Raw genomic sequence first — 50,898 nt, forward strand, 5'->3', positions numbered from 1 at the left:
CTCGAACGGCTTGAACGACGACAGCCGCATCATGGCGAGCACGGTGCCCCACACGATACCGATGACGATCGCGATCAGCGTGATCTGGAACGTGATGACGGCGCCGGTCCACAACGTCGGCAGTGCGCCCGGAATGCCACTCCAGTCGAAATGATGCATCACTTGCCTCCGATATAGCCGGGCAGCCGCGCGCGGCGCTCGATCACGCGCATGAACTGCATGACGATGAGGTTGATCAGCACGTACGCGAGCGTGACCGCGATGAACGATTCATACGTTTGCGCCGTGTAATCGACGAGCTGCCGCGCCTGGGCCGACAGATCGAGCAGACCGATCGTGGACGCCACCGCCGAGTTCTTGAAGATATTCAGGAACTCCGAGGTGATCGGCGGCACGATGATCCGGTACGCCACCGGCAGCAGCACATAGCGATACGTCTGCCATTGCGTGAAGCCCATCGCGAGACCCGCGGCGCGCTGGCCGCGCGGCAGCGCGTTGATGCCCGAGCGCACCTGCTCGCACACGCGCGCGGCGGTGAACAGCCCGAGACACAAAATGGACGACGAGAAGAACTGCGCGCCCGGCGGCAGCTGCTTGTACCACGTGCCGATCGAAACCGGCAGCAGTTCGGGTATCACGAGATACCAGATGAAAAACTGCACGATCAGCGGAATGTTCCGGAAGATCGCGACATAAACTGTGCCGATACCGGCGAGCAATCTGTTCGGCAGCGTGCGCAGCACGCCGAAGAACGATCCGACGATCAGCGCGATGACCCACGCTGACAGCGACACCGTAACCGTCACCCAGAAGCCGGACATGATCCAGCCCAGATAGGTGGTCGGTTCGCCGGTCGATACCGGACTCAGCAGAATGCCCCAGTTCCAGTGATAAGACATGAGGAAGACTCCAGCAAAAAGAAACGGAAGAAGCGCGTTGCCCCTTCCGTTTCGTCTGACGCCAGGACCTGCGACGGTTAGTCGATGGCCTTGTCGTTCGGGCTCTTGAAGAGCGCCTTGATGTCATCGCTTTCCGGGAAGTTCAGGTTGAGACCCTTCGGCGGAATCGGCGATTCAAACCACTTCTTGTAGATCTTGTCGGCTTCGCCCGAGGTTTCGACCTTCGCGATCGCGTCGTCGACCACCTTCTTGAACTCCGGATCGTTCTTGCGCAGCATGCAGCCGTAGGCTTCGTGCGATTGCGGTGCGGCAACGATCACGAAGTCGTTCGGCGTGTTCGATTTGGCGCGCTCACCCGCGAGCAGTGCGTCGTCCATCATGAACGCGACGGCGCGGCCGGTCGACAGCGTCAGGAACGACTCGCCGTGATCCTTCGCGCTGATGATGTTCATGCCCATGCTCTTGTCCTGGTTCATCTTGCGCAGCAGGCGCTCGGACGTCGTGCCGGCCGTGGTCACCACCGTCTTGCCCTTCAGGTCAGGCCAGTCCTTGACGCCCGAATCTTTCTTCGTCATCAGGCGCGTGCCGATCACGAAAATCGTGTTCGAGAATGCGACCTGCTGCTGGCGCTCGGCGTTGTTCGTGGTCGAGCCGCATTCCATGTCGATCGTGCCGTTCTGCACGAGCGGGATGCGGTTTTGCGACGTGACCGGCGTCAGCTTGACCTTCAGGTCCGGCATGTTCAGCTTCTGCTTGACCGCGTCAACGACCTTCAGCGCGAATTCCTGCGAGTAGCCGACGACGTTCTGCTTGTCGTCGTAGTAGGAAAACGGAATCGACGATTCGCGATGACCCAGCGAAATGACACCCGTATCCTTGATTTTCTTCAGTGTGCCAGCGTCCTGCGCTTGCGCGCCAACGGTGAACAACCCCAGTGTGGCGAGAAGCAGCGCAGCTTTTTTAATCTTCATGTTGTGATCTCCTATCAAGAACCGGCGCCAGTTTAACAAAGTAATTATTCTGAAAGTAATCGTTGTTAACCATGTCAGGACTTGTGCAGTGCATAAATCCGGCAATGGCTCAGATCGCACATACGCGAAAGCGGGCGGCATCGAATCGATGCCGCCCGTTCACCCGTCTTACGCCCCGATGACCCGCGCGCGGCGAGGCCGCGCTTTAACCCAGGCTCATCAGGGGTACAGGCCACGCATTTCACGCGCCTGAAGGATCCGCTTGCAGGCAACGATAAACGCAGCCGTACGAACCGAGACCTTCTGCTCGCTCGAAACCTGCCAGACCGCCGCAAAAGCTTCACGCATCACGCGTTCGAGGCGCTGGTTGATCTCGTCTTCCGTCCAGAAAAAGCTCGAGAAGTCCTGTACCCATTCAAAGTATGACACCGTCACGCCGCCCGCATTGGCCACGACGTCCGGAATCACGAGGATGCCCTTGTCGTGCAGGATGTCGTCGGCGGACGTCGTGGTCGGGCCGTTCGCGCCTTCCACGATGATCTTCGTGCGGATTTTCGCCGCGTTCTTTTCGGTGATCTGGTTTTCCAGCGCGGCCGGGATGAGGATGTCCGACTCGACGCTCCAGAAGTCTTCGTTCGCGATCGCGTCGGCTTCCGGGAAACCGCCGACGCCGCCCGTCTTCGCCACGTGCTCCAGCAGCGCGCGCGCGTCGATACCCGACGATTTGTACACCGTGCCGGTGTGATCCTGCACCGCGACGACCTTCGCGCCGGCGTCCTGGAAGAGACGCGCCGCAATGCCGCCGACGTTGCCGAAACCCTGCACCGCGATGCGCGCGCCTTCGATGTCGAAGCCGATACGGCGGGCCGCTTCGCAACCCACGACGAACACGCCCCGGCCCGTCGCCTCACGACGGCCGAGCGAGCCGCCGAGCGTGATCGGCTTGCCGGTCACGACGCCGGTGGCCGTCTGCCCCTGGTTCATCGAGTACGTGTCCATCATCCACGCCATGATCTGCTCGTTCGTGTTCACGTCCGGCGCGGGGATATCGGTGTTCGGCCCGATGATGATGCCGATTTCGCTCGTGTAGCGGCGCGTCATGCGCTCCAGTTCGCCACGGGAAAGCGTACGCGGATCGACGCGGATACCGCCTTTCGCGCCGCCGTACGGCACGTTCACCGCGGCGTTCTTCACCGACATCCACGCGGACAGCGCCATCACTTCCGAGAGCGTCACGTCCTGGTGATAACGCACGCCGCCCTTGCCCGGGCCGCGCGAAACGTTGTGCTGCACGCGATAGCCTTCGAAGTGCGCGACGGTGCCGTTGTCGAGTTCGATCGGCACATCGACGATCAGAATGCGCTTCGGGCGCTTCAGCGTTTCGAGCCAGCGCGACAGGGAACCGAGGTAAGGCGCGACGCGGTCGACCTGACGAAGATAGTTGCCCCAGGGGCCGAGGTCGTCGCTGTGAAGGTAGGACGGGATGGACTGCGAGGTGAATGCGGACTGCTCTTGGGATGACATGAACGCTCCTGCGTCGATCGAATGGAGCCATTGTCGAAAAAGGGCGTCACGAAATCCAATGCCGTTTGATTATTGCGTTATGTTTTTCTTGCATAACGTTCAAAATACGAAAAAATCTGTCGCATTTTGTGTGGGCATCGACGGTTGCATTGCACGTCAGAGTGTGTCATGTGAACGTCATGCCGCGTCATGCGCCAGTTCCGCCGTCACGACGTCCCACAGCTGGCGCACCAGCACCTGGCGCGGGTCGTCGCCTTGCGCCGCGAGCTTGTCGCGATAGAGACGGATTTCCATCGTCAGCGTGAACTGGCCTTGCGCGACGCCGCGTGACCCGCGATCCAGACGGATCAGGCTGCCGTCGGCCACCGCGTCCTCGACGGCGCTATGCGGCAGGAACGCGAGGCCGTGGCCGGCGAGCGTCATCGCCTTCAGCCCTTCGGCCATGTCCGTTTCATACACGCGATCGAGATAGAGACGGGTCGGCGCGTTGGCGACGATCACCTCCGTCATGCGCCCGAGATAGGCGTTCGGCGTGTACGACAGATATGGCGCCGGTGCTTCGGGCGTGCCGGGCAGCGTGTGGCGCGGCCGGCTCCCGCGCAGCGGCGCGGAGAACGGGCTGATCGGCTCGACGCCTAGCGTCAGCATGTCGTAGCGCGCCGGATCAAGCGCGACCGGATGGCTCGGATGGTGATAACCCATCACCAGATGGCAGCCGCCTTCGACGAGCGAAAGCACGGCGTCATGCACGTTCAGCGCGCGCAGACGCGTGTGGATCGGGCCGAGTTGCGCCTCGATGCGTTGCAGCCAGCGCGGAAAATACGTGAGCGACAACGTGTGCGGAACAGCGAATTCGATCGTCGCGGCCGGCGTTGCCGTGTGGCCGCGCAGCAGCGCGCGCGCTTCGTGAAACTGCGAGAGCATCGCGAGCGCCTGCTCGTAGAACACCTGGCCCGCGGAGGTGAGACGCGTCGGGTAAACCGAACGGTCGATCAGTTCCGTGCCAAGCCACGCTTCGAGCGCCTGGATGCGGCGCGAGAACGCCGGCTGCGTCACATGCCGCAGCTCGGCCGAGCGGCTGAAGCTGCGGGTTTCCGCGAGCGAAACGAAGTCTTCGAGCCATTTCAGTTCCATGCGGACCCTGGTCGCCGTGCGGCAAAAGGAGAAGTCAGCATTCTAGCGGCGCGGCTGTCCCATCGGGCGCGGATACGGGTACGAGCGGGCTCCGGCGGCCGCCAGTGGTAAAATTCCGGGTTCTTCCAGATTCTGTTCCTCACCTTCCGTCCCCGCCTCCATCATGTCCGATACCCGTCCCGATACCCTTTTCGCGCTGACCGCCCTCTCTCCGCTCGACGGCCGCTATGCCGCGAAAACCGAAGCCCTGCGCGAATGGCTCTCGGAAGCCGCATTCATGCGCCATCGTGTGACGGTCGAGATTCACTGGCTGATCGCGCTCTCGCGCGCCGGTTTCGCCGAAGTGCCGCGCTTCTCCGAGGCATCGGAGCAGTTCCTGCTGCAGCTCGTCGAGCGCTTCACCGCGCACGACGCCGCGCGCATCAAGGAAATCGAGCGCGTGACGAACCACGACGTGAAGGCGGTCGAATACTGGCTGAAGGAATCGGTGAAGGGTCAGGCGGAACTGGAACGCGCGAGCGAGTTCATCCACTTCGCGTGTACGTCGGAAGACATCAACAACACGTCGCACGGCCTGATGCTGGCGGGCGCGCGTGAACACGTGATCCTGCCGGCGCTGCGCTCGGTGCATCAGCGCCTCGTCGCGCTCGCGCACGCGCAGGCCGAACAGCCGATGCTGTCGCGCACGCACGGCCAGCCGGCCAGCCCGACGACGCTCGGCAAGGAAATCGCCAACGTCGCCGCGCGTCTGGAACGCGCGATCGAGCGCGTCGCGAAGGTCGAGCTGCTCGGCAAGATGAACGGCGCGGTCGGCAACTTCAACGCGCATCTGTCGGCGTATCCGGAGTTCGACTGGGAAGCGTTCTCGCGCGAAGTGGTCGAAGAGCGCCTGAAGCTCACGTTCAATCCGTACACGATCCAGATCGAGCCGCATGACTACATGGCCGAACTGTTCGATGCCGTGTCGCGCGCGAACATCATCCTGCTCGACCTCGACCGCGACGTGTGGGGCTACATCTCGCTCGGTTACTTCAAGCAACGTCTGAAGGCTGGCGAAATCGGCTCGTCGACGATGCCGCACAAGGTCAACCCGATCGACTTCGAAAACTCGGAAGGCAACCTCGGGCTTGCGAACGCGACGCTGCGCCATCTGGCCGACAAGCTGCCGGTTTCGCGCTGGCAGCGTGACCTGACCGACTCGACGGTGCTGCGCAATATCGGCGTCGCGTTCGGTTACTCGCTGCTCGCCTATGACTCGCTGATTCGCGGGCTCGACAAGCTCGAAGTGAACGCAGCGCGTCTGAACGAAGATCTCGACAACTGCTGGGAAGTGCTGGCCGAGCCGGTGCAGACTGTCATGCGCCGTTATGGCATCGAGAATCCGTATGAACAGCTGAAGGAACTGACGCGCGGCAAGGGCATCACGCGCGAAGGCTTGCAGGCGTTTATCGGCGGCCTGAACATTCCGGCCGACGCGAAGGAGCGTCTGCTCGCGATGACGCCGGCTTCGTATGTCGGCAAGGCGGTGGAACTGGCGAAGCGGATTAAATAAGTCTGCTGTTCGCGTTTCACGCGGCACGAAAAAGGCGCTCCCACGGAGCGCCTTTTTCACATCCACCACGCGCCCAAATAATCAGCGCGCCTCAACCTGCTTCAACACCTCATCGACGATCTGTTCCGGCGTGAGCTCGATACTCACCGTGATCGCCTCATCCTCACCCGGCTCCTCGAGCGTATCGAGCTGGCTCTGCAACAGCGATGGATCGAAGAAGTGTCCGGTACGCGTCTGCAACCGCTCTTCCAGCACCTCGCGCGAGCCTTTCAGATAGACGAAGCACACGTCCTTGTCGCCGGCACGCAGGATGTCGCGATACGAGCGCTTCAGCGACGAGCACGTGAACACCGCATCCGCCCCCGTGCGCTGCTCTTTCTCGATCGCCGCGCGGATCGTGCGCAGCCACGGCCAGCGGTCTTCGTCCGTCAACGGGATGCCGTGATGCATCTTCTCCTTGTTGGCTTCGCTGTGAAACGCGTCGCCATCCGTGAAGTCGCAGTGCAGGCGCCCGGCGAGCAACTCGCCGATCCGCGTCTTGCCCGCGCCCGACACACCCATCGCGATCAGAATCATCGAAAACTCCTTGCTTACAGTACCGCCGCGAGCGCGAACGTCAAACCCAGACCCATCAGCGAAATGATGGTTTCGCACAGCGACCACGTCTTGAACGTCTGGCCCACCGTCATGCCGAAATATTCCTTCACGAGCCAGAAGCCGCCGTCGTTCACGTGCGAGAAGATCAGCGAACCGGAACCCGTCGCCAGCACCAGCAGTTCGGGCTTGACCTGCATGCCACCGGCCGCCGCGATCGGCGCGACGATGCCGCAGGCGGTCGTCATCGCGACCGTCGCCGAACCCGTCGCAAGACGGATCAGCGCGGCAACGAACCAGCCGAGCAGCAGCGGCGACAGATGCGCCGACGTCGCCGTATCGACGATCTGCTTCGAGATGCCGCTCTCGATCAGCACCCGGCCAAAGCCGCCACCCGCGCCGACGATCAGCGTGATGCCCGCGATCGGCGCGAGGCAGTCGCCGCAGAACTTCTGGATCTGCTCACGGTTGAAGCCGCGCTTCGCACCGAACGTCCAGAAGCTGACGAGCACCGCGATCAGCAGCGCTACATCCGAGTTGCCGACAAAGTGCAGCAGGTCGTTCGCCACCGTCTTCGGCGCGAACACGAGGTCGGCCCAGCTGCCGATCAGCATCAGGATCACCGGCAGCAGGATCGTGAAGAGCGTGATGCCGAAGCCCGGCAGATCGCGCTTCTTTTCATCGTCCGCGTGCTCGTTGATGAACTGCGCGGCGAGCGGATTGTTCGCCGGCAGCTTGACGTATTTGTGGATCAGCAGCGCGAACAGCGGACCGGCGACGATCGCCGTCGGCACGCCGACGATGAGCCCGTACGCGATGGTCTTGCCGATATCCGCGTGATACGCCTGCACGGCGAGCAACGCCGCGGGGTGCGGCGGAATCAGGCCATGCACGACCGAAAGACCCGCGACCATCGGCAGGCCGATCAGCAGCAGCGATTTGCCGGTGCGCTTCGCGACGTTGAACGCGATCGGGATCAGCAGCACGAAGCCGACTTCGAAGAACACCGGCAAGCCGACGATGATCGCGACGACCATCATCGCCCAGTGAATGTTCTTCTCACCGAACTTGTCGATCAGCGTGGTCGCGATGCGTTCCGCGCCGCCCGACTCGGCCATCATCTTGCCGAGCATCGTGCCGAGGCCGACGACGATCGCGATGTGACCCAGTGTGTTGCCGTTGCCGGTCTCGAACGCCTTGACGATCGTGTTCATCGGCATGCCGACCGCGAGGCCGAGCAGCAGTGAAACGATGATCAGGACGAGAAACGGATAGACCTTGAAACGCGTGATCATCAGGATCAGGACTGCAATCGCGATCAGCGCGTAGACCAGCAGCATGCCGCCGTGAACAGCTTCCATGAAGCTCCTCCTTGTTGTTTATTCGTATGGATGCAACATGCCGCCGGCACCCGGGTTGACAGCCAGACGCGGCGGCATTCAGGGCCGTCCGCGCGGACGCTGAATTCTACTGTCAGTTGAAGTTTTCTGTACTGGACTGTAGTAGATGACGCTCATGACGGGAAATCCTGAATGCAAAAAAAGCCTCACTGTTGCGGCCATCAGACCGTTTCAACGAGGCTTCTCTGGCGAAACCCATGCGCGCACGCATCGTGCGGGCATTTTTATGCGGCGGCGCGCGTCAGCCCGCCCACGCTCAGTGCGAAGGCGCGGCCAGCTGGCTTGCCGCGCGCGCGAGACGCGTGACTTCGTCCCAGTTCTGCGCGGCCAGCGCCGACTTCGGCGTGAGCCACGAACCGCCGACGCACACCACGTTCGGCAGCGACAGGAAATGCGTCGCGGTTTCCGCGGTGATGCCGCCCGTCGGACAGAACTTCAGCGTCGGGAACGGACCGCTGAACGCCTGCAGCATCGGCACGCCGCCGGCCTGCTGCGCCGGGAAGAACTTGACGATCTCATAGCCGAGTTCCAGCGCGACGATGATGTCCGTCGGCGTCATCACGCCCGGCAGCAGCGGCAGGCCGGCGTCCTGCGCGGCCTGGTGCATCTCTTTCGTGAGGCCCGGCGAGACGCCGAACGTAGCACCCGCTTTCTTCGCCTTCGCGCACTGCTCCGGCCGCGTGATCGTGCCGACGCCGACGACGATGTCCTCCGCCAGCTGGCTCGCGCGCTCGATCGCCTTCAGGCCGGCGTCCGTGCGCAGCGTGATTTCGAGCACCTTGACGCCGCCGGCGTGCAGCGCACGCGACACGTTCTCGCCCTGCTCGACCGAGTCGAACGCCAGAACCGGAATGACCGGACCCAGACGGACGATTTCGCTCACTGTCTTTTGCGTCATGTTCATGCTCCCTGTTTCTGCAATTCGTGGATTTCGCCGATCATCGGACCGAACACCGATGCGCCATGCTCCGCCGGCGCCGCCGAGGCACGGAAAACGCCGAACAGTTCGCGGCCAAAGCCGACTTCGTTTTCCGCCTGATGCGCCGGCTGCGCGACCGCGCGCGCCGCCCATGTGGCTGCATCGATTTCGACGTCGAGCACGCCCGCTTCGGCATCGATGACGATCGTGTCGCCCGTCTGCACCTTGCCGATCGGCCCTTGCAGCAACGCTTCCGGCGAAATGTGGATGACCGCCGGCACCTTGCCCGATGCGCCGGACATCCGTCCGTCGGTCACGAGCGCGACGTGGAAACCCTGATCCTGCAACACGCCGAGCAGCGGCGTCAAACGATGCAGTTCGGGCATGCCGTTTGCCCGCGCGCCCTGGAAGCGCACGACCGCCACGAAGTCGCGCTTCAGCTCGCCCCTGTCGAACGCTTCCTGCACGGCTTCCTGTGAATCGAACACGATGGCCGGCGCCTTCACCTTGCGATGCTGCGCCGCAACCGCCGAAATCTTGATGACACCGCGACCGAGCTTGCCCTGCATCAGACGCAGGCCGCCATCCGGCTGGAACGGCTCCTTGATGCTGCGCAGCACGGCGGTGTCGTGGCTATCCGCCGCGCCCGGCGTCCACGTCAGCTTGCCATCGATCAGCTTCGGCTCTTCGGTGTAATGCGACAGGCCGCGCCCGGCAACCGTGTTGACGTCTTCGTGCATCAGGCCGTCTTCGAGCAGGTTGCGGATCAGGAACGCCATGCCGCCGGCCGCGTGGAAGTGGTTCACGTCGGCCTTGCCGTTCGGGTAGACCCTGGCGAGCAGCGGCACCGCCTGCGACAGCGTGTCGAAGTCGTCCCAGTCGATCACGATGCCCGCGGCGCGCGCGATCGCGACCAGATGCAGCGTATGGTTCGTCGAGCCGCCGGTTGCCAGCAGGCCGACGATCCCGTTGACGATCGCCTTTTCATCGATGACGTGGCCAATCGGCGTGTAGTTGCCGCGCTCGGCCGTGAGGTCGAGCACGTGGCGCGCGGCCTGCGCGGTGAGCGCGTCGCGCAGCGGCGTGTGCGGGTGGACGAACGCCGAGCCCGGCAGATGCAGGCCCATCACTTCCATCAGCATCTGGTTGCTGTTCGCCGTGCCGTAGAACGTGCAGGTGCCGTGGCCGTGATAGGCCGCCGCTTCCGCCTCGAGCAGCGCATCGCGGCCCACTTCGCCACAGGCGAATTTCTGGCGGATCTTCGCCTTGTCGTCGTTCGAGAGGCCGCTCGTCATCGGGCCGGCCGGCACGAAGATCGTCGGCAGATGGCCGAATTGCAGCGCGCCGATCAACAGGCCCGGCACGATCTTGTCGCACACGCCGAGACACAGCGCCGCGTCGAACATGTTGTGCGTGAGCGCGACGGCCGTGCTCATCGCGATCACTTCGCGCGAAAAGAGCGACAGTTCCATGCCCGCGTTGCCTTGCGTCACGCCATCGCACATCGCCGGCACGCCGCCCGCGAACTGCGCGACGCCGCCGTTTTCACGCGCGGCCGCCTTGATGATGTCAGGGAAATTCTTGTACGGCGCGTGCGCCGACAGCATCTCGTTGTACGACGAAACGATGCCGATGTTCGGTTCGCGGATTGTCTTGATCGCGAGCTTCTCCTTGCCCTCGAGACCGGCGAAGCCATGAGCGAGGTTCGCGCACGACAGCACGCCACGCGCCGGAAATTTGCCCTGCGCGCGGTCGATGCGCGCCAGATAGGCCGCCCGGCTGGGCTTGCTGCGTTCGATCACGCGTTGCGTGACCTTCGTCAATTGCGGATGCGGGGAAACCATCGAAGCTCCTTCGTCGCTGGCTGCGCGGGGCTCGCACGCGGCGCCAGATTGATATCGCGGGGGACGGCTTTCACAGCCGACAAAGCGATGTTAGTAGAAAAACTACATAACCGCAACGACCTGCCGACTCACGTTTCAGGATACCGGAATCGCCTCTAAAGCCTCTCCATACGGCGCTTAAGACAAAATCACGCGAAACCCAGGGATTACACCTACAGCGGGATATGTAGTTTTTGTACATATCAGCGCGATCAGCTATAGTCCACGCATTCTTCAGCATAGTGCGAGTTTTCCGATGATGCTGTCCCAGGTGGAGGCCATGCGCGACCAGTTGCGTCCGTCCGAGCGCAAGCTGGCCGACTACGTGATCGAGGCGCCCCGCGAGGTGCTCGACCTGTCGATGACGGAAGTGGCGGCGCGCGCGGGCGTGAGCCAGCCGACGATCGCGCGCTTCTGTCGCGCGCTCGGTTTTTCAGGTTTCAGGGAGTTCAAGATTCGCCTCGCGCAGGGCATCGCGGCCGAGGTGCCGGCGGTTTATCGCGACGTGCGCGCGGACGAGCCGACGCCGGGTGTCGCCGCGAAAGTGCTCGACCGGACGATCGGCGCGCTGATCCAGGTGCGCAACAACCTGTCGTCGGATAGCGTGGCGGCGGCGATCGCACTCCTCGCCGATGCGCGACGCATCGAGTTCTACGGCGCGGGTGGCTCGGGTATCGCGGCGCTCGACGTGCAGCACAAGTTCTTCCGCCTCGGCGTGCCAAGCGTCGCGTATTCGGACCCGCATACGTTCCTGATGTCGGCGGCGCTGCTGGGCAAGGGCGACGTCGTGGTCGCGATTTCGAATACCGGACGCACGCGCGACATCGTCGATGCCGCGCGCTCGGCGCTGGCCGCGGGTGCGAGGGTGATCGCGATCACGCACGGCAATTCGCCGCTCGCGCGGCTTGCCACGGTCGGGCTGTACGCGAACGTCGATGAAGACACGGATATCTTTTCGCCGATGACATCGCGCGTTTCGCATCTCGCGATCGGCGACATTCTGGCGGTGGGCGTGGCGCTCAGACTGGGGCCGGAACTGCTCGGCAAGCTCGCTGAGGCGAAGGACATATTGCGACGACGCCGGATCGAAGACGCCGCCACGGGCGCGGCCGCGGGCAAACCCGCGGCAAACGCGGCGAAACGCTGATCAGAACGGCTTGATCACGACGAGCGCGACAGCGGCGAGCAAGCCGAGAACCGGGAGTTCGTTGAACATCCGGTACCACCTGTCCGAGCGCCGGTTTTCGCCGCGCTCGAATGTGCGCAGCAGGACGCCGCAATACAGGTGATAGACGACGAGCAGCACGACCACGCCGACCTTCGCGTGAATCCAGCCCTGCCCGCGTCCGATGCCGACCGCGAGCCACAGCCACAACCCGCACGCAAGCGCGGGCACGGCGATCAGCGTCATGAAGCGAAACAGCTTGCGCGCCATGATCAGGAGCCGCTTGACCGCGGCGGGTTCCGTTTCCATCGCCAGATTCACGAAGATGCGCGGCAGGTAAAAGAGCCCTGCAAACCAGGCAGCAACCAGTACGATGTGAAACGTCTTCACCCAGAGCATCGGCGGTCCTTGGAAACTTGTTGTGTGTGATTGGCGTGATGACGAAGAGGCTCGCGCGTTACTGACGCCCTTCCCCATGCCCCAGCACGACGTATTTCATCGATGTCAGGCCTTCCAGCCCAACCGGTCCGCGTGCGTGCAGCTTGTCGTTCGAGATGCCGATTTCCGCGCCGAGGCCGAATTCGAAGCCATCCGCGAATCGCGTCGATGCGTTGACCATCACGCTCGCCGAATCCACTTCGCGCAGGAAACGCATCGCGCGGTCGTGGTCTTCGGTGACGATCGCATCCGTGTGCGCCGAGCTGTATTCGTTGATGTGCCCGATCGCCGCGTCGATGCCGTCGACGACCTTGATCGCCAGCACCGGCGCAAGATATTCGGTGCGCCAGTCTTCCCCGGTGGCGTCGACGAGCGGGCCGACACCGGCCGCTTCGAGCACCGCGCGCGCCGCCGGGTCGACGCGCAGCTCGACCTCCTTGTCGCGATACAGCTTGCCGAGCGGCGGCAGCACTTCATTCGCGATGCCGCGCGCGACCAGCAGCGTTTCCATCGTGTTGCACGTGCCGTAGCGGTGCGTCTTCGCGTTGTCGCAGACGGTGAGCGCCTTCGCGATATCCGCGCGGTCGTCGACGTACACGTGGCAGATGCCGTCGAGATGCTTGATCATCGGCACGCGCGCCTCTTCCATGAGCCGCGCGATCAGGCTCTTGCCGCCGCGCGGCACGATCACGTCGACGTATTCCGTCATCGTGATCAGCACGCCGACCGCCGCGCGATCCGACGTGCCCACGACCTGCACCGCGTCCTGCGGCAGGCCGGCCGCTTCCAGCCCTTCGCCGATCAGCTTCGCGAGCGCTGTGTTGCACTCGAGCGCTTCGGAGCCGCCGCGCAGGATCGTGGCGTTGCCGGACTTCAGGCATAACGCGGCGGCGTCGATCGTCACGTTCGGGCGCGATTCGTAGATGATGCCGATCACACCCAGGGGCACGCGCATCTGCCCGACCTGAATGCCGCTCGGACGATACTTGAGATTGCTGATTTCACCGATCGGGTCCGGCAGCGCCGCGACCTGGCGCAGGCCCTCGACCATCGTCTTCAGCGCCTTGTCGGAGAGCGTCAGACGGTCGATGAACGCGGCATCATGGCCTTTCTCGCGGGCCTTCGCGACGTCGCGCGCGTTCGCGGCTGTCAGCGTCGCCGCATCGCGTTCGATGGCGTTCGCCACGGCTTCCAGCGCGGCGTTCTTCGCGGCCGTCGAGGCACGCGCCATCGCGCGCGAAGCGTGTCGTGCGCGGCGGCCGAGGTCGGTCATGTACTGGCTGATGTCCATCGTCGTTCTCTTGGTGTCGCGCCTGGCTCACGCGCGGGGCGCAGACAGGAATAGCTGGATTGGCGGAAAAGATGCGTCGATTGTAAGTCGGGGACGGCGGCTTTGCTGAAGGTGCGTCCGTTGGTGCGTCCGTTGCCGGACACCGGCTGGCGATATCAGCGTGGCCGCGAGGCTGGGCGGCCTGGCGCTACCGCCGTTGCCCTGGCTCCCGCGCCCGGAGCGGATTTCGCTGGCGAAGCAACTGTCATCGCCAGTTCGAAAAGTCCGCTCCACGGGTCAGGCGGCGGATCGTGACGATGATCGCCCGGTGTGCCGCCGGACAAACCCTTCACCTGACGGTCGAGCCGTGCGGCCAGCGCGAGACCCTTTTCGAGCGCGGCTTCCGTGACGCGCGACAATGCCGGCCCGACGAGCCGCTCGCGTGGACCCCACACGCGGTTTTCGCGCAGCAGGATCGCAAGCGGCTTGCCGGTCTCGACACCGCGCTTGATACGCAGCAACGTCCGCACTTCCTCGACGACGGCCCACAGCACGAGCACGGCCGCCTCGCCTTCGCCGCGCAGCCCGTCGAGCATGCGCGAGAGCCGGCTGACATCGCCCGCGAGCATCGCTTCGTTGAGCTTGAAAACGTCGTAACGCGCGACGTTCAGCACGGCGTCGTGGATCTGCTCGAAGCTCAACACGCCTTGCGGATAAAGCAGGCCAAGCTTCTGGATTTCCTGATGCGCGGCGAGCAGATTGCCCTCGACACGCTCGGCGATAAACTGCAGCGCGCGGCGACCTTCTTCGCCCGCGGCAACCCGCTGACCCTGCTGCGCGAGCCGCTGCCCGACCCACGCCGGCAGTTGCGCCCGCTCGACCGGGTCGATCTTCAGCGCGACGCCCGCCTCGGCGAGTGCCGTGAACCACGCCGACTTCTGCGTGGCGACATCGACACGCGGCAACGTCACCAGCGTCAGGACATCGGGACTGGACGCGGCGGCGAGCGTCTTGAGCGCGTCCGCGCCTTCCTTGCCCGGCTTGCCCGACGGAATGCGCAACTCGACCAGCTGGCGGTCACCGAAGAGCGACATCGACTGGCTCGCGCCCAGCAGCGAACTCCAGTCGAAACCGCGCTCGACGGTAAACACGGAGCGGTCGGTGAACCCGGCCGCACGCGCCGTCGCGCGAATGCGATCGCACGCTTCCTGCGCAAGCAGATGCTCGTCGCCATACACGACGTACAGGCCAGCGAGGCCTTTCGCGAGGTGCGGTTCGAGCGCGTCAAGTCGCAGTTGCATAGGGCTGGCTACGGTTGCACAGGATAAAGACGGGTCACTGGAGACGGCTCACAGCGGCGGCGGCGGCAACGGCGCACGCGGCGCGACCGCCGGCGCTTCCTCGCCCGGCGCCGGATGCAGCGAGCGGACCACCGCGAGACGACGCGTCAGCTGGTCGACCGCGTCGTTCTGCATGTCGGCGAACAGGATGTCGGCTTCGGCGCCCTTTGCCTGCGAGAACTGGTCGCTATAGGTCATCGCGCGGTTCAGCGCGATCGAGCTCGGCGGGATCAGCAATGTGCCGTCCGCGCCAGTGAGCGTGTAGTTCAGCGAGTAATTCAGTTGATACTCTTCGACGACGCCGAGCGAATTCAGCGTGAGCACGCTGTTGCTGCGTCCTTCGGACATCCGCAGCACGGCGTCCGCGCTGGTCGCCGCGTTGACGACCACGGTATCGCTGCCGCCTTCGATCATCCGGGTCAGCCGCGCGGCAACCGCAGCCGGCGCGCCCGTGATATTGAGGCGCTTGAATGCGTAATTCTGCTGGCCGCGCAGCTGGAAGCCGCATGCGGACAACACCATCACACCACACGCGAGCGTCAAGAACGATCTGCGAATCACATTGGCTCCCTGAATACCCGGCGACGGACAGGGCCGGCTTCCACACGCGTTGCCGGCACCCTGTTCATCCCGCTGCTTTCCGTTAAACGACGACGTTGACGAGACGACCCGGCACGACGACGATCTTCTTCGGCGGCTTGCCTTCGCCGAATCTCGCGACCATCTCGTGCGCGAGCGCCGCCTGTTCGATCGCTTCGCGCGCGGCGTCTTTCGCGACCGTCAGCGCGCCACGCACCTTGCCGTTCACCTGCAGCACGAGTTCGATCTCCGACTGCTCGAGCGCCTGTTCGTCGACCTTCGGCCACGGCGCATCGAGGAGCGTGCCGGCTTCGTCGGCGTAACCGAGTTCCTGCCACAGCTGGAACGTCGCGTGCGGCACGACCGGATACAGCACGCGCAGCAGCACGCCGTAGGTTTCGCGCAGCACGGCAGGCGTCGCGCCTTTCGCGCTCTCGATGGCGTTGAGCATCTTCATCGCCGCCGACACCACCGTGTTGTACTGCAGACGCTGGTAATCGTAGTCCGCCTGCTTCAGCACGCTATAGATCTCGCGACGCAGCGCCCTGTCGGTGTCGGTGAGTTTCGCGACGTCGAACGATGCCCGCCGGGCCAGCGCCGCCTCGTTCGCCTGACCGAACGTCCACAGACGACGCAGGAAGCGGCTCGCGCCCTCGACGCCCGAACCCGACCACTCGAGCTGCTGTTCCGGCGGCGCCGCGAACATCACGAAGAGACGCGCGGTGTCGGCGCCGTACTGGTCGATCAGCACCTGCGGATCGACGCCGTTGTTCTTCGACTTCGACATCTTCTCGACGCCGCCGAGCACGACCGGCTGGCCGTCGGCAATCAGCACCGCGCCCACCGGACGGCCCTTGTCGTCATACGTGACGGTGACGTCGGCCGGGTTGTACCAGGTTTTCTTGCCCGCGTCGCTTTCGCGATAGTAGGTTTCGTTCAGCACCATGCCCTGCGTGAGCAGGTTCTTCGCCGGTTCGCCGAACTTCACGAGACCCATGTCGCGCATCACCTTCGCCCAGAAACGCGAATACAGCAGGTGAAGAATCGCGTGCTCGATGCCGCCGATGTACTGGTCCATCGGCATCCAGTAATCGGTGCGCGCGTCGACCATCGTCTTCGCGTCCGGCGCGGCGTAGCGATAGAAGTACCACGACGAATCGACGAACGTGTCCATCGTGTCGGTTTCGCGCTTCGCCGCCGCGCCGCACGTCGGGCACGTGCAGTTCAGGAACGCCTCGCTCTTCGCGAGCGGATTGCCCGTGCCGTCCGGCACGAGGTCTTCCGGCAACACGACGGGCAGATCCTTTTCCGGCACCGGCACGTCGCCGCAGCTCGGGCAGTGGATGATCGGAATCGGCGTGCCCCAGTAACGCTGGCGCGAAATGCCCCAGTCACGCAGACGCCACGTGATCTGCTTGTCGCCGAGGTCGAGCGCTTTCAGGTCGGCGGCGATCGCGTCGACGGCGGCCGCGTAGCCAAGACCGTCGTATTTGCCGCTGTGTACGCAGGCGCCGCCTTCCTTGTCGCCGTACCACTCCTGCCAGGCTTCGGTGGAGAACGTCTTGCCACCAACCGCCACGACCTGTTTGATCGGCAGGCCGTATTTGTTGGCGAACGCGAAGTCGCGCTCGTCGTGGGCCGGCACGCCCATCACGGCGCCTTCGCCGTAGCTCATCAGCACGTAGTTGCCGATCCAGACTTCGACCTTCTCCTGCGTCAGCGGATGCGTGACGAAGAAGCCGGTGGCCATGCCCTTCTTTTCCATCGTCGCGACGTCGGCTTCCGCCACGCCGCCGCGCTTGCACTCTTCGATGAACGCCTGCAACTCCGGGCGGCCCTGTGCGAGACGCGTCGCGAGCGGATGCTCGGCCGCGACCGCGCAGAATGTGACACCCATGATCGTGTCGGCGCGCGTCGTGAACACGCGAAGCAGCTTCGCTTCGCCGTCGATCTCGTACGGGAAGCCGAAGTTCACGCCAAAGCTCTTGCCGATCCAGTTCTGTTGCATCACCTTCACGCGCTCGGGCCAGCCGAGGCCTTCGAGGTCGCTCAGCAGTTCATCCGCGTATTGCGTGATGCGCATGTAGTACATCGGGATTTCGCGCTTCTCGACGAGCGCGCCCGAGCGCCAGCCGCGACCGTCGATCACCTGCTCGTTCGCGAGCACGGTCTGGTCGACCGGATCCCAGTTCACCGTGCCGGTCTTCTTGTACGCGATGCCCTTTTCGAGCATCTTCAGGAAGAGCCACTGGTTCCACTTGTAGTAATCCGGGCTGCAGGTCGCGACTTCACGCGACCAGTCGATGGCAAGGCCCATCGACTGCATCTGCTTCTTCATGTACGCGATGTTGTCGTACGTCCACTTCGCCGGCGGCACGTTGTTCGCGATCGCCGCGTTTTCGGCGGGCATGCCGAACGCGTCCCACCCCATCGGCATCAGCGTGTTGTAGCCGTTCATCCGCAGATAGCGGTACATCACGTCGTTGATCGTGTAGTTGCGCACGTGGCCCATGTGCAGCTTGCCCGACGGGTACGGCAGCATCGAGACGCAGTAGAACTTGGGCTTGTCGGAGGTTTCCGGTGTCCGGTAGGCGTCGGAAGCGCGCCATTGCCCTTGCGCGGCGGATTCGACGTCGGAGGGAACGTATTTTTCGTGCATGGTGTGGTGGAGTCGCTGGGTCGGTGCTTTCGCACCGGGCCGGGTGCTTTGCTTGATGGAATCGGTCGCCCCCTTGCGGGGGAAAGGGCTGATTATACCGTCCGGCGGCGCGGTGACCGGGCCGCGGCGGTGCGATTTGCACAGGCGGGTTGTGGCCGCGCCCGGCATGCACCGGGCGGAAGCGCCGGGTTGCCGTTCGGGGCCCGCCTGTGCTGAGCTTTTGCGCTCGCCGTCGCAGAGGCGGCCTGCGCGGCGGATGACGTGTCACGGGCGCGCTACCGCCGGATTACCAATGCGTTACCGGCACGCGACGAGCGCGTGAGCGATGCTACTGGCCCGCCGGCCGGGCCAATGCCTGCGGGGGAGTCGGCAGACTGCCCGAACTGGCTGCCGCAGCCGGGTTGCCCTGCGTAACCGGCGGCGGATCCGTCACGAACCCGATGCGCTCGAGGCCGGCCTGCTGCGCCGCGCCCATCACCTGGGCGATCGTTTCGTAGCGCGTCGAGCGTTCGGCGCGCAGATGGATTTCCGGCTGGTCCGCGCGCTTGCCGGCTTCGGCGAATCTCGTGCGCAACTGGTCGAGCGTGAGCGGCGTGCTGTCCCAGTAGAGCTTGCCGGCGGCGTCGATGGAAAGGGAAATGGTTTGCGGCGTCTGCCGCGACGGCGCCGACGCCACCTTCGGCAGATCCAGCTTGATCGCGTGCGTGAAGAGCGGCGCGGTGATGATGAAAATGACGAGCAGCACGAGCATCACGTCGATCAGCGGCGTCATGTTGATGTCCGCCATCGGTGCCGCGGTCTGCTTCCTGTCGAGTCCGCCGAATGCCATATTGATGACCTCCGCGAAAGATGTTCAGGCGCCGCTCGCGGCCGGCGCGCACGCGTAGGCGTGCAGGTCGTGCGCGAAACCGTCGAGTTCTTCCGACAGCTGGCGCACCATGCGTCCGAGCACGTTGTAGGCAAGCACCGCGGGAATCGCGACCACGAGACCGAACGCCGTCATGATCAGCGCCTCCCCGACTGGCCCCGCAACGTTTTCGATCATGGCCTGCCCGCTCGCGGCGATGCTGCCGAGCGCGTGATAGATGCCCCACACGGTGCCGAGCAGTCCGACGAAAGGCGCCGTGCTGCCGACCGACGCGAGTAGCACCTGGCCGAATTCCAGACGACGCTGCGACGCGGCAAGCGCCTGGCGCAACGCGCGCAGCACGCGCTCGCTGCGCTCGACCTGGCCCAGCAGCGCGCCAGGTATGTCGGCTTCGGCGGCATGCAGCGCGGCTTCAGCCAGCGGCGCGAAAACGCGTTCGCGATCCGCGATCCGGATTGCGGCGACGCCATCCGACAAGGTCCGCGCCTGCCAGAACAGCGCGACGGCGCGCGGCCCCTGACGCTTCGCGCGGCCGAGCACCCAGCTTTTCACGATCAGGAAACACCAGCTCGCCACCGACATCGCCAGCAACAGCCACGCGACGCCATGTGTGATCGCGTCGCTGGTCTGCAGATAGTGGTAGATGCCGGTGTTTGCCATCGAGCCTCGCTTCAGGACTGTCGAACGTCGAACCGCCACGAAATGCGCGGATGCTGACGCGGGTTTTAGCGCAGGCCGAGTACGTCCTGCATGTCGAAGAAACCGCTCGGGTGAGCGTCGAGGAAGCGCACCGCGCGTAGCGCGCCCTGCGCGTACGACAGACGGCTCGCCGATTTGTGCGTGATCTCGATACGCTCGCCGATGCCGGCAAAGAGCACCGTGTGGTCGCCGACAATGTCGCCGCCGCGGATCGCAGAAAAGCCGATCGTCGACGGATCGCGCTCGCCCGTCACGCCTTCACGGCCGTACACCGCGCACGCATCGAGATCGCGGCCGAGCGCGTCGGCGATGACCTCGCCCATCATGAGCGCGGTGCCCGACGGCGCGTCGACCTTGTGCCGGTGATGCGCCTCGATGATTTCGATGTCGTAGCCGGTCGCGAAATGGCGCGCCGCGAATTCGAGCAGCTTCAGCGTGACGTTCACGCCGACGCTCATGTTCGCCGCGAACACCACGCCCGTCTTCTCGCCGGCGGCACGTAGCTGCGCTTTCTGCGCGTTGTCGAAACCGGTCGTGCCGATCACGAGTTTCACGTTGTGGCGCAACGCGGCGTCGACGTGCGTCATCGTGCCGGCCGGGCGCGTGAAGTCGATCAGATAGTCGGCTTCGGCGAAAACGCGGTCGATGTCGTCAGTCAGGAGAACCCCCGTCGACTTGCCGAGGAACGCACCGGCGTCCTGGCCCAGTTGCGGGTGACCGGCGCGCACGAGCGCGCCTGCGAGCGTCGCGTCGGCGTCGTTCAGAACGGTTTCGATGAGCATGCGGCCCATCCGGCCCGACGCTCCAGCAATGGCAATTTTCATCGGCAACTCATGAGCAACAGGGCGGCGGATGGATGGAGCGCGCGAACAAAAACGCCCTCTCCACGCCATCAAACCGCGGAAAAACTGGAAAAGGCCAGCGGCGCGGCGACCGGACCTGGACTCGCTTCACGCCTGCGGCGCCGGCCGCGCGGGACGCCGTTGCACAACGCCAGGCCCGGCAAACCCCGCACACACGAGCAAGCCAGCTCACGCGACAGCACTTCGCGAGCCCGGCCCGCAAAGTGACAGACAGTATGGCTAGCCGCCCGTTCCCGTCGATGCCGATGCCGGTGCTGGCGCGCTGCTTTGCGGACCGACCGGACCCACCGGGTTCTCGGACGGCGCGTTCGGGTTGGGCGGCGGCGGCGGACGGTGGAACTGGAATTGCGGCGTGACCGGCGTGCCCGCGTTCGGCGGCAGGCCTGCCGAAGGCGGCGTGCCCGCACGCACCGAAGGCGTCGTTTTACCTGTCGGCGCCTGAACGGCGTCGGTCGCGCGGTTCGCGGCTTGCGCAGCCTGCTCGTTCGCAGCCGTCGAAGGCAATGCGGCCGCGGCGGTCGCGTCGGTTGCAGCGGGCGAACGCGTCGTGTCGACGGTCACCGGCGCCGGCGCCGAAGCGGCGGCAGCCGCGACCGGCGCACTCGCGCCCGTTGCGCCACTCGCCACGACCGGCGCGACGGCGACCTTCTTGCCGGTGCGGTCGCCATCGATATCGGCGAGCAGTTCGAGGTTGGACGGCAGATCGTCGCCACCCGACCAGCTCGCGACGCGGTCATCCGCGAACATCACGATGAAGTCGCGCTGCTGCACGATCGCGGTCGAACCGCGCTTGAAATAGAACAGGTAGTCCCAGCGATCGGCGTGGAACATGTCGGTCAAAAGCGGCGTGCCGAGTAGCTGGCGCACTTCCGCGCGCGACATGCCGACCTTCATTTGCGCTGCTGCTTCGCTCGAAACGAAGTTGCCCTGCACGACAGTAATCCGGTACGGCGTAATGCTTTGCGCAATACGCTGCGTGAGGCTGTCGTACGTGGAACATCCAGCAAGAACCGCTACAGCCGCAGCAGCGATCAAGGTACCCCGCATGCGGCTCCCCCGGTAGATCAATTGAGATTTTGAAATCATTTCACTCACCGTGCGGGCTTGCTGGCAAGCCGCGCGAGTTTCTGTCGAAGATGACCTGAACAGCAATTCACATTACTATTAGAACCCTGCATTGTACTCTAGGGACTCGCCGTCATGACCAATCCAACCGATCTCAAGAACATCGGGCTTAAGGCGACCCTACCGCGCCTCAAAATTCTCGAAATCTTCCAGCATAGCCCCGTGCGCCACCTGACTGCCGAAGACGTCTATCGCAACCTGCTGCACGAGGAACTCGATATCGGGCTTGCCACGGTGTACCGCGTGCTCACGCAGTTCGAGCAGGCCGGCCTGCTGTCGCGCAGCAATTTCGAATCCGGCAAGGCAGTTTTCGAGCTGAACGAAGGGACGCATCACGACCACCTCGTCTGCCTCGATTGCGGCCTCGTCGAAGAGTTTTTCGACCCCGAAATCGAAAGCCGCCAGCAAGCGATCGCGAAAGAGCGCGGCTTCAAGTTGCAGGAACATGCGCTCGCGCTGTACGGCGCATGCACGAAGGAAAACTGCCCGCATCGCAAGCACTGATCGGGATTCACCGCATCCGCGACGACAAAGACAGCAAAAGGCCCGGTTGGCAAGTCTGCCAACCGGGCCTTTTCATAACCGCGTGCGATGCTCAGGTTTCAGTCTCCGCAATCCGCTCGTCCTGCATTTCGAGCCGCCACGGCTCCGCCAATGCGATCTCGTCGCAATTGGGCGCATCACCGCCGCGATCGATCACCACGAAATCGCTGACGCGCCCGAGCGCCAGCAGCGGATGGTGCCAGACGCCTTTCGCATAGTTGACGCCCTGCCAGCCTTCTGTCCAGAAGGCGCGCATCCGCGCCACGTCGAACTTGCCCGCTGGCGCGACGACGATCACGTAGCGCGCGTCGCTCAACGGAAGAAAAGCCTGACTGCCAAGCGGATGCCGCTCCATCATCCTGACCTCCAGCGGCCACGCGCGCGGCTGCCCGCGAAACACGTTGATCAACGGCCGGCCGCCATCGCCACCGATATCGACGGTCGCCAGATCGTGAAAGCGTTCCGTCGTGCCACCGTTGATCGGGAAATGACGGGCGCCGTCCAGTTCGATCACGTCGCCGAACGGCGCGAAGGCTTCTCGCGTCAGGCGGGTTATTCGCAGTGTCTTCATGACCGCCTCTCCGTTACGTTATCTCGCCCCACAGGCGCAGCCGCGACACGCCGCCATCGGGATAGATGTTAAAGCGCACGTGCGTTACGGGTCCGAGCGCGGCGAGCTGTTCGCTGAACGTATGGACGTGGTCCATCTTCAGCGACTGCTCGGGCAACAGCACCGGCCAGAACATCGCCTGCGTGACGAGCGAATCGTCGGTGCCACCCGCCACCGTCGCCGCCTGCAGCGAGCAGCGGTCCGGGAAATTGCCCTTGAAATGCGCGGTATCGACTTCGACGCGGCGGATCGTCCCCGGCTTTGCGAGCGCGACGATGGCCCAGTCGTTACCCGGCTCGCGGCGACGCCGCGTTTCCCATCCGTCGCCCATGTTGACGCCACGTCCGGGCATCAGGATCGTCGACGCGGGCCCGAAATGCTGGTTGTTCGCGGCGACCAGATACGCGCCATTTTCGATCGCGGCGAGATCGATCAGGCCACCGCGTTCGACGGTGCTCCAGTCGCGCTTCGGCTGGCCGTACACACGCAGACGCGCGAGGCCGCCATCCGGATAGAGATTCACGCGCAGATGCGTGAATGCGCGCGCGTCGCTCACTTCGACGTAGTGATGCTGGTTGCCCTGCAATGTCATCGCCGGCACGAGCACTTGCCAGTCCGCGTTATCCGGCGGTGTTTCGCCGTCGACGTGACAGGCCTCGATCGAAGCCGCCGGCGGAAAATTGCCGGTGAAGTGGCTCGTGTCGAGATCGACGCCATGCACGACACCCGGACGCGCGAGCCGCACCACGCAGTGATCGTGACCGGTGGTGCGCTTGCGGCGCGTTTCCCAGCCGTCCATCCATTTGCCGTTGTCGTCGTACTTGCCCGGGATGAACACCGCCGGCTGCGGATCGAGCATGCGTTCCTTCGGCGCGAAGAATTCGTCGCTGGCGAAGAGCGCCTTCGCGCCCAGACGCGGATCGGCGAGATTCATGTAGCGGCGCGTGAAAGCGGGGGCGTTGGGGTCGAGAACTGGATTAGCCATGATGGGGTTCGTCTGCCTGATGGATCGGGTTATAAAAGCCGGCGGCCGCGTAGCGCGCCGGCCTGGTCAGATTGCGTGCGCCGGCTCGCCGGATGCGGGGTGCGGGGCACTTTCGGCGCCTGCCGGAACGAAACGCAGCTCGGCGTCCTGATTCAGCACGCGCCGCGCGCGCGCCTTGTCGATATCGTTTTCCCACACGGCCACGACAACCGTGGCCACGCAGTTGCCGATCAGGTTGGTCAGCGCGCGGGCGATCCCGACGAACCAGTCGACCGGCAGAATCAGCACGAGGCCAAGCACCGGAATCGCGGGAATCGCGGAGAGCGTCGCGGCGAGAATCACGATCGCGGAACCCGGAATGCCGTGCGCGCCCTTCGACGTCACCAGCGAAACCAGCACCACGACGATCAGATCGTGGATCGACAGCGGCGTATTCGTCGCCTGCGCAATGAAAATCACCGCGAGCGTCAGATAGATCGAGAAGCCGTCGAGGTTGAACGAATAACCGGTCGGAATCACGAGCCCGACGGTCGAATCCTTCACGCCCATCCATTCGAGTTTGCGCATGACCTGCGGCAGCACCGCATCCGACGAAGCCGTGCCCAGCACGATCGACAGTTCCTCGCGCAGATAGCGGATCAGCTTGAACACGTTGAAGCCCGCAAGCCGCATCACGATGCCGAGCACGACCGCGACGAACACGATGCAGCTCGCGTAGAACACGATCACCAGCATGCCGAGCTGCTTGAGCGACTCAACGCCGTAGGTGCCGGTCGTGAATGCAATCGCGCCGAGCACGCCGAGCGGCGCGAGCTTGATGATGAAACCCATCACACGGAAAAAGACCTGCGCGAGTTCGTCGATCAGGTTGCCCACCCGCTGCGCCTTTTCACCAAGCAGTGAAAGCGCCGAGCCGAACAGCACCGAGAACACGAGGATTTGCAGGATGTCGCCCTTTGCGAACGCATCGGTGGCGGTTTCGGGGATGATCTTCAGCAGGAACGCGGCCGTGTCCTTCAGGCTCTTCGCGTGCTCGGTGTAGGTCGAGAGCGACGCGGCATCGAGCGAATGCAGATTGATGTTCATGCCGACGCCGGGCCTCGTCGCGTAAGCCAGCACCGCGCCGATCAGGAGCGCGATCGTCGTCATGATTTCGAAGTAGACCACCGCCTTCAGGCCGACGCGGCCCACTTTCTTCAGGTCGCCCGCATGCGCCATCCCGCCGACGACCACGCAGAACACGATCGGACCGATCACCATCTTGATCAGCTTGAGGAAGCCGTCGCCGAGCGGCCTCAATGACTGCGCGAAATGGGGAAACAACGCGCCGATCACGATGCCCGCCACCAGCGCGATCACCACCCGGCCAAACAGCGAATTGAAAAACTTCAACACGGCTTTCTCCTGGTTCCGGTTCAACTGTTCATACTGGTCCGACCAGTACGGTTATGACAAATAGTAGGAATTCGATATAGTTGAGTCAAGGAAAGATGCGCCGGTGTTTACCCGTGCGACGTGGCTGATTTTTATTGCCGCCGCGCGCAGGGTTGTCAATGTCCGCTGCAGCCGTTCGCCGCACGGACTACAATACTGGTCAGACCACGCCCATCCATAAAATCAGATGAAAAACGTTCCGCATACCGTCACTGATGCCGCGATTGCCACGATTCGCGAACGGATCGAGGGCGGCGCGTATCCGGTGGGCAGTCTTTTGCCGGCGCAGCGGCAGTTGTCGGAGGAACTGGCGATCAGCCGTGCATCGTTGCGCGAAGCGCTGTCGACGCTCGAGGCGCTCGGCCTGCTGACGATCAAACCCGGCAAGGGCGTGTACGTGGAAAGCACGCAGGCGCAAGCCGGTGGACATCCGTGGCGTTTTGCGGAGCAGTCGTCATTGCCGGACACGTATCAGATGCGTTTCGCGCTCGAGGGCTTTGTCGCACGCATGGCGGCGCTCGCGGTCAGCGACAGCGACATCGAGTGGTTCGAGGACAATATCGCCGCGCTGCAGGGCGCGCTGGCCGCAGCCGAGCTCGACGAGGCGGCGCAACTCGACTTCGAGTTCCATATGCGGATGGTGAGCATCGCCGGCAACGCGGCGATCGAATCGATCCTGCGCAGCAGCGCGGACATCATGAAGGAAAGCCAGCGCATGCCCTTCTACCGGCGCGAACTGGTGCTGACGACGTATCACGAGCATCGCGCCATTCTCGACGCGCTCAAGGCGCGTGACGCCGACGCCGCCGGCAAGGCGATAGAGGCGCATATTGCGAACGCCGCGCAGCGCGCCGGCGTGTATTTCCCGACGCCGTGAAGCTGGACGCGAACGGTGGGTGCGTGACAACGCGCCATCCGATGCGAACGCCCATGAAAAAACCGCTCCGGAGAGCGGTTTTTTCATGCCTGACGCGGGTAACGCGACGCGTGACGTCGCGCGTTCCGCCTGGTGCTTTATCTCGCGCTTTTACTTCGCGTTAGCCAGCGCCACAGCCGTATCCAGCATGCGGTTCGAGAAGCCCCACTCGTTGTCGTACCAGCTCGACACCTTCACGAGACGGCCCGACACCTTCGTCAGCGTCGAGTCGAACGTCGACGAAGCCGGGTTGTGGTTGAAGTCGATCGAAACGAGCGGCGCGGCGTTGTAGCCGAGGATGCCCTTCAGCGCGCCTTCCGACGCTTCCTTCATGATCGCGTTCACTTCCTCGACGGTCGTGTCGCGCTTCGCGATGAACGACAGGTCGACGATCGACACGTTGATCGTCGGCACGCGGATCGCGTAGCCGTCGAGCTTGCCGTTCAGTTCCGGCAGCACGAGGCCGACCGCCGATGCCGCGCCCGTCTTCGTCGGGATCTGGCTGTGCGTGGCCGAGCGCGCGCGACGCAGGTCTTCGTGATACACGTCCGTCAGCACCTGGTCGTTCGTGTACGCGTGAATCGTCGTCATCAGGCCGTTTTCGAGGCCGATCCTGTCGTTCAGCGGCTTCACCAGCGGTGCGAGGCAGTTCGTCGTACACGATGCGTTCGAAATGACCGTGTCCGACGCCTTCAGCACGTGATGGTTCACGCCGTAGACGATCGTCGCGTCGACATCCTTGCCGCCCGGTGCCGAGATGATCACCTTCTTCGCGCCAGCCTTGATGTGCGCGCCGGCCTTTTCCTTCGTCGTGAAGAAGCCCGTGCATTCCATCACGACGTCGACCTTCAGTTCCGCCCACGGCAGTTCTGCCGGGTTGCGGATAGCCAGCACGCGGATCTTGTCGCCGTTCACGACGAGGTTCTCGCCGTCGACCGTCACTTCGCCCGGGAACTTGCCGTGCGCCGTGTCGTACTGCGTCAGGTGGGCGTTCGTGTTGGCATTGCCCAGATCGTTGATGGCGACGATTTCGATATCGTGCTTCTTGCCGTTTTCATAGAAGGCGCGCAGCGTGTTGCGGCCGATCCGGCCGTAGCCGTTGATTGCGACGCGAATCGTCATGGTCTATCTCCTGATTCCTGATGGCTAAAAAAATACGTTCATCGATGCAGGTTTCGCCGCCGCGTCGAACCTGTACGCGTGCGGCGAAACGAAACGCCAGCGTCAGCCGAGAGTCTTCTTCGCCGTTTCCACGACGTGCTCGACGGTGAAGCCGAAGAACGGGAACAGCACGTTGGCCGGTGCGGACTCGCCGAACACGTCGATGCCCACCACGCCGCCTTCGAGACCGACATACTTGCGCCAGAAATCCGTCACCCCTGCTTCGATCGCGACGCGGCGCACGCCTTGCGGCAGCACGCGCTCACGATATGCGGCATCCTGCTGGTCGAACACGGTCGTGGACGGCATCGACACCACGCGTGCCCCGATACCAGCCTGCGCCAGCGGCTCGATCGCCTTCAGCGCCAGTTCGACTTCCGAACCCGTGGCGATCAGGATGATCTTGCGCGCGGGGATTTCGTCGTTCCAGTCGCGCAGCACGTAGCCGCCCTTCGCGATGTTCGCGATCTGCGCATCCGTGCGCTCCGAGAACGCGAGGTTCTGGCGGCTGAAGATCAGGCAGGACGGACCGTGGTGCTCGACGGCCTGCGTCCACGACACCGCTGTTTCGACGGTATCCGCCGGACGCCACACCTGCATGTGCGGAATCATGCGCAGGCTCGAGACGTGCTCGATCGACTGGTGCGTCGGACCGTCTTCGCCGAGGCCGATCGAATCGTGCGTGAACACGAAGATCGACGGCGCCTTCATCAGCGCGGCGACGCGCAACGCATTGCGGCTGTAGTCGGAAAACGTGAGGAACGTGCCGCCGAATGCCTTGAAGCCGCCATGCACCGCGATGCCGTTGATCGCCGCGCTCATGCCGAATTCACGCACGCCGTAGTTCACGTAGTTGCCGGCTGCGCCGTTCTCGCCGACGCGCACGTACTTCGCGGCCTTCCAGTTCGTCAGGTTCGAGCCGGTCAGGTCGGCCGAGCCGCCCAGCAGTTCCGGCAGCACGGCCGACAGACCTTCGATGGCCTGCTGCGACGCCTTGCGGGTCGCGACGGTTTCAGCCCGTTCGTTCGCCCCGGCGATGATCGCCTGCGCCTTTTGCGCCCAGTCGGCCGGCAATTGCTTCGACATGCGGCGCTCGAAGTCGGCGGCTTCCTGCGGATACTTCGCGCGATAGGCGGCGAACGCCTTGTCCCACTCGCCTTCGATCTTCGCGCCCGATTCCTTCGCGTCCCACGCTGCGTAGACTTCCGGCGGAATCACGAACGGCTCGTAGTTCCAGCCGATCTTCGCGCGCGTGGCCGCGATTTCCTTGTCGCCGAGCGGCGCGCCGTGCGCGTCGTGGCTGCCGGCCTTGGTCGGCGCACCTTCGCCGATCACGGTCTTGCAGCAGATCAGCGTCGGCCTGTCCGACTGCTTGGCTTGTTTGATGGCTGCGTCGACCGCTTCGACGTCGTGGCCGATCACGCCCGGAATCACGTTCCAGCCGTACGCTTCGAAGCGCTTCGGCGTGTCGTCGCGGAACCAGTGGATGACTTCGCCATCGATCGAGATGCCGTTGTCGTCGTAGAACGCGATCAGCTTGTTCAGCTTCAGCACGCCTGCGAGCGAACACGCTTCGTGCGAGATGCCTTCCATCAGGCAGCCGTCGCCGACGAACACGTACGTGCGGTGATCGACGATCTTCGCGTCGGGCTTGTTGAATTCATTCGCGAGCAGCGATTCGGCGAGCGCCATGCCGACTGCATTCGCCAGACCCTGGCCGAGCGGGCCGGTCGTGGTCTCGACACCCGGCGTGATGCCGTATTCCGGGTGACCCGGCGTCTTCGAATGCAACTGACGGAAGTTCTTCAGCTCTTCCATCGGCAGGTCGTAGCCGGTCAGATGCAGCAGCGAATACAGCAGCATCGAACCGTGACCGTTCGACAGCACGAAGCGGTCGCGGTCGAACCATTGCGGATTCTTCGGGTTGTGGCGCAGATGGCGCGACCACAGCGCAACGCCGATCTCGGCCATGCCCATCGGCATGCCCGGGTGACCGGAGTTGGCTTTCTGAACGGCATCCATGGCCAGCGCGCGAATTGCGTTGGCCATCTGGGAGGTGGGTGCGGGAGACGAGGTCGTCATGTCGAGTCCGGAGAACGAGTCCAAAAAGCGGGGCGCAGGCGCGGTCCGGAAGCTCGACGGCCAGAGTGCTCCGACGCACGATGCGGCGCCGGGAGACGCGAAACGGGCAGAGCAAACGGACAAGGCAGCAAAGCGTCACATTCTAACAGATCGTCACCGTTTACCCGGCCTGAAGGCGCCCGGAGAGGCAAGTTTCGCCTTGGGTTCGACCACAGCGATCGTTTAGGGTTGGGGGCCGGAAACCGGCTGTCATCGTGGCTCGCGCGGGCCGGCTGGCGCGACTGGATGCGCACCGGCTCCTCCACCGGCCCCTCTATAATCGGGCCATCGAGACCCACTGCGCCCGCGAGGCGCATCTGTCATCCGTGAACGCTGCGCTTCTCTTCCATCCCGCGCCCGACGCGGTCTACGGCTTTCCTGGCGCGCGCCGCCTCGCGAGCGTGGATTCGCCGTTCCAGCACGTCGAGGTGTGGGACACGCCGCAACTCGGCCGGCTTTTCACGCTGGACGGGCGCCCGATGACCTCGACCGGTGACGAATTCATCTATCACGAGTGCATGGTTCACCCCGCCGCGCTCACGCACCCCGCGCCGCGCGCGGCGCTGGTGCTGGGCGGCGGCGACGGTGGCGCCGCGCGCCAGTTGCTGCGGCACCGGGAAATCCGCCGGATCGTGGTCGCCGAACTGGACGCCGAAGTCGTGCGGCTCACGCGCGCGCACCTGCCCGAAGTGCATGGCGGCGCGTTCGACGACCCGCGCGTCGAACTGGTGATCGGCGACGCCGCCCGCTATGTCGAGACAGCCAGTGAACGGTTCGATCTCATCGTCTTCGATCTGACGCCGCCGGACTCGCCCGCTGCCGGTCTCTACACCACGGCCTTCTACGCAGCCCTCAAACGCGTGATGACGCCTGACGCGGTGTTGTCGCTCCATCTCGGTTCGCCGTATTTTCATGCGCCGCGTATTGCAGGGCTGCTGCGCGACCTGCGTGCCGCATTCAGGGTCGTGCGCACGATGGGCGCGTTCGTGCCGCTGTACGGATCGCAATGGCTGATGGCAACCGCCAGCGACCTCCTCGATCCCGCGGCAGCCGCTGCAGTCGAAGCTTGCGGCACGCGGCTTGCGGATCGCCAGATCGAAGGCCTGCGTTTTTATGACGCGACCGTGCATGCGAGCCTCTTCGCCGCAGCCCGCGCGGCGCGCGATAAACTCGGGCCATGACTCGCGTCGTCGTCATGCCAGCGCGGAACGGCGAGCCAGTCCGGCACAATGCGCGAGGGTTCGCGCGCGTTCCGGCTTCATCCCGTTCACCCGACGATCATCAATCGCCACGGAGAAATCCATGACCGCCCCTCGCCCAGCCGGTGTGCCCTGGTTGACCCCTTACATGACGGTGCGTGACGCGCGCGTCACGATTGCCTTTTTCGAAGCTGCGTTCGGCTTCGCCGTGCGTGACAGCGTGAACGACGACGGCGCGATCATGCACGTCGAGATGACGTATCAAGGCCAGCTGATCGTCATGTTCGCGCCCGAAGGCGGATTCGGCTCGACGGCAAGGACGCCGAAAAGCGCGGGCGCCATCGCGCCGCAATCGTTCTATCTCTATGTCGACGACGTCGACGCTGTGTATGCCCGCGCGATCGCGGCGGGAGCGAAGTCGCTGAGCGAGCCTGAAGACCAGTTCTGGGGAGACCGCTTCGCCCAGATCGAGGATCTGGACGGCTACCGCTGGGCGCTCGCGCGCCATCTTTCATGAACCGGAGACCCTTTTCCCGATGCCCCGTTTTTTCGTCGACATGCCGCTTCGAACCGGCAACGTCGAGCAACTGCCGGATGACGTCGTTCGACACATCCAGGTGCTGCGCCTGCAGACAGGCGATCCGATTGCGCTCTTCAACGGCGAAGGCGGCGAGTACGTCGCCGAACTCGTCGACATCGAACGTCGCTCGGTCACGGCGAAGATCGCCGGCTTTCGCGATATCGACGTCGAGCCGCCCTATCGGCTGACGCTCGCGCAGGGCATCGCGGGCGGCGACAAGATGGACTGGCTGATCGAGAAAGCCGTCGAACTGGGCGCATCGGGTTTCGTGCCGCTCACGGCCGCGCGCAGCGTCGTGCGTCTTTCGGGTGAGCGCGCGCAACGCCGGAACGCACACTGGCAGGGGATCGTGCGCGCATCGTGCGAGCAGTGCGGACGCAACCGTCTGCCCGACGTGGCGCCCGTCAGCGACTTCGCGGCGTGGCTTGAGGCGTTGCCCGGAACGCCTGCGCACGATGAGCTCAGGCTGCTGCTTTCGCCGCGCGGCAGCATCGCGTTTTCCGCGCTGCCCGTCGAGCCGCCGCAAGGGCGCGTCATTGTTTTGATCGGACCGGAAGGCGGATTGTCGATGGATGAAGAGACGGCCGCCGTGGATCAAGGCTTCACGCCTGTCGGCCTCGGCCCGCGTGTGCTGCGCACGGAAACCGCGGGCATTGCCATGCTGGCTGCGCTGGCCGCGCGCTGGGGCGGGTGGTAACCGGCTGGTAACGCATTGCGCGGTTGCCTGGTTGTGGATTCGCAAAAACCCGCGCGCCAAAGACACAGCCCGCCAGATGGCGGGCTGTGTCTTTGTTACCGATGCGCTCGAGGTACGCGGTTCAGGCCTCGGGTTTCATGACCGCACGCAACATCATGCGAACGAGTAGAACACGCGGAAGGCGACCTTGCGTTCTGCCCAGAATTCCGCGGCTTCGCGAAACACGTCGAGGAGGGTCTCGCGGCCTTCCTTGTCGAATTTCTGCGCCACCGGGAGTGCCTCGAGCACGATCACAAAACCAGGTTGCGGACCCGCCTTCGCGACCAGATCGGTCAGGCAATCATAAAGCGCATCGTAATTCTTGCCGAAGTGCTTCGGAAACATGAACGAAGTCGCGATCGTTTCCATGACTTCCTGTTTGCTCTGCGCATTGCCGCAGCAGGCATAAAGAAAATGCTGCTCCAGCTGGGTCGCCTCGTCAGCAAGATCCTGCACGCGAAACGCGCGGATCGACTGTACGATGTTCGGTCGTACGGTCTTGAAAAGACTCATGGGGCCCTCGTTCGATGAAAGCACAGTGGTGGCTTCGCTCTGGGTATCCTGGCCGGGCCCGGCACTGCGCATCTGCATGACGCGCTGGAACAGATTGCCGCTACCGGCCGCGAAAAGATCCGTCGCGACTGTGGAGTCGTGCGCGTAGACGTTGTCGCTCATGCTGTTCATCCCGATGTCATTCAACAATACGTTTAAAACTCGTGTAATGGTCGTCGGAGTAGTAACAGTTGTCGGTTCGCTGTAGCGGGCCGCCGCAGACGATGCGGCGTGCGCCCCGATTGCGGGCGCGAGGCGTGGGAACGGTGTATTCGTGGTAATAACCGCGTTTGTGCGGCGACAGCAACCGCTCGCGATTGCCGAATACGATGCCGTCCTTCTCATACGGGTAAGGCCCGCCTGCTGCAATCAAGTTCAAAGTATTGACTGCTTCCCGCGGCAATTGCGTCACCGCAATGGTGCCCTGCGCCTGATCGGTGGACGGCGTTGCGGTGTCGCGCGCAAAGGCGCCAGGAGCGACACTCCCGCACAGGCTGACGACGATCAGGGCGGCTGGGAGCACGCCTTTGCGGAGCCATTTGCGTGCCATGAACCAGAATTCCCGCTGTTAGATCACGAGTTCGACGACCATGAAAGGTGTAAGGGTATCGCTAATGGCCCCTGGAATCAATGCGCGATCGGCCAGCCGGGGACGCCACTGAAGCGCAAACGCCCCACTGGCGCGCCTTCCACCGGCTTTTGTGGCAGCCAGATTAATGCCGTCCGTATCTGGAACAATCAGGGTGCGACCGGTACGGACTTGATCGGGAAGGTGCGCCTGGTCATGCGTCAGAAGACGCAGGTACAGGCGCCGGCGCCGGAGCAAAGCCTGCCCTGCATGCCCTGCGGCACGGCGCGCCCATCGCTGACGCGCCGTTTGCAGTGGTAAATATTACCGGGCCGCGATCACGTCAGCCACCAGCAGCGCCGCCATGTTGACGATACGCCGCACCGTCGCCGAAGCGGTCAGCACGTGTACCGGTTGTGCCGCGCCGAGCAGCATCGGGCCGATCGCGATGTTGTTGCCCGCGGCGGTCTTCAGCAGGTTGTACGAGATGTTGGCCGCATCGATGTTCGGCAGGATCAGCAGGTTCGCCTCACCTTCGAGCGTCGAGTCGGGCAGCACTTCGCGGCGCAGGTTCGCGTCGAGCGCGACGTCGCCATGCATCTCGCCGTCGATCTGCAGATCCGGGGCGCGCTCACGCACGAGCGCCAGCACTTCGCGCATCTTCTGTGCGGACGGCGCGTGGCTCGTACCGAAGTTCGAATGCGACAGCAGCGCGATCTTCGGCTCGATACCGAAACGGCGCACTTCTTCAGCCGCCATCACCGTGATTTCGGCGAGCTGTTCAGGCGTCGGGTCGACGTTCACGTGCGTATCGACGATGAAGATCTGCCGGCCTGGCAGGACGAGCGCGTTCATCGCGGCGTAGACCGTGCTGCCTTCCTTCTTGCCGATCACCTGATCGATGAAGTGCAGGTGGCGGTGCGTCGTGCTGATCGTGCCGCAGATCATGCCGTCCGCCTCGCCCTTCTTCACCAGCATCGAGCCGATCAGCGTCGTGCGGCGGCGCATTTCGAGCTTCGCCATCTGCTCGCTGATGCCCTTGCGCGACATCATCTTGTAGTAGGTCTGCCAGAAATCGCGATAGCGCTCGTCGTGGTCGGTGTTCACCACGGTGTAATCCTGGCCGGCGACGAGGCGCAGGCCATAACGCGTGATGCGCTGTTCGATCACCGCCGGACGGCCGATCAGGATCGGCTTCGCGAGCTTTTCGTCGACGACGATCTGGACCGCACGCAGCACGCGCTCTTCTTCGCCCTCCGCGAACACGATGCGCTTCTTCTCCGGCTCGACGCCGCGCGCGACCTGGAAGATCGGCTTCATCGTCGTGCCGCTGTGATACACGAACTGCTGCAGATGCTGCTCGTACGCGTCCATGTCCTCGATCGGACGGGTTGCGACGCCCGAATCCATCGCGGCCTTCGCGACTGCCGGCGCGATCTTGACGATCAGACGCGGATCGAACGGCTTTGGAATCAGGTATTCCGGACCGAACGACAGGTCCTGGATGCCATAGGCGGTCGCGACGACGTCGCTCTGCTCCTGACGCGCCAGTTCAGCGATCGCATTGACCGCGGCGATTTCCATCTCGCGCGTCACCGTCGTCGCGCCCGCGTCGAGCGCGCCACGGAAGATGAACGGGAAGCACAGAACGTTGTTGACCTGGTTCGGGTAATCGGTGCGGCCCGTACACAGCACCGCATCCGGACGCACTTCGAGCGCGAGTTCCGGCAGGATTTCCGGTGTCGGATTGGCGAGCGCGAGAATCAGCGGCTTGTCGGCCATGCGCTTGACCATGTCCTGCTTCAGCACGCCACCGGCTGAAAGGCCGAGGAAAATGTCCGCGCCGTCGATCGCCTCGCCAAGCGTGCGGGCTCCGGTTTCGCGCGCGAAGCGCTCCTTGTCCGGATCCATCAGCTCGACGCGCCCCTTGTAGACCACGCCGGCCAGATCGGTCACGAGAATGTTTTCGATCGGCAGGCCGAGATCGACGAGCAGATCGAGACATGCGAGCGATGCCGCACCGGCGCCCGAGGCCACGAGCTTCACCTTCGAGATGTCCTTGCCGACGACCTTCAGCCCGTTCGTGATGGCCGCCGCGACGACGATCGCCGTGCCGTGCTGGTCATCGTGGAACACGGGAATCTTCATGCGCTTGCGGCATTCGCGCTCGACGATGAAGCAGTCAGGCGCCTTGATGTCCTCGAGGTTGATGCCGCCGAACGTCGGTTCGAGCGCGCAGATCACCTCGACGAGCTTGTGCGGATCGGATTCGTTGAGTTCGATATCGAACACGTCGATGCCGGCGAACTTCTTGAACAGGACGGCCTTGCCTTCCATCACGGGCTTCGACGCGAGCGGGCCGATGTTGCCGAGACCGAGCACGGCCGTGCCGTTCGTCACGACGCCGACGAGGTTGCTGCGCGCGGTGAAGCGCGCCGCGTTCAACGGGTTCTCGACGATTTCCTCGCACGCGAACGCAACGCCGGGCGAGTACGCCAGCGCGAGGTCGCGCTGGTTGATCATCTGTTTGGTCGGCGCGATCGCGATCTTGCCGGGGGTCGGAAACTCGTGGTAATCGAGGGCCGCTTCGCGAAGTTTGGAATTGACGGGAGTCGACATAAGGCGTGCCTGGAAGTGCAGATTAGAATAGATGTTCGACGCATTGTAGCGCCAATCCCAAAGCCGATTCCTTCAAAAAGGGTACAACTGCCACGACTGAAACAGCGCAAACGCCCGCTGTGCGGTGCAGCAAATGAATCGTCATCGGCCGGATGGCCGGGTTTCGCTGGCCATCCGGCCAGGTCGTCCAGCAGAAACGCGAGCCGTACAATTCATTCGTTCCCGTCGTGCTTCACGAGTCGTCGATTTTCGCTTTGCAGTGAAAATCGTCGGGCTTCTGAACCGCGCCTTACGTTTGCAGGTGGCTTTCGCGGCGCCTTGCTGCTTTACGGATTTTCGCCATGCTTTCCGAGTTTTCACTGATCGACCGTTTCTTCGCGCGCCGCGCGCGCACCACGCCGCGCGCGGCGCTCGGCATCGGCGACGACTGCGCGCTGCTCACGCCGCGCGCCGATGAAATGCTGGCCATTTCGACGGACATGCTCGTCGAAGGCCGCCACTTTCTTGCCGATGTCGATCCTCACGCGTTGGGTCACAAGGCGCTCGCGGTCAATCTGTCCGATCTCGCCGCGATGGGCGCCAAGCCACGCGCCTTCACGCTCGCGCTCGCGTTGCCGCAAGCACGGGAAAGCTGGCTCGGCGCGTTCAGCGAGGGTCTGTTCGAGATCGCGGAGCGCTTCGATTGCGAACTGGTGGGTGGCGACACCACAAGCGGACCGCTCAACATCTGCATCACCGTGTTCGGTGAAGTCCAGCCCCAGCACGCGCTGCGCCGCGACGCCGCGCAACCTGGCGACGACATCTGGATCTCGGGAACGCTCGGCGACGCACGCGCCGGGCTCGGCGTGCTGCGCGGCGAATGGCCGGCCAGCGCCGAAGACACAGCGGCATTTCGGAAGGCGCTCGAAAAGCCGGAACCGCGCGTCGCGCTCGGCATCGCACTGCGCGGACATGCCCGCGCGGCGCTCGACATTTCGGATGGGCTCGCAGGCGATCTGCGTCATATCCTCGAACGGTCGCGCGTGAATGCCCGCGTCGACGCCGATGCGGTTCCCCGCTCCGCCGCGCTTCGGCGGCTTCCGGCCGACGTGCAGCGCCGCTGCACGCTCGCGGGTGGCGACGACTACGAGCTGTGCTTCACCGCGCCGGTGTCCGCGCGCGAAGCAATCGAAGCCGCGGGCAACAGCGTCGCCGTACACGTGACGCGCATCGGTACAATAAGCGCTCTCCAGACCGGCGCGCCTGCCATCATGTGGCACGACGCGGCAGGTACGCCGCTCACCCTGACGTTGCAAGGCTTCGATCATTTCCATGCAGACTGAACCCCCGCTCGGCCCCGCTGACGACCTCACGCCCACGCCCGATCCGGGCGCGCCGCGACCGCGCCGCGCGACGGCGCGCTTCATGTTGTCGCACCCGCTGCATCTCATTTCGCTCGGTTTCGGCAGCGGGCTTTCGCCAGTCGCGCCGGGCACGTTCGGCACGTTGTTCGCGTGGGCGTCGTTCGCGGCGTTCAATCACTATCTGACCGTGATCGAGTGGGGCATCCTGATCGCGGCAGGCTTTTTCGCGGGCATCGGCATTTCGGGTTTCACCGCGAAGCGGCTTGGCATCGAGGACCCGTCGCCCGTCGTGTGGGACGAGATCGTCGCGTTCTGGCTCGTGCTGCTGATGGTGACGCCCGTCACGTTCACCGGCCAGTTGTGGGCGTTTATCGTGTTCCGCTTCTTCGACATGGTGAAGCCGCCGCCCATCCGCTATTTCGATCGCAAGCTGAAAGGTGGTTTTGGCATCATGTTCGATGACCTCGTCGCCGCGTTCTTCACGCTTCTTGTCATCGCGCTCTGGCGCATGTCGGTCTGACCGACGCACGTTACCGGACATACGCATGGCTACCGATTCCGTCGTCCATCAACTTGCGATCCGCGTGGGCAACCGTTTGCGCGACGAACGGCTGATGCTCACTACCGCTGAATCCTGCACGGGCGGCATGGTCGCGACCGCCATGACCGACATCTCCGGCAGCAGCGGCTGGTTCGAGCGCGGTTTCGTCACGTATTCCAATCAGGCGAAGAGCGAGATGATCGGCGTACCCGCCGATCTGATCGACAGGCACGGCGCCGTGAGCGAACCGGTGGCGCGCGCGATGGCCGAAGGCGCGCTGCGCAACAGCCGCGCGCAGGTATCGCTGGCGATCACGGGGGTCGCCGGACCGGGCGGCGGAACGGAAACGAAGCCGGTCGGCATGGTGTCGTTCGGCTGGACGAACCGCCTGCATACGAAAGTCGAGACGGTCGTGTTCAAGGGCGATCGCGACAGAATCCGCGTGCAGGCCGCCGCACACGCGTTGCGCGGCGTGCTTCTGCTGCTCGACGAGCAGGAACGCTAGCCCTTCCTCTCACCGGCAATTTCGCCGGACAACCGCAAACCCGCTCACACGATCCCGATGATCACGTCCGCTACCGAAAAAGCCGAACTGATCCGCCGTTTCGATTTGCAGCCGCATCCGGAAGGCGGCTTTTATCGTGAGACGTATCGCTCGTCAGCAGAAATAAAGCGACAGGGTTCGGGCGAGACGCGCTCAGCTTCGACCGCGATCTACTATCTGCTCGCGGATGGCGCGCATTCGGCGTGGCACCGGATCAGGTCCGACGAGATCTGGCATTTCTATGCCGGCGAGCCGCTCTACGTACATGTCCTCGACGAAGCTGGCCATCTGACGTCGCATCGGCTGGGCAACGCGCTCACGCACGCGGATGCCGTGTTCCAGGTGGTCGTGCCGGCCGGACAGTGGTTTGCGGCGGAATGCGTCGACCCGGCCGGTTACGCGCTGGCCGGTTGCACGGTCGCGCCGGGATTCGAATTCAGCGAATTCGAACTGGCCAGCGTGGATACGCTGCTGACGGATTACCCGGCGCACCGGGACATCGTGATGCGGCTGGGGCCCACCTCACGCGCGTGACGCACCGCGTAAGCCCCTGCCCCCGTTGCACGCTCAACGATACTGGTTGATCCGGTCCCGCGTCTCGCGCGCGGCGCGCGCCGCGGCGTCGGCAAAATCGTCACCCTTGCCCGCGTAGATGATCGCGCGGGAAGAGTTGATCAGCATGCCGGTGTTCGCCGCGGTGCGTCCTGCACGCACCGTCGCCTCGACGTCGCCACCCTGGGCACCGATGCCGGGAATCAGCAGCGGCATGTCGCCGACCATTCCACGCACCACTTCGATTTCCTTCGGGAACGTCGCGCCCACCACGAGCCCGAGTTCGCCGCTTGCGTTCCACTTTTCCGCCGCGAGCTGCGCCACGACCTGATACAACGGACGTCCACCCGTCTCCAGAAACTGCAGGTCCGAACCGCCCGCGTTCGACGTGCGGCACAGCACGATCACGCCTTTGCCCGCGTGTTCGAGATAGGGCTGGATCGAATCGAAACCCATATACGGGTTCACCGTGACGGCATCCGCGCGATAACGGTCGAACGCTTCGCGCGCGTACTGCTCGGCCGTGCTGCCGATGTCGCCACGCTTCGCATCGAGGATCACCGGAAGACCCGGATGATGCGCGTGGATGTGGGCGATCAGCTGTTCGAGCTGGTCTTCGGCGCGATGCGCGGCGAAGTACGCGATCTGCGGCTTGAACGACGATGCATACGGCGCAGTCGCATCGACGATCGTGCGGCAGAACTCGAAGATGGCGTCGGGCCGGTTCGCGAGCGCGCCGGGAAACTTCGTGGGCTCGGGGTCGAGGCCGACGCACAGCAGCGAGTTCGTGCGCTGCCACGCGTCGTTGAGCGTCTGGATGAATGAGGACATGGTGAAAACTCGCGACGAGCCATTAGCGGATAAGGCGCGTATTTTACCCGGCGGCGCCGGCCTTCAGGCCCGTCGCCCTCGCACACGACCCGACGCGCCCGCATCGCCAGCACATCATGATCAACGACCGGACGCGCGCAGCACCGCAACGCACGCGACCTACTGTCGCCCGTGCCCCCGCGCGCCGGTCGTCGAGCGCATTCCCGTCCGCTCGACCGTGAACGTGAACTGACGCGTCAGACGCTCGCCGCGCGCGAGCACCGTCATGCCGTTCGCGGCCGCGCCGCCCGGCAGGTTCATCGCGTTGATCGGATGGTCGACCGGTTCGAAGCAGAAGAAATCTGCCGACGGCGGCGTATACAGCACGTAGTAGTCGGTGTCGGCGGCAATCGTGAGCGACAGGCGTCGCTTCGGCCACACCACCGCCGTGCGCCCGCTCCAGCCGGTGAACGCGTGGTTCACGATCGTCTCCGGCAACGGATACGCGACGCCGAACTGCCACGCGGGCGGCGCCGGGACGTGCCGCATCGGCAGCCAGTCGTCGCCGGCGAGCCACAGGCCGCCGGCCGCCGCCGATAGTTCCGTGCCCGCGTCGCGCGGCAAAAACGGATGAATGCCGAGACCGAACGGCAACGCTTCGCGCCCCGTATTTTCGATTTCGAGCGTGATGATCAACACGGGGCCATCGAGCGTGTACATCTGCATCGCCCGATACGCGTACGGCTTGCCATCACTGCGATCGAGCGTCAGGCGCACGCTCTGATGATCGGTATCGGCAACCTGCCACGGCGCGAGCCAGCCGTCGCCGTGAATCGGCAGCGGTTCGCCGTCGCGGTTGAGCGGCACGTCGATCGAGCGGCCGGAGAAGCTGAACTGGCCGCCGCCGATCCGGTTCGAATACGGCAGCAGCGGGTAACACGAGAGTTCGTTCGGATCGGTATCGCGGGCAACATGGCGGCAGCGGCGGAAAATCGGCACGAGGCCGCCATCGCTGCGGTAGTCGAAACGCGTCACGCCGCCGCCGAGCAGCGGCGCGACGTCGAGCCGCAGTTGTCCGCTGGAAAGCGTGACGGAAGCGATATCGCCCGCGACGGTCGTGCCAGTCGCAACGGCCGACGTACTCGGTCCGGGCAGCACGGGGGTGGCAGCCGCGGCCAGTCTCGCGCGGCGCGACTGCGATGAAGACGAGCCAACGGAATTCGTGACAGTCATGTCAGTCTCCTCGAGAGGCGTCAAACATTGCCGTCGTCACCGACGGGAAATTCTGCGGGCAACTCGGCAAGCCGGTTGCCTCTTTGGCGTCGTACTGCGTGCTGCAACATCTGCGAATGAAGTCCTGCGCGGCGGTGCGATTGAAACGGTCAGCCTGCAATGCCTCGCGCGAAACCTTCCGCGAAACTACACGTTGGGCGCTTGTCGCCGCCCCGGCGTGCCTTGAAAAAGCGGCTCCGGCAAGCCACGCGCACCAGGCGTCGCGATGAAAACGCCACCCGCCCGTGTGTCCTTGCCAAGCGCCGCCGCGTCGAGCTCGTCGCGCGCGCTCGTAATGTACAGCGTGCCCAGCTGCGCGCCACCCAGCGCGACGCAGCTTGGTTGCGCGGTCGGCACCGTGACGCGCGCCGTTTCGACGCCGTCGGCGCCGTAGCGCACGACACGCGCGCCGCCCCACTGCGCGTTCCACAGACCGCCGTCGCGATCGACCGTCGAGCCGTCCGGCACTCCGGCCGCATCGGTCAGCGTCACGAACACGCGATCGCCTGAAATGCCGCCGTCGCTGCCGTATGCGCAGGTGCGAATCGTGCGGGTCGGCGAATCGCAGTAGTACATCGTCGCGCCGTCCGGGCTGAACGCAATACTGTTCGCAATTGCCGGCGATGGCAATGGCAACCGTTCAAGCGTCAGATCATGATTCAGGCGATAAAAGCCACCGACGGTCTTCATCGGCGACGTCTCGTCTTTCGTTCCGAATACAAAACGACCTTGCCGGTCACACCGGCCGTCGTTGACGCGCGTGTTCAAGCCTTGCTCGACGTCGACGATATGTCGCGTCTCGCCGGTCGCGAGATCGAAAAACGCGAGATGCGACGCAAGGCCGAGCAGCAGGTAATGCGGGTCGGCGCACAGCGCGAACGTCGCGAGCCGCTCGGGCATCGGCCAGAACGTGCTGCGCCCGTCAGCCGGATCGTAGCGCCACAGACGCGCGCCCTCGATGTCCGTCCAGTAAAAGCGCCCGGTGCGCGCGCACCACGTCGCGGCTTCACCGAGCTTGCACTTCGCATCGATGAGGAGCGCCGCCCGCTGTTCGCGCGCCGCCACGCTCATGCCCAGCCTCCGTCCACGATCACGTCCTGCGCGGTGATCATGCGGCTGTCGTCGGCGGCCAGGAAGAGCGCCATGCGCGCCAGGTCGTCCGGCATCAGTTCGCGGTCGATGCACTGCCCCTGCTTGATCGATTCGCGGCCGGCGTCGTCGAGCCACAGACGCTTCTGCTTTTCGGTCATCACCCAGCCCGGCACCAGCGTGTTGACGCGGATGTTGAACGGACCGAGGTCGCGCGCGAGACCGCGCGTGAGCCCCTGCACCGCCGCCTTCGACGTCACGTACACCGGATAGCCGCCATTTTTCAGCATCCAGCTGATCGAGCCGAGATTGATGATCGAGCCGCCGCCGGCAGCCTTCATGTCGTCGACCACGGCCTGCGCCGCGAAAAACTGGTGACGGATGTTGACCGCGATACCCGCGTCGAAAAACGCGGGCGTGACTTCGGCGATCGTGTGGCGCTTGTCGTTCGCCGCGTTGTTGACGAGCACGGTGATCGGGCCGAGTGCCGCGCGCACGTCGGCGATCGCCTTCTTCAACGCGTCCAGACTGGTGAGATCGCACGGCAGGAAGAGCGGCTTGTGACGCGAGCCGCCGAGTGCGTTGGCGTGGGCTTCGCCGGCGCTCGCGTCGATATCGAAGAACGCCACGCGCGCGCCCTGCGCCGCGAAGTGTTCGACGAACGATGCGCCGATGCCGGTTGCGCCGCCGGTGATCAACACCGTGCGATCGGTAAGACTCGGATAACGGGCAAACACGCTATCCGCCTGACGTTCATTCACATTGACCGGAGACGACATCGTTCGATTCCTTCAGGAGCAGGGATTAATCACGCGAACCGCGGTTCTTCAACTGGTCGAGCATCACGGCGGCAAGCAGGATCGCGCCGCGCACGAGGTACTGGTAGAACGCATCGATGTTGAGCAGGTTCATCACGTTTTCGACCGTGCCCATGATCAGCACGCCGATCACCACGCCCGAGATCGTCGCGCGGCCGCCGAGCAGCGACACGCCGCCCAGCACGCACGCCGAGATCACGTTCAGCTCGAACCCTTCGGCGGCGTTCGGCTGGCCTGACGTGATACGCGACGCCAGGATCACACCGGCCAGCGCCGTCACCGCGCCCTGGATCAGGAAGATCCAGACCCGCGTGCGTTCCACGTTGATACCGGCGAGACGCGACGCTTCCGGATTGCCGCCGATCGCGAGCGTGTTACGGCCGTAGACGGTCTGGTTCAGCATCACGCCGAACACGATGAAGCACAGCAGCGTGACCCAGATCGGCAGCGAAACGCCGAAGAACGACAGGCCGCCCAGCGCGATGAACGTATCCGACGACACGCCCACGGCCTGACCGTGCGACACGATGAAGCCGAGGCCGCGGACGATTTCCATCGTCGCGAGCGTCGTGATCAGCGCGTTGATGCGCAGATACGCGATCACCGCGCCGTTCACGAAGCCGATCACGCCGCCTGCCAGCACCGCCGCGACGATCGCGATGAACGTGTTGCCCGTGGCGTTCAGCACCATCGCGCAGAGCACGCCGGCGAACGCGACGGTCGAGCCGACCGAAAGGTCGAAGTCGCGCGACGCGAGGCAGAACATCATCGTGCACGAGACCATGCCGATCTGCGAGATCGACAGCGCGAGACCGAGCATGTTTTCGATCGAGAAGAAGTGATCGACGGTCAGCGACATCGTCAGGAACATCAGGACGAAGATCACGATCAGGCTGTATTCGGTGACGTGCTGCCACCACTTCTGCCTGTCGCTCGCTTGCGGAATCAACGCATCAGCGGCGTTGAGGTTTTCTCTGGCTTGCATTTGATAACTCCTCCCGTTCCCAACGGGTTGTCGGACAGGTATTTAAATCGTCTCGTCCGGTGAAATTCACGCCGCCTGCGCGGCGGGTTCTGTCGAGCTTTGCGGCAGCGCAAGGCCCAGTACGGTCTGTTCGGTGGCTTCGCCGCGCTTCAGTTCGCCGGAGATCCGGCCCTGCCGCATGACGACGATGCGGTCGGACACGCCCAGCACCTCCGGCAGTTCCGACGAAATCATCACGATCGCGCAGCCGCGCTCGGCGAGCTGATAGATCACGTTATAGATCTCGTGCTTCGCGCCGACGTCGATACCGCGCGTCGGTTCGTCGAGAATCACCACCTTCAGGTCCGGCTCGGCCAGCCAGCGCGACAGGATGGTCTTTTGCTGGTTGCCGCCGGAAAGAAAACGGATCTTCTGGCGGCGGCTCGGCGTCTTGATCTTCAGCAGCTGGATAAAACGGTCGGCGGTCTGCGCCTCTTTCTTGCGGTCGAGGAAGAGGCCCCCACGCAGATAGTGGCGGCGGCAACTGATGTTGATGTTTTCCGACACGCTCGCCATCGCGACGATGCCTTCTTCCTTGCGGTCCTCCGGGCACAGCACGATGCCGTGTTTAATCGCTTCGCCCGCGCTGCGCACCTTGATCGTCTTGCCGTCGAGCGCGATCTCGCCCGCTTTCTTGTGGTCCGCGCCGTAGACGAGGTGCATCAGTTCGCTGCGGCCCGCGCCCACCAGCCCGAAGAAGCCGACGATCTCGCCGCGGCGCACCTCGAACGTGGCCGGCTCTTTCAGTGCGTGGCCCTCGATCGCCTTCGCCGCGAAGCGCACTTCGCCGAGCGGACGCGGCCTGTAATTCCAGATGTCGCTGATTTCGCGCCCCACCATCTCGCTCACGATCGTGTCGCGGCTCACGCCTTCGAGCGTCGGATGCGAGGCGACCTTGCGGCCGTCGCGGAAAATCGTGCAGGCGTCGCACAGCTGATAGATCTCGTCCATGCGGTGCGAGATGTAGATCAGCGCGCGGTTGTCGGCGCGCAGATCGCGCACGAGCTTGAACAGCACTTCGGTTTCGCGGTGCGACAGCGAGCTCGTCGGCTCGTCCAGTGCGATGACGCGCGCGTTGCGCATGAGCGCCTTGCAGATTTCGACCATCTGCCGCTGCGCGATCGACAGCTTGCCCAGCTTCGCGTTCGGATCGAGGTCGACGCCCATCGCGGCGAGACGCTCGCGCACGAAGCGCTTCGCCTCGCGCTTGTTGACCCAGCCGAGTGCATTCGGCAACTGGCCGAGCAGCAGATTTTCCGCGACGGTCAGATCCGGCACGTATTGCAGTTCCTGGTGGATCACCGCGATACCCGCGCCGATCGAAGCGGCCGCGCTCGCAAAGCGCACGTCGTTGCCATCGATCAGGATCTGGCCGGAATCCGGTTGATACTCACCGCCGAGAATCTTGAGCAGGGTCGATTTCCCCGCGCCGTTCTCGCCCATCAGGCCGTGTACCTGGCCCGCGTTCACGTCGAAGGACACACCGTCGAGCGCGCGCACGCCTGGAAACACCTTGCCGATATTGTCAAAACGCAGCGTCGCTGACACTTCGCTTCCCCTCACATTACGGACATCCTGCGCGCGCACGTGATCTCACGTCACGTTCACGCAAAAAGCCCTGTCGTCCCGGATTCTTAAGGCGCCCTGCGACACATCGTGCCAGCCGGGCGCCGTCTGTTGCCCGGCGCGGCAGCCGGATGCTTCACGCATTCAGCTGTCGCGCCGTTCTCCTGCCTGGTACGGCTGTTACGACCTGCCGCTTACTTCGATGCGAGACCCATCTTTTCGCGCACTTCACCGACGTTGTCACGCGTGGCCAGCATGCCGGTCGTCAGCGTGAGCTTCGGCGGTTCCTTGCCGTCCTTGATCCAGTCGTACATCAGCGTCGAGGTTTCTTCGCCGTGGCGCTTCGGGCTGATGATCACCGTGCCGAAGAAGCCCGTCGGGTTCGGCTTCTTGAATTCGTTCAGTGCCGAATCCGAGCCGCCGATACCGATACCGATCATGTTGTCCGCCTTGAAGCCGCGGCCTTCTGCTGCGCGCACCGCGCCGAGCACGCCTTCGTCGTTCAGCGCGTAGGCAATCCAGTGCTTGAACTGCGGGTTCTTGGTGAGCGCGATGTTCGCTGCGTTGAAAGCGTTTTCCGTATCGGTCTTCGCTTGCGGCGCCGCGACGATGTTGGCCTTCGGGAAGCCTGCGGCGACCAGTGCGTCGGTGGCGCCCGACGTGCGGTCATGCGCGGTCGGCAGCTGTTCGTAAGTCACGTCGATCGCGCCGACGTCCTTCATGTCCCAGCCGCGCTTCTTGATTTCAGCCGCCAGACCGTCGCCGACCTGCTTGCCGATGTTGTAGGCCGAAATGCCCATGTGCGGCACCGATTCGATCGGCTTGCCCGCGCCGTCGACGAGGCGGTCATCGACCGTCATCATCTTCAGGCCGTCGGCCTTCGCCTTCGCGACGATGCCCGGTCCGAGCTTCACGTCCGGCGTGCAGATGATGAAGCCCTGTGCCTTCTGTGCGGCGAGGTTATCGATTGCGCTCATCACCTTTTCGCCCGACGGCGCGCCGATCTTCACGAGCGTGAAGCCCTTTTCTTTGGCAGCGATTTCCGCGAACTTCCACTCGTCCTGGAACCACGGCTCTTCCGGCTGCTTCACCAGAAAACCGATCTTCACCGGATCGGCTGCCTGAGCGGCCGTTGCGTTGAAGAACACGCCCGCCGCTGCAGCTGCCAGCGTGAGGAAAATTCTACGTTTCATAATGCTGTCTCCTGACTATTGGTAACGAGAAGGTGGTCGGCCGCGTCTTCTTTTATCGGTTCTCGCGACACACGCGGCCAGTGCGTCGCCCGACTGAAAACCCTGTTCCTGCCCTGTCTCCTGACTAGTCGTGGTAGAGCGCCGAGCGCCCGCCATCGACCGTGATACAGCTCGCGTTGATGAACGGCGCCTCGTCCGATGCGAGAAAAACCGCGGTCATCGCCACTTCTTCCGGGCGGCCGATACGCTTCATCGGCTGCAGATCCAGCGTCGCCTGCCGCGCGGCGGCGGGGTCCGGCTGACCGTCCCACCAGTCGCGCGTCAACTGCGTCTCGACATAGCCCGGCGCGATCGCGTTGACGCGCACGTTGCGCGGCGCGTATTCGATGCCGAGCGCGCGCGTGAGACCCAGCACGCCGTGCTTCGCGACCGGATACGGAAAACATCCCGGGATGATCTTGAAGGCATGCGTCGACGCGATGTTCACGATGCTGCCCGCGCCGCGTTCGACCATGCCCGGCAATACCGCGCGACAGCCGTTCCACACGCCATCGAGGTCGACCGCGAAACAGCGGCGCCAGTCATCATCAGTCATCGTCAGCGGGTCGCAGAATACGTTGATACCCGCATTGTTGATGAGCACGTTCAGCGGCCCGAACGCCTTTTCCGCTTCGCTTGCCGCGTGCTGCACCGAAGTCGATTGCGTCACGTCCGTCTGCACCGCGAGCACTTTCGCACCGGCCTGCAAACCGCATCGCGCTTCGATCTCGCGCGCGGTGTGCCGCGCCGTCTCCAGATCGAGTTCGGCGAGCACGACCGCCGCGCCTTCGCGCGCGAAGGCGTGCGCGATCGCCGCACCGATGCCGCGGCCGGCGCCGGTGATCAACGCGACCTTGTCGGCGAGGCGATTCATTTCTGTACACCTGCCTTCGCGATGCGCAGGCCGTTGATGTACGCCATCGCGTGCGAAGCCGTCACGGCCGCGCTCTGGCCCGGCTTGTAGAGCGCGGAACCGAGGCCAAAACCGTTTGCGCCCGCGCTCAGGAACGGGCCCATGTTGTCCGGCGTGATACCGCCGACCGGCACGAGCGGCACTTCCGCCGCGATCACCGCGCGCCACGCCTTCACGACGTGCGCGCCGAGTTGTTCTGCCGGGAACATCTTGAGGACGTCCGCGCCGTTCTTCAGCGCGAGGAACGCCTCGTTCGGCGTGGCCACGCCTGGCGCGCACGCGAGCCCCAATGCCTTCGCGGCGGTCACGACTTCGGCGTCGCTGTGCGGCATCACGATCAGTTCGCCGCCCGCGGCTTTCACGTCGTTGACGAAGCCCGGATGCAGCACCGTGCCCGCGCCGACGATCGCATCGGCCGGCAGCGCCTGCCGGATTGCGGCGATGCTGTCGAACGGCCGTGGCGAATTGAGCGGCACTTCGACGATGCGAAACCCGGCCTCGTACAGCGCGCGACCGTGATCGGCGGCATCGGCGGGCGTGACGCCGCGCATGATCGCGATCAACGGGCACGCCTCGAACGCCGCGATCAGCCCGGCGTGCGGCATGTAGGGCGCGGGCAGATTGATGTGAGGTTGCATGTCGATTCCTTGTGCGTTCGTTGGCGTCGGTCAGCGGGCCGCGCGGGAAGTCGCGCTGGCCTGCGTTTCTGCAGCCGCGACGAAGCCGGCCTGCGTCGCGATGCGCCACAGTCCATGTTCCGTTGCGTGCTGCACGAGGGCGGCCTGGGTACAGCCGAACTGGGCGAGTGCGAGACGGTAGCGTTCGCACAGCGCTTCGTTGCCGATCAGCAGCAGCGACTTGCCGGCGAGCGAGCTCTGTTGCCGCACGAGCACCGCTTCGAGGCCCGCGAGTTCGTGGCCGATCAGGAGGCCCGACAGATAGTCAGGCTGTTCGTTCGATGCGAGCTGTCCGGTCAGGCCGAGCGTGCGCGTGCTGAAGATCGTCGCGAGTACGCCGGCCGCGCCGCTGTTGCGCGCGACGCTGACGCCGCGCAAAAACGCTTGCGTGTCGGGCGATGTGGGCGCGGTCATCGTGCGGCCGAGGATCGTGTGATCGCGCAGCGCGCCGAACACTTCGCCCGTCATGAACGTATGAAAGCGTTCGATGCGCCCGTTGCGCACCACCGTCCATTTCGCGTGCGTGCCGGGCAGGCCGATCAGTTCGCCCGCGTCGTCCGGGGTGTCCGCGACAGACGCTTTTCCGGCGAGCGCGCCGAAAATCTGCGTTTCCTCGCCGCGCATCACGTTCGGCAGGTCGCCGCGTTGCAGGACGCCCGGGACGATGTGAATCGTGAGACCGCGCGCGGTCTTGACGCGCACGATGCCGGCGACGAGCGAAGCGGCGTCGGCGGGTGCGTCGACGTACGGCGCCTCGGTCCAGCCCTGCGCGCTGCCGACCATGCCGGCCGCCACCACCGGAAGGTCCGGGTGCGCGTCGAGCCATGCGCCGCAGGCCGCGTCGAAGGCCGCATCGAAGCCGCCTTCCGCTGCCGGGCGCGGCAGGTTCATGATGCCGGCCGACGAAGCGTGCGCGTCCAGCACGTTGCCCGCCGCGTCGAAGAGATACGCGCGCAGCGACGTCGTGCCCCAGTCGAGTGCGATCAATGCGGCGTCGTTCATTGCGATGGTGTCGGTTGCATGTGCGGCCCGAGCTTGAGATGCGGGTGCGCTCGAGGTGCTCGACTGGCTCATCGTTTGATCCTGCGCGTGGTCGGTTGCGGCACGCGCCAGCCCAGTTCTTCCGAGATCGCGCGCGCTTCGCGCTGCACGACCGGGATCAGTTCATCCATGCGCTCAAGCGACATATAGGGAATCGTGCTCGCCACCGAAAGCGCCGCGACGACTGCGCCCGACGCATCGCGCACGGGCGCTGCGACACAGCGGATCGAGGCTTCGTTTTCTTCGAGGTCGAACGTGTAGCCGCCCGTCGAATAGTTGGTCATGCGCTGCATGAAGGTCAGCGAGTCGGGGCGGTTGTCCGGCTTGAAGCTGACGCCGGCGAGCGCGCGACGCGACGCTTCGAAGAGCGAGCGCCAGGCGTCTGGCGGCAGGTCGAGCATCATGGCCTTGCCGATACCCGTCGACGCGAGCGGCATGCGGTGACCGACGCGCGAGCGCATTTCGAGGCCACGGGTACCGGGGATCTTGTCGATGTAGAGGACGTCGTCGCCGTCGCGCACGCCGAGGTGGATCGTATCGAGCGTCTGTTCGGCGAGCGCTTCGAGATGCGGACGTGCGACGGCCGTCAGCGGCATCTGTTCGAGCGCGATGGTGCCGAGTTCGATCAGCTTCGGGCCGAGCAGATAGCCGCCCTGGACCTGACGCAGATAGCGCGCCTGGACGAGGCTGCTGACGAGGCGATGCGTGGTGCTGCGGGTCGTGCCGAGCGCCGCGCCGAAGGTGCGCAGATCGCGCACGCCGGCGGCGGCGGCTTCGAGGATCGCAAGACCGCGCAGGAGCGTCTGCGTGCCGGCTTGCTGGGGCGTGACGTCGAGGAGCGTACTGGGGACGGCTATCGAGTCCGCCTGCGCCGCGGCCGGCAGGGTGGCTGCGCCATTGGAGCGGGACGCGGCCTGAGCCGTCGAGGGGGTTTGTGATCTGGGCGCGTCGGCTTCGCGCGTCGCTTCTCGCCTGTCAGTCACGGACATAAGGGACTCGTCTCCGATGTTGTCTTTGCGCTTGCGGTTTTTTTGCTGCGATGCAGCAGGGCCGGCGCTTTTTTGCCGCTCTCGCGGCTCGTTGATCTGGATTGTAGGGGGGTTTTTCTTTTATCTCCAATATGTGAGTGTTGTGGTCATATAGTGGGATCGCTTCTTGCGGCGCGGGTTTGCTTTTTTGCTTTGGCCTTTTCTTGCATTCATGTCGGTCTATTAGCGTTGCCCCTTTGGCGGGACGGCATTCCGGGTTTTTCGTGCCGAAGCTGTGTTTTCCTTTGGCCTTTCCTTGTATTCGTATCGGTCTATTAGCGTCGCCCCTGTGCGGGGCGGCACCTACTTTTCTTTGTCTTCCAAAGAAAAGTAGGCAAAAGAAAGGCGCTCCGAAAACTCACCTGCTCAAAGTGCGTCATCGTTGGCGAATGGCACCCCAAGAGGTGTCGCTCTCGCGCTCGATGCCGCGCTGGTCCGCGCACGATCTGATCTCCCGCACAGCACCGCCCGTGACACAGGGCTCATTCATCCCACTCCGCACTACGTGCGTCGCGGAGTGCCCGCTCAACGGTGCCGTCATC

At 64.3% G+C, this 50,898-nt stretch carries 48 protein-coding genes (1 of these 48 cut by a window edge); 11 read left to right on the top strand and 37 right to left on the bottom strand.

The annotated features are described in order from the left end of the window. From gltK to BLV45_RS11110, 5 genes are all read right to left on the bottom strand, one after another. Window positions 1-159, bottom strand: the 5' portion of a protein-coding gene (gltK, locus tag BLV45_RS11090; protein WP_090532680.1) for a glutamate/aspartate ABC transporter permease GltK. The gene continues 519 nt to the left of window position 1, outside the view; 159 of the gene's 678 nt are visible here — the first part of the coding sequence; its start codon is at window positions 157-159; the stop codon falls past the left edge of the window. Further along, complete coding sequence (locus tag BLV45_RS11095) at window positions 159-899, bottom strand: amino acid ABC transporter permease (protein WP_090532682.1); 741 nt, start codon at window positions 897-899, stop codon at window positions 159-161. The genes gltK and BLV45_RS11095 overlap by 1 nt, the downstream gene beginning before the upstream one ends. A gap of 77 nt (window positions 900-976) precedes the next feature. Next, a complete protein-coding gene (locus BLV45_RS11100) occupies window positions 977-1,870 on the bottom strand; it encodes a glutamate/aspartate ABC transporter substrate-binding protein (protein WP_090532683.1) in 894 nt (297 codons plus the stop codon). A 219-nt stretch (window positions 1,871-2,089) separates the two neighbouring features. Then, window positions 2,090-3,394, bottom strand: coding sequence for a Glu/Leu/Phe/Val family dehydrogenase (locus tag BLV45_RS11105; protein WP_090532685.1), 1,305 nt, complete (start codon window positions 3,392-3,394; stop codon window positions 2,090-2,092). Between the two features lie 177 nt (window positions 3,395-3,571). Beyond that, complete coding sequence (locus BLV45_RS11110; RefSeq protein ID WP_090532687.1) at window positions 3,572-4,528, bottom strand: LysR family transcriptional regulator; 957 nt, start codon at window positions 4,526-4,528, stop codon at window positions 3,572-3,574. A 163-nt stretch (window positions 4,529-4,691) separates the two neighbouring features. Here BLV45_RS11110 and purB point away from each other — a divergent pair, with 163 nt between their 5' ends. After that, window positions 4,692-6,080 (top strand): adenylosuccinate lyase, encoded by a 1,389-nt coding sequence (gene purB, locus BLV45_RS11115; protein ID WP_090532689.1) that lies wholly within the window; start codon window positions 4,692-4,694, stop codon window positions 6,078-6,080. Between the two features lie 81 nt (window positions 6,081-6,161). Here the strand turns inward: purB and BLV45_RS11120 are convergent, their stop codons facing one another. The 4 genes from BLV45_RS11120 to edd all read right to left on the bottom strand — a co-directional run bounded on the left by BLV45_RS11120 (window position 6,162) and on the right by edd (window position 10,837). Continuing rightward, window positions 6,162-6,656, bottom strand: coding sequence for a gluconokinase (locus BLV45_RS11120; protein ID WP_090532691.1), 495 nt, complete (start codon window positions 6,654-6,656; stop codon window positions 6,162-6,164). A 14-nt stretch (window positions 6,657-6,670) separates the two neighbouring features. Then, on the bottom strand, window positions 6,671-8,035 hold the full coding sequence (locus BLV45_RS11125; protein ID WP_090532693.1) for a GntP family permease: 1,365 nt from the start codon (window positions 8,033-8,035) through the stop codon (window positions 6,671-6,673). A gap of 295 nt (window positions 8,036-8,330) precedes the next feature. Beyond that, on the bottom strand, window positions 8,331-8,972 hold the full coding sequence (gene eda / locus BLV45_RS11130; protein ID WP_090532900.1) for a bifunctional 4-hydroxy-2-oxoglutarate aldolase/2-dehydro-3-deoxy-phosphogluconate aldolase: 642 nt from the start codon (window positions 8,970-8,972) through the stop codon (window positions 8,331-8,333). Window positions 8,973-8,974: 2 nt separating this feature from the next. After that, entirely contained in the window at window positions 8,975-10,837 is a 1,863-nt protein-coding gene (gene edd / locus BLV45_RS11135; RefSeq protein ID WP_090532695.1) for a phosphogluconate dehydratase, read from the bottom strand. 295 nt (window positions 10,838-11,132) lie between these two features. Between edd and BLV45_RS11140 the strand changes: the two genes are divergently transcribed. Continuing rightward, window positions 11,133-12,023 (top strand): MurR/RpiR family transcriptional regulator, encoded by an 891-nt coding sequence (locus tag BLV45_RS11140; protein WP_090532698.1) that lies wholly within the window; start codon window positions 11,133-11,135, stop codon window positions 12,021-12,023. Here the strand turns inward: BLV45_RS11140 and BLV45_RS11145 are convergent, their stop codons facing one another. The 9 genes from BLV45_RS11145 to BLV45_RS11185 all read right to left on the bottom strand — a co-directional run bounded on the left by BLV45_RS11145 (window position 12,024) and on the right by BLV45_RS11185 (window position 21,804). Further along, a complete protein-coding gene (locus tag BLV45_RS11145) occupies window positions 12,024-12,440 on the bottom strand; it encodes a CopD family protein (protein ID WP_090532700.1) in 417 nt (138 codons plus the stop codon). A gap of 58 nt (window positions 12,441-12,498) precedes the next feature. Continuing rightward, the gene (locus BLV45_RS11150) at window positions 12,499-13,770 is read right to left on the bottom strand and encodes a glutamate-5-semialdehyde dehydrogenase (RefSeq protein WP_090532702.1); all 1,272 of its coding nucleotides are present in this window, start codon (window positions 13,768-13,770) and stop codon (window positions 12,499-12,501) included. Window positions 13,771-13,925: 155 nt separating this feature from the next. After that, window positions 13,926-15,050 (bottom strand): DNA polymerase III subunit delta, encoded by a 1,125-nt coding sequence (holA, locus tag BLV45_RS11155; RefSeq protein ID WP_090532704.1) that lies wholly within the window; start codon window positions 15,048-15,050, stop codon window positions 13,926-13,928. 48 nt (window positions 15,051-15,098) lie between these two features. Continuing rightward, complete coding sequence (locus BLV45_RS11160) at window positions 15,099-15,650, bottom strand: LPS-assembly lipoprotein LptE (protein ID WP_090532706.1); 552 nt, start codon at window positions 15,648-15,650, stop codon at window positions 15,099-15,101. A gap of 82 nt (window positions 15,651-15,732) precedes the next feature. Continuing rightward, window positions 15,733-18,327, bottom strand: a complete 2,595-nt coding sequence (leuS, locus tag BLV45_RS11165; RefSeq protein WP_090532708.1) for a leucine--tRNA ligase — start codon at window positions 18,325-18,327, stop codon at window positions 15,733-15,735. Window positions 18,328-18,655: 328 nt separating this feature from the next. Beyond that, complete coding sequence (locus tag BLV45_RS11170) at window positions 18,656-19,156, bottom strand: ExbD/TolR family protein (RefSeq protein ID WP_090532710.1); 501 nt, start codon at window positions 19,154-19,156, stop codon at window positions 18,656-18,658. A 24-nt stretch (window positions 19,157-19,180) separates the two neighbouring features. Continuing rightward, window positions 19,181-19,855: a MotA/TolQ/ExbB proton channel family protein gene (locus BLV45_RS11175; protein ID WP_090532712.1), complete on the bottom strand. Its 675-nt coding sequence runs from the start codon at window positions 19,853-19,855 to the stop codon at window positions 19,181-19,183. A gap of 65 nt (window positions 19,856-19,920) precedes the next feature. Then, window positions 19,921-20,718 carry a 4-hydroxy-tetrahydrodipicolinate reductase gene (gene dapB, locus BLV45_RS11180; RefSeq protein WP_090532713.1) on the bottom strand — a complete coding sequence of 266 codons (798 nt, stop codon included), beginning with the start codon at window positions 20,716-20,718 and terminating at the stop codon, window positions 19,921-19,923. Between the two features lie 258 nt (window positions 20,719-20,976). Next, window positions 20,977-21,804 (bottom strand): outer membrane protein assembly factor BamE, encoded by an 828-nt coding sequence (locus tag BLV45_RS11185; protein ID WP_090532716.1) that lies wholly within the window; start codon window positions 21,802-21,804, stop codon window positions 20,977-20,979. Window positions 21,805-21,957: 153 nt separating this feature from the next. On the opposite strand from BLV45_RS11185, the gene fur reads away from it, so the two are divergent. Beyond that, entirely contained in the window at window positions 21,958-22,386 is a 429-nt protein-coding gene (fur, locus tag BLV45_RS11190) for a ferric iron uptake transcriptional regulator (protein ID WP_090532718.1), read from the top strand. Between the two features lie 91 nt (window positions 22,387-22,477). Here the strand turns inward: fur and BLV45_RS11195 are convergent, their stop codons facing one another. The 3 genes from BLV45_RS11195 to BLV45_RS11205 all read right to left on the bottom strand — a co-directional run bounded on the left by BLV45_RS11195 (window position 22,478) and on the right by BLV45_RS11205 (window position 25,415). Continuing rightward, window positions 22,478-22,996, bottom strand: coding sequence for an ureidoglycolate lyase (locus BLV45_RS11195; protein ID WP_090532720.1), 519 nt, complete (start codon window positions 22,994-22,996; stop codon window positions 22,478-22,480). Window positions 22,997-23,009: 13 nt separating this feature from the next. Then, window positions 23,010-24,020 (bottom strand): allantoicase, encoded by a 1,011-nt coding sequence (gene alc / locus BLV45_RS11200; protein ID WP_090532721.1) that lies wholly within the window; start codon window positions 24,018-24,020, stop codon window positions 23,010-23,012. Window positions 24,021-24,086: 66 nt separating this feature from the next. Next, window positions 24,087-25,415 (bottom strand): C4-dicarboxylate transporter DctA, encoded by a 1,329-nt coding sequence (locus tag BLV45_RS11205; RefSeq protein ID WP_090532722.1) that lies wholly within the window; start codon window positions 25,413-25,415, stop codon window positions 24,087-24,089. A gap of 226 nt (window positions 25,416-25,641) precedes the next feature. Between BLV45_RS11205 and BLV45_RS11210 the strand changes: the two genes are divergently transcribed. Then, entirely contained in the window at window positions 25,642-26,331 is a 690-nt protein-coding gene (locus BLV45_RS11210; protein WP_090532724.1) for a FadR/GntR family transcriptional regulator, read from the top strand. 150 nt (window positions 26,332-26,481) lie between these two features. Here the strand turns inward: BLV45_RS11210 and gap are convergent, their stop codons facing one another. Both gap and tkt read right to left on the bottom strand, forming a co-directional pair. Continuing rightward, complete coding sequence (gene gap, locus BLV45_RS11215; protein ID WP_090532726.1) at window positions 26,482-27,492, bottom strand: type I glyceraldehyde-3-phosphate dehydrogenase; 1,011 nt, start codon at window positions 27,490-27,492, stop codon at window positions 26,482-26,484. A 102-nt stretch (window positions 27,493-27,594) separates the two neighbouring features. Next, window positions 27,595-29,613, bottom strand: a complete 2,019-nt coding sequence (gene tkt, locus BLV45_RS11220) for a transketolase (RefSeq protein ID WP_090532728.1) — start codon at window positions 29,611-29,613, stop codon at window positions 27,595-27,597. 365 nt (window positions 29,614-29,978) lie between these two features. On the opposite strand from tkt, the gene speE reads away from it, so the two are divergent. From speE to BLV45_RS11235, 3 genes are all read left to right on the top strand, one after another. Next, the gene (gene speE / locus BLV45_RS11225; RefSeq protein WP_090532730.1) at window positions 29,979-30,833 is read left to right on the top strand and encodes a polyamine aminopropyltransferase; all 855 of its coding nucleotides are present in this window, start codon (window positions 29,979-29,981) and stop codon (window positions 30,831-30,833) included. A 121-nt stretch (window positions 30,834-30,954) separates the two neighbouring features. Further along, window positions 30,955-31,368 (top strand): VOC family protein, encoded by a 414-nt coding sequence (locus tag BLV45_RS11230; RefSeq protein ID WP_090532732.1) that lies wholly within the window; start codon window positions 30,955-30,957, stop codon window positions 31,366-31,368. Between the two features lie 19 nt (window positions 31,369-31,387). Continuing rightward, window positions 31,388-32,128 carry a 16S rRNA (uracil(1498)-N(3))-methyltransferase gene (locus tag BLV45_RS11235; RefSeq protein WP_090532734.1) on the top strand — a complete coding sequence of 247 codons (741 nt, stop codon included), beginning with the start codon at window positions 31,388-31,390 and terminating at the stop codon, window positions 32,126-32,128. 153 nt (window positions 32,129-32,281) lie between these two features. On the opposite strand, the gene BLV45_RS11240 is transcribed toward BLV45_RS11235, so the two are convergent. From BLV45_RS11240 to BLV45_RS11250, 3 genes are all read right to left on the bottom strand, one after another. Continuing rightward, window positions 32,282-32,842, bottom strand: a complete 561-nt coding sequence (locus BLV45_RS11240) for a barstar family protein (protein WP_090532902.1) — start codon at window positions 32,840-32,842, stop codon at window positions 32,282-32,284. Between the two features lie 16 nt (window positions 32,843-32,858). After that, window positions 32,859-33,269: a ribonuclease gene (locus tag BLV45_RS11245; RefSeq protein WP_090532735.1), complete on the bottom strand. Its 411-nt coding sequence runs from the start codon at window positions 33,267-33,269 to the stop codon at window positions 32,859-32,861. Window positions 33,270-33,611: 342 nt separating this feature from the next. Next, the gene (locus BLV45_RS11250) at window positions 33,612-35,906 is read right to left on the bottom strand and encodes an NADP-dependent malic enzyme (RefSeq protein ID WP_090532737.1); all 2,295 of its coding nucleotides are present in this window, start codon (window positions 35,904-35,906) and stop codon (window positions 33,612-33,614) included. Window positions 35,907-36,247: 341 nt separating this feature from the next. On the opposite strand from BLV45_RS11250, the gene thiL reads away from it, so the two are divergent. The 4 genes from thiL to BLV45_RS11270 are packed head-to-tail and all read left to right on the top strand — an operon-like array spanning window position 36,248 to window position 38,868. Then, window positions 36,248-37,228 carry a thiamine-phosphate kinase gene (thiL, locus tag BLV45_RS11255; RefSeq protein WP_090532739.1) on the top strand — a complete coding sequence of 327 codons (981 nt, stop codon included), beginning with the start codon at window positions 36,248-36,250 and terminating at the stop codon, window positions 37,226-37,228. Next, the gene (locus tag BLV45_RS11260; RefSeq protein ID WP_176954124.1) at window positions 37,218-37,769 is read left to right on the top strand and encodes a phosphatidylglycerophosphatase A family protein; all 552 of its coding nucleotides are present in this window, start codon (window positions 37,218-37,220) and stop codon (window positions 37,767-37,769) included. The genes thiL and BLV45_RS11260 overlap by 11 nt, the downstream gene beginning before the upstream one ends. Before the next feature lie 25 nt (window positions 37,770-37,794). Beyond that, window positions 37,795-38,295: a CinA family protein gene (locus BLV45_RS11265; protein ID WP_090532741.1), complete on the top strand. Its 501-nt coding sequence runs from the start codon at window positions 37,795-37,797 to the stop codon at window positions 38,293-38,295. 57 nt (window positions 38,296-38,352) lie between these two features. Continuing rightward, window positions 38,353-38,868: a cupin domain-containing protein gene (locus BLV45_RS11270; RefSeq protein ID WP_090532743.1), complete on the top strand. Its 516-nt coding sequence runs from the start codon at window positions 38,353-38,355 to the stop codon at window positions 38,866-38,868. A gap of 33 nt (window positions 38,869-38,901) precedes the next feature. On the opposite strand, the gene pyrF is transcribed toward BLV45_RS11270, so the two are convergent. From pyrF to BLV45_RS11325, 11 genes are all read right to left on the bottom strand, one after another. After that, entirely contained in the window at window positions 38,902-39,717 is an 816-nt protein-coding gene (gene pyrF, locus BLV45_RS11275; protein ID WP_090532745.1) for an orotidine-5'-phosphate decarboxylase, read from the bottom strand. Window positions 39,718-39,876: 159 nt separating this feature from the next. Then, window positions 39,877-40,929, bottom strand: coding sequence for an aldose 1-epimerase (locus BLV45_RS11280; protein ID WP_090532747.1), 1,053 nt, complete (start codon window positions 40,927-40,929; stop codon window positions 39,877-39,879). A 186-nt stretch (window positions 40,930-41,115) separates the two neighbouring features. After that, on the bottom strand, window positions 41,116-42,039 hold the full coding sequence (locus BLV45_RS11285) for an SMP-30/gluconolactonase/LRE family protein (RefSeq protein ID WP_090532749.1): 924 nt from the start codon (window positions 42,037-42,039) through the stop codon (window positions 41,116-41,118). Beyond that, the gene (locus tag BLV45_RS11290; RefSeq protein WP_090532751.1) at window positions 42,036-42,836 is read right to left on the bottom strand and encodes an SDR family NAD(P)-dependent oxidoreductase; all 801 of its coding nucleotides are present in this window, start codon (window positions 42,834-42,836) and stop codon (window positions 42,036-42,038) included. The genes BLV45_RS11285 and BLV45_RS11290 overlap by 4 nt, the downstream gene beginning before the upstream one ends. A gap of 25 nt (window positions 42,837-42,861) precedes the next feature. Continuing rightward, window positions 42,862-43,860 (bottom strand): L-arabinose ABC transporter permease AraH, encoded by a 999-nt coding sequence (araH, locus tag BLV45_RS11295; RefSeq protein WP_090532753.1) that lies wholly within the window; start codon window positions 43,858-43,860, stop codon window positions 42,862-42,864. Between the two features lie 66 nt (window positions 43,861-43,926). Beyond that, the gene (gene araG, locus BLV45_RS11300) at window positions 43,927-45,447 is read right to left on the bottom strand and encodes an L-arabinose ABC transporter ATP-binding protein AraG (RefSeq protein ID WP_090532755.1); all 1,521 of its coding nucleotides are present in this window, start codon (window positions 45,445-45,447) and stop codon (window positions 43,927-43,929) included. A gap of 212 nt (window positions 45,448-45,659) precedes the next feature. Further along, complete coding sequence (locus BLV45_RS11305) at window positions 45,660-46,658, bottom strand: arabinose ABC transporter substrate-binding protein (RefSeq protein WP_090532758.1); 999 nt, start codon at window positions 46,656-46,658, stop codon at window positions 45,660-45,662. 124 nt (window positions 46,659-46,782) lie between these two features. Further along, the gene (locus BLV45_RS11310; protein ID WP_090532760.1) at window positions 46,783-47,571 is read right to left on the bottom strand and encodes an SDR family oxidoreductase; all 789 of its coding nucleotides are present in this window, start codon (window positions 47,569-47,571) and stop codon (window positions 46,783-46,785) included. Continuing rightward, the gene (locus BLV45_RS11315; RefSeq protein ID WP_090532762.1) at window positions 47,568-48,248 is read right to left on the bottom strand and encodes a 2-dehydro-3-deoxy-6-phosphogalactonate aldolase; all 681 of its coding nucleotides are present in this window, start codon (window positions 48,246-48,248) and stop codon (window positions 47,568-47,570) included. The genes BLV45_RS11310 and BLV45_RS11315 overlap by 4 nt, the downstream gene beginning before the upstream one ends. Window positions 48,249-48,278: 30 nt before the next feature. Further along, window positions 48,279-49,361, bottom strand: a complete 1,083-nt coding sequence (locus tag BLV45_RS11320) for a 2-dehydro-3-deoxygalactonokinase (protein ID WP_090532764.1) — start codon at window positions 49,359-49,361, stop codon at window positions 48,279-48,281. Beyond that, window positions 49,358-50,317 (bottom strand): IclR family transcriptional regulator, encoded by a 960-nt coding sequence (locus tag BLV45_RS11325; protein ID WP_090532766.1) that lies wholly within the window; start codon window positions 50,315-50,317, stop codon window positions 49,358-49,360. The genes BLV45_RS11320 and BLV45_RS11325 overlap by 4 nt, the downstream gene beginning before the upstream one ends. Window positions 50,318-50,898 lie beyond the last annotated feature (581 nt).

Origin of the sequence: Paraburkholderia sartisoli (assembly GCF_900107685.1) — a bacterium.
In the GTDB taxonomy this organism is placed as follows: domain Bacteria; phylum Pseudomonadota; class Gammaproteobacteria; order Burkholderiales; family Burkholderiaceae; genus Paraburkholderia; species Paraburkholderia sartisoli.

What these genes read in the sequence shown, in the direction of transcription:
- BLV45_RS11235 (WP_090532734.1), top strand. Translation starts at nt 31,388, where the DNA reads ATGCCCCGTTTTTTCGTCGACATGCCGCTTCGAACCGGCAACGTCGAG.
- BLV45_RS11105 (WP_090532685.1), bottom strand. Translation starts at nt 3,394, where the DNA reads ATGTCATCCCAAGAGCAGTCCGCATTCACCTCGCAGTCCATCCCGTCC.
- BLV45_RS11310 (WP_090532760.1), bottom strand. Translation starts at nt 47,571, where the DNA reads ATGAATCGCCTCGCCGACAAGGTCGCGTTGATCACCGGCGCCGGCCGC.
- edd (WP_090532695.1), bottom strand. Translation starts at nt 10,837, where the DNA reads ATGGTTTCCCCGCATCCGCAATTGACGAAGGTCACGCAACGCGTGATC.
- thiL (WP_090532739.1), top strand. Translation starts at nt 36,248, where the DNA reads ATGCTTTCCGAGTTTTCACTGATCGACCGTTTCTTCGCGCGCCGCGCG.
- tkt (WP_090532728.1), bottom strand. Translation starts at nt 29,613, where the DNA reads ATGACGACCTCGTCTCCCGCACCCACCTCCCAGATGGCCAACGCAATT.
- dapB (WP_090532713.1), bottom strand. Translation starts at nt 20,718, where the DNA reads ATGAAAATTGCCATTGCTGGAGCGTCGGGCCGGATGGGCCGCATGCTC.
- BLV45_RS11285 (WP_090532749.1), bottom strand. Translation starts at nt 42,039, where the DNA reads ATGAGCGTGGCGGCGCGCGAACAGCGGGCGGCGCTCCTCATCGATGCG.
- BLV45_RS11230 (WP_090532732.1), top strand. Translation starts at nt 30,955, where the DNA reads ATGACCGCCCCTCGCCCAGCCGGTGTGCCCTGGTTGACCCCTTACATG.
- BLV45_RS11250 (WP_090532737.1), bottom strand. Translation starts at nt 35,906, where the DNA reads ATGTCGACTCCCGTCAATTCCAAACTTCGCGAAGCGGCCCTCGATTAC.
- BLV45_RS11240 (WP_090532902.1), bottom strand. Translation starts at nt 32,842, where the DNA reads ATGAGCGACAACGTCTACGCGCACGACTCCACAGTCGCGACGGATCTT.
- pyrF (WP_090532745.1), bottom strand. Translation starts at nt 39,717, where the DNA reads ATGTCCTCATTCATCCAGACGCTCAACGACGCGTGGCAGCGCACGAAC.
- BLV45_RS11150 (WP_090532702.1), bottom strand. Translation starts at nt 13,770, where the DNA reads ATGGACATCAGCCAGTACATGACCGACCTCGGCCGCCGCGCACGACAC.
- alc (WP_090532721.1), bottom strand. Translation starts at nt 24,020, where the DNA reads ATGGCTAATCCAGTTCTCGACCCCAACGCCCCCGCTTTCACGCGCCGC.
- BLV45_RS11315 (WP_090532762.1), bottom strand. Translation starts at nt 48,248, where the DNA reads ATGCAACCTCACATCAATCTGCCCGCGCCCTACATGCCGCACGCCGGG.
- BLV45_RS11210 (WP_090532724.1), top strand. Translation starts at nt 25,642, where the DNA reads ATGAAAAACGTTCCGCATACCGTCACTGATGCCGCGATTGCCACGATT.
- holA (WP_090532704.1), bottom strand. Translation starts at nt 15,050, where the DNA reads ATGCAACTGCGACTTGACGCGCTCGAACCGCACCTCGCGAAAGGCCTC.
- araH (WP_090532753.1), bottom strand. Translation starts at nt 43,860, where the DNA reads ATGCAAGCCAGAGAAAACCTCAACGCCGCTGATGCGTTGATTCCGCAA.
- BLV45_RS11095 (WP_090532682.1), bottom strand. Translation starts at nt 899, where the DNA reads ATGTCTTATCACTGGAACTGGGGCATTCTGCTGAGTCCGGTATCGACC.
- BLV45_RS11195 (WP_090532720.1), bottom strand. Translation starts at nt 22,996, where the DNA reads ATGAAGACACTGCGAATAACCCGCCTGACGCGAGAAGCCTTCGCGCCG.
- BLV45_RS11185 (WP_090532716.1), bottom strand. Translation starts at nt 21,804, where the DNA reads ATGCGGGGTACCTTGATCGCTGCTGCGGCTGTAGCGGTTCTTGCTGGA.
- BLV45_RS11140 (WP_090532698.1), top strand. Translation starts at nt 11,133, where the DNA reads ATGATGCTGTCCCAGGTGGAGGCCATGCGCGACCAGTTGCGTCCGTCC.
- BLV45_RS11145 (WP_090532700.1), bottom strand. Translation starts at nt 12,440, where the DNA reads ATGCTCTGGGTGAAGACGTTTCACATCGTACTGGTTGCTGCCTGGTTT.
- BLV45_RS11325 (WP_090532766.1), bottom strand. Translation starts at nt 50,317, where the DNA reads ATGTCCGTGACTGACAGGCGAGAAGCGACGCGCGAAGCCGACGCGCCC.
- BLV45_RS11175 (WP_090532712.1), bottom strand. Translation starts at nt 19,855, where the DNA reads ATGGCAAACACCGGCATCTACCACTATCTGCAGACCAGCGACGCGATC.
- BLV45_RS11265 (WP_090532741.1), top strand. Translation starts at nt 37,795, where the DNA reads ATGGCTACCGATTCCGTCGTCCATCAACTTGCGATCCGCGTGGGCAAC.
- BLV45_RS11110 (WP_090532687.1), bottom strand. Translation starts at nt 4,528, where the DNA reads ATGGAACTGAAATGGCTCGAAGACTTCGTTTCGCTCGCGGAAACCCGC.
- BLV45_RS11270 (WP_090532743.1), top strand. Translation starts at nt 38,353, where the DNA reads ATGATCACGTCCGCTACCGAAAAAGCCGAACTGATCCGCCGTTTCGAT.
- BLV45_RS11305 (WP_090532758.1), bottom strand. Translation starts at nt 46,658, where the DNA reads ATGAAACGTAGAATTTTCCTCACGCTGGCAGCTGCAGCGGCGGGCGTG.
- leuS (WP_090532708.1), bottom strand. Translation starts at nt 18,327, where the DNA reads ATGCACGAAAAATACGTTCCCTCCGACGTCGAATCCGCCGCGCAAGGG.
- BLV45_RS11280 (WP_090532747.1), bottom strand. Translation starts at nt 40,929, where the DNA reads ATGACTGTCACGAATTCCGTTGGCTCGTCTTCATCGCAGTCGCGCCGC.
- BLV45_RS11320 (WP_090532764.1), bottom strand. Translation starts at nt 49,361, where the DNA reads ATGAGCCAGTCGAGCACCTCGAGCGCACCCGCATCTCAAGCTCGGGCC.
- BLV45_RS11125 (WP_090532693.1), bottom strand. Translation starts at nt 8,035, where the DNA reads ATGGAAGCTGTTCACGGCGGCATGCTGCTGGTCTACGCGCTGATCGCG.
- BLV45_RS11170 (WP_090532710.1), bottom strand. Translation starts at nt 19,156, where the DNA reads ATGGCATTCGGCGGACTCGACAGGAAGCAGACCGCGGCACCGATGGCG.
- BLV45_RS11290 (WP_090532751.1), bottom strand. Translation starts at nt 42,836, where the DNA reads ATGTCGTCTCCGGTCAATGTGAATGAACGTCAGGCGGATAGCGTGTTT.
- BLV45_RS11100 (WP_090532683.1), bottom strand. Translation starts at nt 1,870, where the DNA reads ATGAAGATTAAAAAAGCTGCGCTGCTTCTCGCCACACTGGGGTTGTTC.
- BLV45_RS11120 (WP_090532691.1), bottom strand. Translation starts at nt 6,656, where the DNA reads ATGATTCTGATCGCGATGGGTGTGTCGGGCGCGGGCAAGACGCGGATC.
- BLV45_RS11245 (WP_090532735.1), bottom strand. Translation starts at nt 33,269, where the DNA reads ATGGCACGCAAATGGCTCCGCAAAGGCGTGCTCCCAGCCGCCCTGATC.
- purB (WP_090532689.1), top strand. Translation starts at nt 4,692, where the DNA reads ATGTCCGATACCCGTCCCGATACCCTTTTCGCGCTGACCGCCCTCTCT.
- BLV45_RS11260 (WP_176954124.1), top strand. Translation starts at nt 37,218, where the DNA reads ATGCAGACTGAACCCCCGCTCGGCCCCGCTGACGACCTCACGCCCACG.
- fur (WP_090532718.1), top strand. Translation starts at nt 21,958, where the DNA reads ATGACCAATCCAACCGATCTCAAGAACATCGGGCTTAAGGCGACCCTA.
- eda (WP_090532900.1), bottom strand. Translation starts at nt 8,972, where the DNA reads ATGACGCAAAAGACAGTGAGCGAAATCGTCCGTCTGGGTCCGGTCATT.
- gap (WP_090532726.1), bottom strand. Translation starts at nt 27,492, where the DNA reads ATGACGATTCGCGTCGCAATCAACGGCTACGGCCGGATCGGCCGCAAC.